We start from the raw sequence: 57,090 nt of genomic DNA, 5'->3' as shown, positions 1-57,090 counted from the left end.
AGAACGAGTAATAGCTGAACTCGCTGTCAGTTCGCACACCGGGGTAGTTGTTTTCCCACCACGTGCCGCCGACCTCGGAGGCCGCGTCGACGACGAGCACGCTCTGACCGATTTCGCGGAGGTGGTGCAGGATGGCGAGACCGGAAAAACCAGCCCCGATGACAATGCTGTCGTAATCGGTTCCAGCACTGGAACCGAAAACGCCTGTATCTAAAATTGACATAAGATTTCCTTTCATGAGTTTGCGTTTGGTCGCTGCGCGAGGCATCGGACGCGAAGGTGGAGGGTCAGATAGAGGGCCGGCCGGCCAGATACCAGGCGGCCATCCTGGCGATTTCCTCGTCAGCGCGCGGGTGACGGCCGGCGAGGAATGGGAAGACGTGCTGCATACCCTCGCCGACCGAAAACGTCACATCAACGCCCGCGCCAAGGGCGAGTTCGTGCAAACGCGCGCTGTCGTCGAAGAGGGACTCAATATCGCCGGCACATATGTACAGGCGGGGGAAGCCTGAGAAATTCGCATAGAGCGGGTTGACGCCCGGTTCTGCGGGATCGGCGGCACCGTCGATGTAGCGATCGATGTTTGCCTGCAGGCCCTCCGGTGCGATCAGAAAGTCGGTGTCGTTGTTGGTGACAAGGGTGCTGCCATTGTTTTCCATGTTGAGCCAGGGAGACATCGTCAAGACCTGATGCGGGAGGGGCAGCCCTAGGTCCCTGGCCCGAAGCGTCATACTGATCGCGAGGTTGCCCCCGGCGCTATCTCCGACCGGGGTGATGTCATCCGGAAGAAAGCCATCTGCTAGCAGTGCACGATAGATGCTGAGTCCGTCCTCGATTTGCGCCGGATACTTGTGCTCTGGGGCGAGGCGAAAATCAGCCACGAAGGACATCGTGCCGCAGGCCTTGGCGATGTGCCCGGCCAGCTTGCGATGGCTGGCGGATGACCCCAGAGCAAATCCGCCACCATGCATCACGATTTGCATTTGCCGAGGATCGCTTCCCAGCGGCGAGACGAGGATTCCCGGGACACCGCCCAGCGATGTATGCGTGTAGGTAACGTCCGCCGGCTCCGCCGTGGCGCGTTGCCAGTCATCAAAAATGATGCGCAGCAATCCCACGGACAAGTCGGGGTACTTCGAAATTTCTTCGATCCACTGGGCATAGATGGCGCCGAGCAGGTCGGTCGGCTTCACTGGCGACATAAAGGGACTCCTCATTGTGCGGGGCCTCATTGCAACATTGCGCAGAGGCGTCAGGTCGGGAATTTCATTCCCAACGCACTCAGACTGCCTCGTGATTTTGACCCGTGACAGCGTCGTCTCAATTTGATGCACCGTGATTTCAAGCTGACCCAAAAAGTGACGGAAATGAATGTGAACATGAGAATCACCCGGGGAAACCTGGGTGCCACCACCGCCGGAAATGCAATCTGGGGTGTGTGGGATTTCCTTTCTTCCCTTCGGAACCTATGGCTCAACTTTCGTCAGAGACGACGATTTTTGATCAATGATTCGTGACCTGCGGATGCGAATTCGCGGGTCCGGGTTGGCCATAGGCCCCTACCGAGAGGGACAGTCACACTTCGGTGTGCACTCTCGGATTCCTTAACACCAAGAGAAAGAGTTGCCATGTTCGCAAAGACCACGCTCTCGCTCGCCGCACTTGTTGCAGCGAGCGTACTGGTCCTCACCGGCTGTTCGACGGGATCCCCTGCGGGCGGGTCCACTGACAGCGCCGCTGTGGTTCAGGAGATCGGCCTCGCCGGCACCCAAGACCAGGTTCTGGATATTTCCCAATTCTGTGGAACTAAACCCATCAAGGTTGCTTATGCCGACGGCTTCGGCGGCAACTCGTGGCGCAAGATCACCCGAGCTATTTTCGAGGCCGAGGCCGCGAAATGCTCCAATATCACTGACGTCATCTACACGGATGCCCAAGCTGACACGCAGAAAGCCATCTCTGACATCAATGCCCTCGTTGCACAGGGGGTCAATGTGATCGTCTCCTTCACTGATGGCGGAGAGGCTCTCCTGCCCACCATTCGGAAAGCCACAGAGGCCGGCGTGAAGTTCGTGCCGATCATTGCCTGCCCCGGGGGCGAGCCAGGGACAGACTATGTCGACTGTGTCTCCGAAGACGTCCTCACCTACGGCAAGGGTCTGGCCGACTGGACGATCGCTCAGATGGGTGGCAAGGGCAACCTCGTCATGTCGGGCGGACAGGCGGGTAATCCCTACTCCGCCGCAGTGTATGAGGGGGTAAAGAAGTCCGTCGCCGAAAACCCTGGCATCACTTTGCTCAACACCGAAATGGGTGACGTACCCGTCGACACTGGCTGGGAGCCAGGCAAGACAAAACAGGTCTTTGCTGGCTTGATCACCAAGTTCGGTCAGATCGACGGAATCGTAGCTGATTACGGTGGAGGTTCCGTCGGTGGCGTCGAGGCGTTCGTCGACGCAAACCAGCCGGTACCACCGTGGTCTGCCAACGACTCCAACTCTTTCGCCTGCCTGTATTACGAGTACAAGGATACCCAGCCTACGTTCCAGATCGCCACGGAATCATCTCGCAACTGGGTAGCTATCCCGGCCCTGCATAAGGGACTCGCCGCGTTCAACGGAGTCGAGAACACCGAGCCGTCGACTTACAACCTCGGCATCATTGAGGACTCCACCAACCCTGACATGATGCCCGTTTGCGAAAAGGAGCTCCCGAATGACGCCATCATCTCGTCGGGCCTGTCGGTTCAGGATCTGACCGACCTCTTCAAATAGCAAGAATTAACTCCGCCGGTGCCGGAGGAACAATGTTCCTCCGGCACCGGCCTTGAGCCACCCACCTACTTCGACGGCGAAGCTCATCTCACTCGTCGAAAATTCCTGAACGGAGACAGACATGAATCGTTTGCAGGGCAAAGTCGCCATTGTGACGGGTGCCGGACGCGGTATCGGCCGCGCTACGGCCGACCTCTTCCTCAGCGAAGGCGCAACCGTCATCGCCACCAGCCAATCCGAGCATTCGGACCTCCCGTCCGGCGTCGAGTTTTTTCAGCAGGACGTCGCTGACGAACGTCGGTGGGCCGAAATTGTCTCAGACGTCGTGGCCCGGCACGGTCGGGTCGACGTGCTCGTGAACAATGCTGGGATTATCGCCTACGAGCCACTCCTCGAGCTGACCATGGCCGCGTGGGAACGCGTCATCGCCGTCAACCAAACCGGAGTGTGGCTCGGCATGCGAGAGGTCATCCCGCATATGGTGCAACAGTGCGCCGGTTCTATCATCAATGTCTCTTCGATCTGGGGGAATGCCGCTGTGGCAGGGGCTCACGCATACCACGCCACAAAGGGCGCTGTTCGAACGATGTCGAAGAATGCTGCCATCACCCACGCGACGCACGGAATCCGCGTGAACTCCCTGCATCCCGGATTCATCGCGACACCGTTGACGGACGCTCAGGCGGATGACGTCAACGAGTTCGTTATCGGCCAAACCCCCATGGGACGTGCCGGCCTGCCCGAAGAGATTGCTTACGGTGCCCTCTTCCTCGCAAGTGATGAGTCCCGATTCATGACCGGATCAGAACTCATCATCGACGGCGGATACCTCGCTCAGTAGGACGGATTGAAATCATGACTATCGAAGAACATCCCCCAACGCAGTTGCTATCGCTCTCCCCGGAAAAGGTTCTGAAAGCCGGCACCGTCGTGCTCAAGCTCAGCGGGATTGTCAAGACCTTCACCGGTGTCCGCGCCTTGACTAACGTGGATCTGGAGGTCGTCGCCGGAGAGGTGCACGCTCTGGTCGGCGAGAACGGCGCCGGCAAGTCCACGCTGATGGCGGTCGCATCGGGAGCGCTGGAACCCAATGCTGGAACCGTGGAGATCGTCGGCCAGCTGATGACCAGCGCATCCCCAGACGAAGCACGAAAGCTTGGCCTTGGCATTGTGCGGCAAGACCCGGCGTTGCTTCCTCACTTAACCGTTGCCGAGAACATGGCCATCGGCGTGGGCTATGCACTCGCCGGCGGTTTCAAAAGGGCCCCTGCCTGGGCGCAGGCCCACCTGGACCCATGGCAAATGGGAATCGACGCCCGTTCCCGGGTAGAGGACCTGTCCGTCGAGCAACGATTCATCGTCGAAATTGCTAAAGCCCTGGCCCTCAAACCCCAGGTACTGATCCTCGATGAACCCACCGAACATCTCAGCAGCGACGAGGTGCAGCGATTGTTCCGCCGAGTGCGGGAGGTTGTTGCCGGTTCGGCTGCTGTCGTCTACATTTCGCACCGTATTCCGGAGGTCAAGGAGATCTCGGACCGCATCACGGTTTTACGTGATGGCCAGGTGCGGGGAACCTTTCAAGCTGAGGACGTCGACGAACAACAGATCATCGAATTGGTCATTGGACGGGCCCTCGAAACCGTTTTCCCGCCCAAGGGTGGAGAGTCAGGCGCGATCCGAACCGAAGACCGGCTCAAGGTGGATGGCCTGCGGGGAAATCACTTCCACGACATTTCCTTCGCCGTCAAAGCCGGCGAAATCGTGGGTATCGCCGGAGTGCAGGGCAACGGACAGGCCGAACTCATCCGTGCTCTCGCCGGCATCGAGCCGGCCAGCGGAGAAATCCACGTCACCGACCGGTCCGTGCGACTGGGAAGCAATGCTGCGGCGGCGCGTGCCGGAATTGTCTACGTGCCGTCGGACCGGCATGGGGAAGGCGTTTTCATGCCCCTCACCGTCGGCGAGAACATCGTCATGAAGACGTTGGGCTCGGTATCTAGGGCGGGCATCATCAGCGAGAAGCGCATCGCGCAGGTCGCCAACGAGCAGATCAATAACCTGTCGATCAAGACTCCGTCCTCGCGCACGGCGATTGCTTCCCTATCCGGCGGAAACCAGCAGAAGGCTGTGCTGGCCCGCACCCTGCTCGCCGAGCCGAGGGTCTTGCTGGCTGAGGAGCCCACTCAGGGCGTTGACGCCGGCGCGAGGGTGGATATTTACCGGATTCTTCGCGACGCCGCCGACGACGGTGCCGCCGTAGTCATTCTCTCCTCGGACGGTGTCGAGCTGGAAGGGCTGTGCGACCGGGTCTTCATTATGTCCCGGGGAGAGCTCATCGCCGAACTCGAGGGCGACAAGGTCACCGAGGCCGAAATTGCCCGGGCCGCGCTGACCTCGACGACCATGAGGCAGCGGGCAGAGGCGTCAGCATCACGCTCAGGGCGGTTCCGCAGTTGGTTGCGCGGTGACCACTCCCCGGCCGCAGTATTGGGGGTGGTGATTCTACTTCTGGCACTGGTCGTCGGGAGCAGTAACGGCGCCTACTTCTCGGCCTTCAGCCTCAACAATCTGTTGTTCTTGGCTGCCCCCTTGATCCTGATTGGGGCGGCCCAACAGATTGTCGTCCTGGGATCAGGCTTTGACCTCTCAGTCGGTCCGCTGATGGGGTTCCTCGTTGTGCTGGCATCCTTTTTCGTCATCGATGGAGGAAATATCGTCGTGGGACTTGGCCTGATGATTGCGGCGGCACTGGCCGTTGGCTTCATCAACGGGTTCCTCGTGACGCGGTTCAATTTGAGCCCCGTCGTCGTTACGCTGGCCATCGCTCTTGGGCTGCAAGGGGCCTTCCTGATGCTGAGGACGACGCCGGGCGGAATTATCACGACTGACGTCACCGACGTCGTGTTCGCGCGCGTCGGCTTCGTTCCTGTCGTCACGATCGTTGCGGTTACCGTTGCTCTACTTCTCGAATGGGCTCTGCGTCGCAGCCGCTGGGGCGTGGAACTTCGTGCGGTCGGCTCACGTAAGGACGCCGCCGAGAGCCTGGGCATCAATGCGCGCCGGGTTCAGCTGCTCTCTTATCTCTTCACCTCCTTCTTGGTGATGCCGACGGCGGTCCTCCTGATGGCGCAAATCGGTATTGGGGACGGTCGGCCCAGCCTGCCGTTCACGCTGTCTTCGATCACCGTCATCGTCCTGGCGGGTGCAAGCATTTTCGGTGGAAGGGGTTCCTTCATTGGAATCATCGCCGCCGGGTTCTTGGTTGCCCAGATCCTCGGCATCCCTGCCTTCCTCGGTCTCTCTGGTGCCTGGGGCTATTGGTTGCCCGGACTAATCACCGTCGGAGCGGCCGTTTTGTACGCACAACTTCGCCGAGTAAGGAAGACCTCATGACTAGCCCTGTCGACATGAGAATGGACGTTCGTTGGAAGCGATTGCTCTCTGGCGGTTCTGGTGCCATCTGGATCGCAACGATCGCACTGTTCCTGCTCAGCCCTATTGTGGCTCCAGGCAGCCTCGACGCGGCTCCGGTAGTGGGAATGCTGCCCTTCGCTGCAGTTCTGGGGATCGCGGCCGTCGGCCAGACTCTGGTCATCCAGCAGCGAGGTCTGGACTTGTCAGTTCCGGGCATGATGGCTTTCGGCGCAGTCCTCGTCTCGAGCCTTCCCCAGAATTACGGCTGGCCTGTGTGGGCGGCCATCATCGCGGCAATTGTTCTGCCTGGTGGGGTGGGGCTTGCCAATGGCATCTTGGTGACCCGCTTCGGCGTCATGCCGTTGGTTGTGACGCTGGGCATGAACGCGGTGCTCCTAGGAACCGTCTTCGGGCTGTCGAATGGCACTCCATCTGGTGCGCCGGCACTGCTGGCTGATTTCGCTAGCGATAAATTCGCTGGAGTGCCCAATGCCTTGCTGGTCGCGATCGTCGTCGTTGCACTCGCCGGATTCATTACTCAGCGGTCTACCATCGGTCGCCGCCTCACTGCGGTGGGCGTCAGTGAGAAGGCCGCGGCTGCGGTGGGCATCCGGGTGGGAAGCTACCAAATGCTCGCGTACGGCTTCGCGGGTGTCGCCTACGGAATCGCGGCGGTTCTTTACACCGGATACGTGTCGACGCCGCCGTTGTTTTTCGGGGAGAGCTATCTGTTGCCCACGGTGACGGCTGTCGTGCTGGGGGGCACGGCGCTGACCGGTGGACGTGCCGCCCTCGTCTCGACCGGAATCGCGGCTCTGTTCCTCACCCAATTGGGCCAGCTTCTGCGTGCCCTCGGCTGGCCTGAACCACTTCAGCTCCTGGCTCAGGCCGGCGTGCTTCTGTCGGTTGTTCTCCTTCGCGAACTCGTGCCGGCTCTGGCCCGGGCGAGAGCGTCGCGCTCTGCACGGTCGCCCAGACCTCGCAGCTCGGCCGCGGTCGAAGTCGAACCGGCAGGTTCCAGACGATGATGACGGTGGCGTGCAACCTTTACTCGGTGCCGAGTCGGTATGCCTTCATCTTCCGATACACCGTGGCGCGGGAAATGCCCAAGATGTCCGCTGCTTTCACCCGGTTACCGGATGCCTGTTGGAGGGCCTTGCGAATGGCCTCGAGTTCCATGCGCTCAATGAGTGTCAGCGTCTTAGCGCTCTGCATGGGAGTCGGGAGGTCGGTGGGCTGGATAGCGCCCGACTTTCCCCGGGACGCTAGCCCGATGATAAGTTGCCGCAGCTCTTTGACGTTGCCGGGCCACGAATACGCGCGCAGCAACTCCTTCGTCCTGTCCGTGAGCTCCAATTTGGCGCTGGGAGCTACCGCCTCTGCCAACGTGCGCCAGAGCTCAGGAAGGTCATCAGTTCGGTCTCGTAGCGGGGGAATCCAGACGCTCTTCACGTCGAATCGGCGCTCGAACTGCTCGGCGTCGGTGGGGGAGTCAGCGGTCAGGGTCAGGAGGAGCGGCGCCGTAGGCTGTCGCGTGTCGATGAGTGACCGCAGCCCATCGAGTGCTGGTTTGTCTAGGGTCTCAATGCCGCGAATAACGATTTCGGTTCGCGCCTGTGTCGCCTCAATCACACGGCCGAGCCACTGGCGAGTTCCGACGATGTGGCGTTCGGCTGCATCAATGAGCGTGATCGAGCCTGGCACGGTCCCTGCCTTATACGGGATTCCGAGGGCTAATGACGTCTTCCCCACCCCGGTCTCACCGACGAGAATCACCGGAGTCTTGAGCGACCGGAGCTTGTCAATGTGGTTTACAACGGCTAACCATTCCGGCGAACGCCCGGCCATTCGCGGTGCCGGATTTGTGGGGCGAGTGGGGGTTTTGCGAGCAGCCGGCGCACCGACGACCACGACGTTGTTTCCCTGTCCAACCATTGTGAGGTCGAGATGGGTAGGACCCGAGGACAGTTCGACGAGGTATCGCCCGCTGGGACGGTCCTCTTGGCCCAGTGAGCGAAGCAGGTTCATATCATGAGCATTCAGTTGATGGGCCGTCGAGCTTTGAATAAGGGCTCCCTGAGGCCCGAAAGCGACGACGGGGGAGTTTTGTTTACGGGACAGATCCAAGAAGACGCTGAACATCTCCCTGGCCCCCGGTTGCTCAACCGACATGAGGTGCTGTTCCAACTGTGCGGTCAGAGATTTCACCAGCGGTTTGAGCAGATCGCTGCGGGGTGTCATATCGCAGGAGAGGGTGATGACTGCAAGCAACTTGCGTGTGATTGGGTGCAGAACGGGAGCTCCGGTGCACACCGCGTCCTGATACATGTCGGCAAAATGCTCGGTACCTCGGATCTGAACGCTCGACCCGGTCGCAACAACGGTCCCCACTCCATTCGTGCCGACCACGTTCTCGGCAAGGACCGCACCACGAACCGTGCCGACCCGATCAAGGTGCGAACGAGATTGGCGATCCTCACACCAGCGCTGCAGAATCTGGCCGCGGGAATCGGCCAGAAGAAGTGCCAAGCCGGTTCCCTCCAGATCTTCGGCGAACCTGTTCATGGGCGCCCCGAGCATGTCGAGGAGGTGCTCGTCGAGGAGAGCCTCCGGCACGTGCGGCACCGGTCCAACGTTTGCCGGGGCGCCAAGCGCCGCTTGGGAGCGTTGCCAAGACTCGACGAGACCGATGTTCCGGATTTCTTGGGGAACTGTCGAACCGAGGAAATTCTCCTTGATCGACTGGGTCAAGTTCGCGTCAAAGTTCGATGTCACGATTCCACTCCAATGGGGATGTCTGGCAATTTCAGTCGGCATGGCAAGCCGACGGGTAGTGAGGCGAATTTTATGCTATCGGCGAGCAAAGAACCTATATAGACACGAAAGTAGCACCAATTTCTGTAGTACCGTATTACGAGAATACCCTATTTGCACGAAAAGTCGGCGGAAACACAGTTCCCGAAGGGCCAATTGTGCATACACGGATCAAAGGAGAATCGGAACATGAACCTGCACGTTGACACCGAGACGCGGGTGAACCTTCGGGGCCACCTCGTTCCCACCGGGCTGTTCATTGATGGAGACTGGCGAGCGACCGACTCGAGTTTCACTGTCACGAACCCTGCGGACGCCACTGTTATCGCCGAGATGGCCGACGGAACCGCTGAGCACGCATTGGCTGCGCTGGACGCAGCGGTCGCCGTCTCTTCTGGATGGCGCCTATGGTCGCCCCGCCGCCGGGCAGACCTGTTTCACCGGGCCTACGCGCTGCTGACCGAGCGTGCCGATGCCTTCGCCGATGTGATGGTTTTAGAAAGTGGAAAGCCTCGGGCAGAAGCTCAGGGCGAGTTCGTTCTCTCTGCAGGATTCTTTCTCTGGTACGCGGAACAGGTCGCCCACCTGCACGGCACATATCAGGAGGGGTCGCCCGGAGGCTACCGAATTATCGAGACCCATCAGCCCGTCGGGCCCAGCCTTTTGGTAACCCCGTGGAATTTTCCCCTGCTCATGTCGGCCCGCAAAGCCGGAGCGGCATTGGCAGCCGGCTGTACCGTCATCATGAAGTCCGCCCGCGAAACGCCCCTGACGGCGGCACTGTTCGTGCAGACCCTGCACGATGCGGGGTTCCCGGCCGGTGTCGTCAACCTTATTCACACCAGCACCTCGGCCAAGATTTCGACTGCGGTCATGGCAGACTCCAGGCTCCGCAAGGTGAGCTTCACCGGTTCGACCGGTGTCGGTTCGACCCTGCTCAAGCAGGCCTCCGAGCACGTCGTCAACTCGTCCATGGAGCTGGGGGGCGACGGGCCATTCATCGTCCTTGATGATGCTGACGTCGATCTGGCGGTCGATCAGGCCATTATCTGCAAATTTCGAAATGCCGGTCAGGCCTGTGTCGCCGCGAATCGGATCATCCTCCACAGGTCTATCGCCGACGAGTTCACCCGCAAGTTCGTCGCACGAGCCCGCGAACTTACGGTCGGCGATGGCTTCGACTCGAAGGTCGAGGTTGGCCCGGTCATCTCCCAACGCCAGCTGGACCGCGTCGTCGGCCTCGTGAAGTCCTTTCAGGAAATCGGGGCGACTGTGCTCACCGGTGGAAGCGTGATCGAGGGTGCCGGGTTCTTCTTCGAACCGACCGTCCTAGCCTTCCCCACGCACAAGCACGCGTTTTGCAACGAGGAACTCTTCGCGCCGGTGGCGGCCTTGTACACGGTAAATTCCGTGTCCGAGGCCCTGGCCTTCGCCAACGACACTCATTACGGACTGGCAGCCTACCTATTCACGGGTGATCTCTCCCGGGCGGTCACCATCGCTGAACGCCTCGACTTCGGAATGGTCGGGGTGAACCGGGGCATCATGGCTGACCCCGCCGCACCGTTCGGTGGAATCAAGGCCTCCGGACTGGGCCGAGAAGGCGGACACGACGGAATCTACGAATTCATGGAGCGCAAATACGTTGCGCTCACCATCGACGAGAAGGCAGGACTGCTCTAATGACTGTTCCCAGCATTGACAACCAGCTCGGCCTCGGCCTGCTTCGCCAACCTCGGTCGGTGTTTTTCGGCCCCGGTCAGCGCCGCCAGATTCCCTTTATCGTTGAGCCCCTGGGCACGTCGGTGTTGATCTGCACGGACGAGCGAATGGCGACGACGGCTGAGTTTCGGGAGGTCGTTCAATCGCTGGAATCCCGTGGGTTGACCGTCCACGTCTTTTCCAGCGTGGAACCTGACCTGCCGCGCAGCAACGTGCTCGACCTCCAGGAGAAGTTCGCCTCTGCAGGGATTGAGGTCATCGTCGGGCTTGGCGGTGGTAGCTGTCTTGATATGGCCAAGGTGGCAGGCCTGCTTCTGTCCCGTGGAGGCGATGTGCGGGACTACTACGGGGAGAACCTCGTCGATGGACCCGGCCTGCCCGTCGTTACCGTGCCGACTACCGGGGGTACGGGGGCCGAGGTCTCGTGCATTGCCGTGGTCTTCGACGCCGACAAGGGTATGAAGATCGGGGTGGCCAGCGCCCATCTCGAGCCGGTCGCGGCGGTTGTCGACCCGGAACTCACACTCACCTGTCCTCCCGGCCTCACCGCGGCAACGGGCGCGGATGCTCTCTCACACCTGATCGAGACTTTCACCGACCGCTCCAAGAATCCGTCCCCAGAGGAACTCGCGGCCCACCTGTACGTGGGTAAGAACGTACTCACCGACATCTACTGCCGCCACGGGCTCTCCCTTCTCGCAACCTCTCTTGAACGCATCGTTGCGGACCCCAGTGACCTGCAGGCCCGATCCGACACAATGCTGGCGGCTTTCTGTGGTGGGATGGCGCTGAATACGGCCGGGACCGCTGGCATCCACGCAATTCAGTCTCCGATCGGAAACCTGACCCACACGCCGCACGGATTCGGCGTTGGCGCACTTCTTCCGTACTTGATGCGGTACAACTTGCCGGTGAGACAGGCTGAATTCGCGGAAATTGGGCGCATTCTCGGTGTGGCGACCGAGTCTGAGACGGAACTCGAACAGGCTCAGGCGGCGATCGTACGGGTGGAACAGATTCTTGCCGCGCTAGGTGTGCCGCTGAACCTCAGGGAACTCGGCTTGAAGCCGGAGGATTTCGAATATGTCGCAGACCAGGCACTGCTGGCATCGCGGTTGACGGCTAATAATCCGCGCCCGCTAACTAAAGAAAACATCGTCGCGATCCTCGAGCGCGGCTATGCCGACGACCGTTCTTGGTGGAGGATTTAGCGCGATGAGTCGGACAGTCGCTATTGCCGGGGCCGGCTCGATCGGAGTGGCCTTCGCCGTGTTGTTCGCCTCGGCCGGCTTTTCCGTTCGGGTCTGGGACGCGCTACCCGAGGCGTTTGACCGCGCTCGTGATGACCTGAGTGACCGTCTGGCCCTTCTCAATGAACACGGGCTGATCTCGGAGCCGGTCGATGACGTTTCGCAGCGGGTGAGTTTTCACGAGATCTTGTTCGATGCGCTGCGTGGGGCGGAACTCGTTCAGGAATGTGTGCCGGAGCGCCTCGACATCAAGCGCGAAGTTTTCCAGCAGCTCGGGGCCTACAGCGAGACGTATGCCGTGCTGGCGAGCTCGAGTTCGGCGATCGTCTCCAGCGAGTTCGCCTCGGCGACTCCCGCGCGTGAGCGAGTGCTCATCGCCCATCCAGGAAATCCGCCATATCTAATTCCGGTTATCGAGCTTGTTCCATCGGAATACACTGCCAGGGAGACCGTCGAGCGGGCGACGGAGATCTATCATGCTGCCGGGCTTAAGCCTGTTCTTGTGCGGAAGGAGATTGAGGGGTTTCTGTTCAATCGGTTGCAGGGCGCCGTGCTTCGCGAAGCATATTGCCTCGTTCGGGACGGCGTGGCCTCGGTCGAGGACATTGACGAGGTCATGCGCAGCGGCCTCGGCCGCCGATGGAGCGTGATCGGTCCGTTTGAAACGGTGGACCTGAATACTCGGGGCGGGATCGAATCGCATGCAGCGAAGATGGGCCCGGCCTACGAACGCATGGGCTCATCGCGGGGCCAGGCCGATCCGTGGACGCCTGACTTGATTCAGGTTGTCACGGCACAGCGCCGCTCAATACTGCCGTTGGACGAGTGGGCAAGTCGTGTTCGATGGCGTGATGAAGCCCTCATGAGGCTCAAAACCCACTTCGAGGACGTGCCGGAAGTACGGCGGCCTGCGCCCAAGGTACCCTTCCGTCTATGAGAGGTGCGCCGCATCGGCCGTGGGGTCCACTCGCGCCTGGTATTCGAGCACGGCGAGTGCGCCCGCTAAACGGATGTGTTCCTCACAGCGTTGGCGCGCGACAGCCGGATCCCGGTCGACGGCGGCGGACTGAACGATTCCGCGCAGTTCTTGCATTGAGACGTTAACCCGCTCGCTGTCCAGAAACGCGTAGTGCCGGAAGATGCCGATACGAGTGTGGATGCCCTTCAATGATGCGGAGAGTACTTCATTTCCCCCGCCGCCGAGCAGGATTCGGTAGAACTCGTCCTTCGATTCTCCCCGGGTACGTAGATCGCCCGCCAGATAGGTCGTTTCCATGAGCACAAGATGCTCGACGAGATGCCCTACCTGTTCCGCGTGAGCATTGCGGGCGAAGAGTTCCCCAGCCAACCCCTCGAGACTGGCGCGCACCTCATAGAGAGATTCGATGTCCCGAGCTGACAGAATCGTCACAATCGGTCCGCGGTTCGGCAGCATTGTAATGAGGCTCTCGGATTCAAGCTGCCTCAGGGCCTCCCGGATGACCGTGCGGGAGACTCCGTAGCGTTCGCACAGGGTGTTTTCGAGGAGGCGATCGCCGGGATGCATGATGTTGTCGAGGATGTCTTGACGCAGGATTTCGACTACTTGCTGGCGAAGGGGGGCGGCGCGCTGTGCAATGATCCTGGGGTCAGGCATATTGTGACCTTCAATGTCGACGAGTTGCATGTTGGCGAAGCGCCGGACACTTCACCATATTAGCCCACGGGCCTGTAATACGGTCAGACGGGCGAGGTGGTCCCCGTCGCCGAGAGGTCGGCGGTGACAAGTCGCGCCGTTGCACTCAGGCCAGGGAGCAGTGCGGCCAGTGTGACTGCGATTGGGTCCCTCGCAACCGTCGACACGTTGACAGCCGCAAGGACATTTCCGTGGGAATCGTGGATCGGCATCGCGAGTGAACGGAGACCGAGCTCGAGTTCCTCGTCGACCAACGAGTAGCCTGCACGGCGGGCTTCCTCTAAAGATGCCTGAAGGTCAGTTAGGGAGGTTTTGGTGTGAGGGGTCAGTGCGCGCGGCGAGCTGGCCTGGATCAGGGTGGTGGCTTCTGTAGAGGGCAAAGCGGCGAGGAGGACGCGTCCCATCGCTGTGGCGTACGCGGGGAAGCGGGTGCCAACGGTAATCTGCACCTGCATAATCTTGCGGCTGGCGGACCTTGCAATGTACATGATGTCGCCGCCGTCGAGGACGGCGGCAGAGGCCGACTCGTGCAGCTGGGCACTCAATTCCTGCAAACGCGGGGCGATGACGTCGGGCAAACCCAAGGCCGAAAGGTAGCTGAAGCCCAGTTCGAGTACACGTGGGGTGAGTGAGAATTGCTTTGTATCTGACCGGACGTAGCCGAGGTGTTCCAGGGTGAGCAGGAAACGTCGCGCCGTCGCCCGGGTCAGATTCGTGACGGCGGCGACTTCGGTGAGCGTCATCCGCGGGCGTTCGGCGGAGAAGGCAGCGATAACCGCGAGTCCCCGGGCCAGCGATTGAACGAAGTCAGGGCTGGTGTCGGGGGCGGACGTCTCATTCATTTTCAGAAGCCTAGCGTTCGAGCACGACCGCCAGTCCCTGGCCGACGCCGATGCAAATAGCGGCGACGCCGATTCCACCGCCATTCGCCTCGAGTTTACGAGCGAGTTGGCCAATAATGCGGGCGCCGGATGCCCCGAGTGGGTGGCCCATGGCGATCGCGCCGCCGTCGACATTCAATTTGTCGGGGTCCAGCCCGTCCCAAAGACGAATGCAGGAGAGCGCTTGAGCGGCGAAAGCCTCGTTCAGTTCAACGAAGTCAACGTCAGCCCACGTCAGTCCGGCGCGCGCGAGGGCCCTGTTTGCGGCTTTCACCGGGGCGATGCCGAAGATGTCGGGATCGTTCGCGGCGACTCCTCGGGACACGATGCGGGCGATCGGGTCACCCAAGTCGGCATCCTCGCCGGCGATGAGAAGCGCGGCAGCACCGTCAGTGAGTGGGCTGGAATTGCCCGCGGTTACGGACCCACCAATCTTGAAGACTGGTTTCAGGCCACGGAGCGTGTCGAGTGTGGTGTTAGGTCGGATGCCTTCATCGACGCTGAGCACCGTGCCGGGAACCGCAACGATCTGTTTGCGGAAAGTTCCGTTGGTCCAGGCAGCGGTGGCCCGTTGGTGGCTGCGTACGGCGAATTCGTCTTGCTCGTCGCGGCTGATTCCATAGCGGTCGGCCAAGATTTCCGCAGTCTCGCCGAGGGGGACAGTCCAATGGGGGTCCATCGCGGGGTTGGACATTCGCCAGCCGATGGTTGTCGAATGCAAGATCGCGTCGGCAGCGGGGAATCCTTTCCGAGGCTTCTGCATCACCCAAGGGGCGCGTGACATGGACTCGACTCCGCCACTGAGTACTACGCGCGCGTCGCCCGATTCGATCGCGCGACTGGCCTGAATTGTGGCTTCCATGCCTGAACCGCACAGACGGTTTACTGTGGTGCCGGGGACGGATGTGGGGAATCCGGCAAGGAGGGACCCCATCCGTGCCACGTTGCGGTTATCTTCGCCAGCGCCGTTAGCTGCGCCCAAAATTACATCGTCGATCGCCTCCAAAGAGAGTTCAGGGTGTCGGCGGGCGAGTTCGCCGAGAACCAAGGCGGCAAGGTCATCCGGTCGAGTGTCTGCAAGTGACTGGCCGTAGCGGCCGAAGGGTGTGCGGACGTAATCGTAGATATAGCTGTCGCGTACCATGATTATCTTTCGGTGTGAGTTGAACGTGAGTCCTGATGGGTGGCGTCGATGATCGGGAGCGTCGTGAGTTCGCGCAACGACGCTACGGTGACGCTGCCAAAGAGTTTCGTCACGGCAAGTCCCGTGTCTTGGAATACATCAAAAAAGGCGACCTCGGTATAAATCCGAGTGACGCAGCGAAGCCCGGTGACCGGGTAGCTGAGCGATTCGACGAGCTTGGACTGACCTGACTTTGTCGTGAGTTCCATCATGACGAAGACCTTCTTGGCGCCGACAGCGAGGTCCATGGCGCCCCCGACGGCGGGAATGGAGCCGGACTCACCCGTGTGCCAGTTAGCGAGGTCACCTTGCGCAGAGACTTGAAATGCGCCAAGTACGGCGATGTCGAGATGTCCGCCGCGCATCATGCCAAAGGAATCCGCGTGATGGAAGTAGCTGGCACCGGCGAGTTCGGTGACAGGAATCTTGCCCGCGTTTAGAAGGTCAAGGTCAATTTCATTCCCGTGGGCCTCGGACCCCATGCCAAGCATGCCATTTTCGGTGTGAAGGATCACCTCCTGCTGAGGCGTGAGGAAGTTGGCGACGCTGGTTGGTAGGCCTATTCCAAGGTTGACATACGCGCCATCGGGAATGTCGGCGGCGACGTGCCGGGCCATGTCGGTCCGCGTTAGTGCTCCCTGTGTCGCAAATGTGCTCTCTCCGCTCCTGGTGCTCATGAGCTGGCACCGCTTGGGATCTGCACGACCCTGTTGACAAATATGCCGGGTGTGATGACATGTTCCGGGTCGATCGTGCCGAGCGGAACTATTTGGCCAACCTGCACAATGGTCGTGACGGCGGCAGTTGCCATGATCGGACCAAAATTGCGCGCTGTCTTGCGGTACACGAGGTTGCCCCAACGGTCGGCCTTGTGGGCCTTGATCAAGGCGAAGTCCGCATGAAGGGGTGACTCGAAGACATAACCCCGGCCGTCAATAATGCGACTCTCTTTGCCTTCCGCCAGCAGAGTGCCGTAGCCGGTTGGCGTGAAGAATCCGCCGATACCCGCGCCAGCGGCGCGAATGCGCTCTGCAAGATTGCCTTGCGGCACGACCTCCAAATCGATCTTGCCGGCCCGGTAGGCCTCGTCAAAGATGTGTGAGTCGACTTGGCGAGGGAAGGAACAGATCATCTTGCGCACGTGCCCGACCTTGATAAGAAGAGCCAAGCCGACTTCGCCGTTGCCTGCGTTGTTACTAACGATCGTGAGATCGCGGGCCCCATGGCGGATGAGACCATCAAGGAGTTCGACAGGCTGGCCGGCCCGTCCGAAACCGCCAATCATGACAGTTGCGCCGTCGGGAATATCAGCAACGGAGTCGTCAACGTGATCCACAATTTTTGAAACCACAGTGTCCTTATGTGTTCGGATAGCGTACAAAAGTTCGTAAGATGAGCATATCAGCGAATAAGTCCTTTGGACGATGCAGGATTGAAGAATTTCTGCGGACTCGGGCGACCGGCTAGGTTCGCCAGCAGATATAGACCATGGAGTCGAGACGACTTAACTCCGCCTGCCGCAACCACTTCCACTTGAAAGGCCCTGGGCCCAGAGTGAGTATTTGATCCCTTGAGAGCCACCCGATCGTGCGGTTCAGAGCCACCGTTCGTGCCGAAGAGAGCCAGTGGTGGTGCGGCTGGGGGCCACTGGCTCTCTTCGCGGGTTGTTAGGCGGTGGTGAGGGCTGTTCGCTCCCTCATGTTGTAGGTGCCGGTCTCAACCCAGATGGTGTTGTGGATGATGCGGTCCATGATCGCGTCGGCGTGAACACCGGAGCCGAGGCGCTGGTGCCAGTCCTTCTGCTGATACTGGGTGCAGAACACCGTTGCGCTCTCCCCGTAACGGCGTTCCATCAGCTCCAGCAGCATTGTTCGCATCGATTCGGTCGGGCGATCGAGCAGCCACTCATCAATGACGAGGAGGGTGAACGAGGCGTATTTGCGGAGGAACTTCCCGGCGCCGCCAGGAGTGTCTTGGGCAGCGACCCAGGCCTCCTCGAGGTCGGGCATCCGGACGTAGTGGGCGCGGATGCGATGTTCGCAGGCGCGTTTAGCGATCGCGCAGCCCAGATACGACTTCCCCGACCCGGTGAACCCCTGAAAGACGACGTTCTGCTGCCGATTCACGAACGAGCATGTGCCGAGCTGGGTTAGCAGTTGCCGATTCAGGCCGCGTTCGTCGAGCAGGTCGATGCTGCGCAGATCCGCATTGGGATAGCGCAGCCCCGCCCGCCGAATCAGCCCGGAGACCTTGGAGTGCGTGAAGGTGGAGTAGGCGTCATCGACGACCAGCCGGACCCGCTCTTCAAACGACAAGCTGATGCTGAGGGTTTCGTCTTGGGTGTCGATCGCCTCCAGCAGCTCGCCGGCGTTCATCTCCCGCAACTTGCGTTTGGTCTCGGTATCGAGCCGGCTCATCGGACTCCTCCGGCGTAGTAGTCGCTGCCTCTCACGTATCCGCCATCGTCAGTTTCCGGTTTGTCGGGGACGCGGCCGGTTTTGTCTTGCCCGGTGTCCAGGATCGGCCGCAGGTGCGCATACCACGGAGAGCGGATCGGCCCCTGCAATGCCAGCGCGCAGGCGGCCTCGACCCGGGTCGGAGAGAACCGGCGCGACAGTCGAAGCACCGCCAGGGCGGGGTCGTAGCCGGCTTCCTCGATGGAGGCGGCTTCGAATATCTTCCCGATTACCGTCACGGCCGATGGTCCCATCCGCGCCGCCCATTCCTCGATCCGGGCCCGGTCCCAGGCTTGGAAGCTGCGCCCTTCGGGCAGGTCCGCGTCGTTGGTCTGATACTGGTTTGTCGTGCTGGCCGGCAGCAGCAGGTGACTGGTCAGGCGCTCGTCGTTGCGATAGACCTCCAGCATCGTGTCCGTGATGCGAAGGTCAACGTAGCCGCCGATATGGCTGAAGGGGACGGAGTAGAAGTTCCTCGCCCAGACCACGTGTGAGTTCTTATTCACTTTGCGTTTGTAGGACCACGTGCTGATCTCGAACGGGGCCGCTGGCAGCGGTTGCATCAGCGGCTTCTCCTCGGTCGTGAAGACGCTCAGCCTGGACCCGTCCCTTCTCTGGAACGGCTGCCGGTTGTAAGCATCGATCTGCTCACCGATCCGGACCCGCAACTGCGGCAGCGACGTGAACTGCTCCTGCCGGAGCCCAGCGATGACCCACGTCGCGACATGAGAAACCGTGTTCTCGACGCTCGCCTTGTCTTTTTTATCCCGAATTCGGGATAAGAAGGATTATCGCGGGGATCTTGTTATCCCGAGTTCTCGCCCCTTGGGCAGTGTTCAAGCGGTCGTGGGCTGGTATTCCTCGGGATAACGTATGCCGGTTTGAGTTAACTCATCTCAGTTGAATTTCCCAACGGAGGTGAGCAAGAAATGAATATGTCCATAGGCGAGTTGATCTTGCAGGCGGAGACTGCCATGAGCGGGCTGGGGCAGGCGCCCTCGACGCGGATGCAGTATCGGTGGGCCTGGTCGCAATTCGCGAGGTTCTGTTCCGAGCAGGCCGTGGCAACTTTCACGGATGAGGTCGTGGCTGCCTATCTGCAGGTCGTGGCCACAAAGTGCCGGGACGGCCAGATGAAGGAGTGGAAGCGCAAGCTCCTGCGCAAGTCGACTTTGGTGCTCGTGGAGGTGGCCCGGACGGGGTCCTACCGTTGGGCGCTGTCTTTTCGGAGGCATCCGAATGATGCGCTCGATGCGGTCTTTCGTCCCGTCCAAGAAGAGTTCGAGTCGTGGCTGGAAGGCCAGCGCCTCGCCGGCGACACGAGGGAGCTCTATGCCACGGTGAGCCGCACGATTCTCGCGTGGCTGCCGGAACGAGGTGTGACAAGCGCTCGTGCCCTCGCTGGCTCCGATATCGCGGCGGCGGTGATCTTCCTCGGCGGACGCTACAAGCCCGGCAGCATGAGAACCGCGGTGACGGCGGTGCGGGTGTTGTGCCGCTTTCTGGAGGAATCCGGCCGCTGCACGGGCCTGGCTCGGGCAGTCCCTCGGCAAGTTTCAAGGCGCGTCCTGTTCGCGGATGTGCTGCCGGGTGGCGACGTTGAGGCACTGACGAACTCGACGAACACGGCCACGCCGCAAGGCCGTCGAGACAAAGCGATGCTGCTGTTAGCGGCGAGGACTGGTCTGCGCCCTGTCGACATCTCTGGCCTGCGTCTGCAGGACATCGACTGGGCCCAGGGACAGATCACGCTCGCTCAACACAAGACGGGGGCCCTGCTGATATTGCCTCTCCTGGCTGACGTCGGTAAAGCGATCGCGGACTATCTCCTTCACGGGAGGCCTGACGGGGTCGCCGACGAGCATGTGTTCCTGCGGTCCCAGGCCCCCTACGTCGGGCTGTCTCCCTCGTCCGGCTTATATAACGTGGCCGCAGCCGCGTTCGCCCGCACCACGACTTCTCCGCGAAACGGCACAGGTCACGGCTTTCGAGTGTTGCGAGCCTCTTTCGCGACCAGAATGCTCGAGGACGACACGAGCCTGCCGGTGATCTCCGGTGCACTCGGCCACCGAGGGATCGCCTCGGCCAAGCACTATCTCGCCGCCGACGACACGCACCTGCGCGACTGCTGCCTCGACTTCGCCGGCATCGAGCCGAGGACGGCACGACCATGACCGGTTTCGTCAGTGAGCTCGGCGTTCACGTCCAAGTCCTGCTCGACGTCAAGCACGCTCTGGGGCTGCCCTACGTTCAGTCCGAACGGCATCTGCGTGCGTTTGACGCACTGTGTGCTCGTGATTATCGCGGCCAGAGCACGCTGACACGGGAAATGGCGATGAGCTGGGTTACTGCTCGGCCCGGCGAACACGTCAACGGCCAGATGAGACGGATCACCCCCGTCAGACAGCTCGCCAAACACATGAGCAGTGTCGGCGTCACCGCATATGTCATCCCGTCGGGAATCCCGGGCCGACAGATCCACTACAGCCCGCACATCTTCTCGCACGAGCAATTGCGAGCTCTCTTTGATGCGGCCGACCAGATTCCGGCCTCGCCCTTTGGTGGTCAACGCCAGCTGCTCATCCCCGCGATATGCCGAATGATCTACTGCCTGGGGCTACGGCCCGGCGAAGCCAAGAATCTGCACCGGAACGACGTCGATCTGAAACGGGGCACCGTCAGCATTCGTGAGTCCAAAGGGCACAAGGACCGGATCGTGTTCATGTCACCCGATCTGCACGAGTACTGCCGAAGTTACGACGCCGCAATCAGCGCCTATCACCCCGACCGGACCGCCTTCTTCCCCAACCAATGGGGAAACTTCTACAGCCCGTCAACACTGAACTGCTGGTTTCACGAGCTCTTGGCCGCGGCCGGGCCAGCCGTCGTGGCCAGCACTGGCTCAGCCCCGCGCCCCTATGACCTGAGACACGCGCACGTCATAGAGAACATCAACCGGTGGGTGCTCGCCGGCCGTGATCCGGAAGCACTCGTCGCCTACCTGAGTCTGCACCTCGGGCATAACAACACCGAGGACACCTGGTACTACTTCCACCTCGCCGCAGATTTCCACCCCGACCTGCGCCGGCTCGCCAACACCGATATTGAATCCACTCTGCTGGAGGCTTCTCATGACTTCCGATGAGTTCTTCCGACTGGTGCGCACGTGGCTGACCATCCATCTTCCCCGCGCACGTCGGCTCAGCCCGCACACGATTCGCTCCTACAAAGCCGCGCTGAATGCACTGCTGGACTACCTTCGCGAAACACAACACCTTGAGCTGGACGGAATCACTTTCGATGGCATCAACCGCTCCACGATCACCGGGTTCACCACCTGGCTGCTCGATGTCAAGCACATGGAGCCCTCCTCAGCCAACCAGCGACTGGCGGCGATCAAGTCGTTCCTGTCCTACTGCGCCGGCGAGGATCCGGCACTCGTCGCGATCTGGCTGGACGTCAAGCTCGTCCGGCCGGTCAGGGCCGTGGCCCATGCGCCCGACGGGTTGACGATGCCTGCCGTTGACGCGCTGATCCGAGCGCCAAGACAAGACACCCGCCGGGGTTTGCGAGACACGACCATCATCTTGCTCATCTTTGATGCCGCCGCCCGTGTTCAGGAAATCCTGGATTTGACGCCTGCAGACATCGATACGACCCCCGGCGCTGGCCGTGTGACGCTGACGGGGAAAGGAACAAAGACCAGAACGGTGCCGATCATGGACAAGACCGGGCGTCACCTCGATCAGTACGTGAACGAGTTCCACCCCGGCACGCCCGCACCAGGAGCATCGTTTTTCTATACGGTTCGTGCCGGCCAACACCACCAGATGAGCCAGGACAATATTGCCTACCTGCTGAACAAACATGCCGCGGCAGCGCGAGCGCATTGTCCCGAGCTTCCCGAGCGGATCCATGCTCATCAGCTTCGGCACGCTCGCGCGATGCAGATGCTACGCGCTGGCGTGCCGTTGCCGCACATCAAGGAATTCCTCGGCCACGCCAACATCGCCACGACCAGCATCTATGCGTCGGCCGACAGCCAGATGGTCCGTGAAGCAATCCAGAAAGCAGCCAGCGTCACGCCTGACCTCGCGCCCATTTGGAAAGGAAGTGACGACCTCATCCTCAGGCTCGCTGGACTCAAATAGTTATCCCGAGGAATACCAGCCCACGACCGCTTGAACACTGCCCAAGGGGCGAGAACTCGGGATAACAAGATCCCCGCGATAATCCTTCGGCGCCCGAACGCGGCCCGGCAACACCGCTGCCGAATAGTGCGCCGCCATCTCCCGGTAGGCGTCGTTGAGCACAACCTCGCCCTCGCGCGGGTGGGAGATCACCCCCGTCTTCAAATTGTCCGGCACCAGGCGTGGCACGCTGCCACCGAAGAAAGCGTTCATCGCCGTGTGGGCGCGCAGCCACGACTCCTGCCGCATATCCAACGTGGCTTCCACGAACGCATACCGGCTGAACGGCAGGCACGCGACGAACAAATACACCTTCGAGATCTCGCCCGTCGTCGGATCCAACAGCTGCATCGTCGGCCCAGACCAGTCAACCTCGATGCTGCGGCCAGCCTTGTGGCCAACGCGGGACGTCGCACCCGAGACAGCGGAGTAGTCGCCATAAAGCCGGCAGAACCGGTCATAACTCATCACAGCCTGGGCCGGACCGGATGCGTCGACGTATTCCTGGTGCAGCAACTTCAACGTCACTCCGACCCGGGCCAGTTCGGTGTGCACCCGCCCCCAGTCCGGCTGCGCGAACACGGATTCGTGTACTCCGCGACCCGGGAACAACGCCGAATACACCTCAGCTTCCGGCATCTCCTCGACGTCAGCCCAGCCGACGCCGAGTCGGTCCGCCGCCTCGAGCACCACCTGGACGCTATTGCGTGCGATGCCCTGCCCCGACGCGATCGCCCGGCCCGACAAGCCTTGGTTTCGTAACTGCAAGACAAGCTTCGCCTTGATCTTCCGTACCATTATCGGTACTCCTTCCACCACGTGGCCCTCACGTGGTGGAAGGAGCCTTGCAGGTGGCTCTCAACCACGCCAACTAAGGCTCTGAACGACACGATTCATGATTCCGAGGGCTGGCCTTTAGCCGCACCGCCCCCGGCTCCCTTGGAAGCCAATATTCATTAGGAAACGCGCCAAAGCACCACACAACGTAGTAGACACCATCTCGCGTGGCTCACGCATCAATGTTGCCTAGCGATGCCGTTTGGCCCAGAAGGTGGAAAGATTTTCTTCGAGTACGAAGACGGCAGTATTGTGCGGACTTACTAGCTGACGGGTCGCGTTTGGGTCGGGCACACGGCAGTATCGGCAACTGAACGGTGTTTACCGCGTCGGCTAAGAATTTCGGCGAAAGGTCAGCCGATGCGGATGAGTTTCTTGTTCACGAACTCATTAGCACCGAAACGGCCGAGTTCGCGCCCGAAGCCGCTTCTTTTCACTCCGCCGAACGGTAGCTCTGCGCCGCCGGCATCGACGAGGTTGACGAAGACCATGCCAGCTTCGATGCGGTCGGCGACCCGAAGTGCCTGCTCGGGATCGGTCGTGAACAAGTAGGAGCCCAGCCCAAAAGGAGTGTCATTTGCGAGGTCTACAGCTTCATCTTCTGAGGCTGCCCGGTAGACGAATGCCACGGGCCCGAAAAACTCCTCGTGGTACGTGTCGTTGTCTCGCGTTACGTCGGTGAGCACCGTCGCTGGGTAGAAGGTGCCAGACCGTTTGCCAGTGCTCGCCAGGGTCGCTCCCTGAGCGACTGCGCGCTCTACCTGCTCCTCAAGATGCTCGGCTGCAGCCAGGGAAGAGATGGGGCCGTAGTCTGCCCCGAGGACGGTCGGGTCGCTGGGTGAGTTCGCCAGGATGGCGGTGGTGAACTTCTCCGTGAACTCATCGTAAAGTTCATCGATCACGATGAATCGCTTGGCGGCGTCGCAGGCCTGCCCGCCATTGCGGAGGCGACCGGCAACAGCGGCAGCCACTGTCGCGGCCATGTCGTCGGTGCTCAACAGGATGAAGGGGTCTGACCCACCAAGTTCCAGCACGACTTTCTTGAGATGGCGACCGGCTACCTCAGCAACGGCCGCGCCGGCGCCCTCCGAACCGGTAAGGGAGACGCCCTGTACCCTCGGGTCGGCGATGACCGTGGCAACCTGCTCGCTGTCGGCATACACGTTCGTGTAGGCGCCAGCCGGGAAGCCTGCATCATGGAAGATTCGCTCAATCGCCGCAGCCGATTCCGGGCACTGCGACGCATGCTTGAGGATGATCGTGTTGCCCGTCATGAGGTTCGGTGCAGCGAAGCGCGCAACCTGGTAGTACGGGAAATTCCACGGCATGACCCCAATGAGCACACCCAGAGAACTGGAGCGCATGAACGCGGAACCCTCGCCGCCGAGCAAGGTGATTGGTTCGTCCTTCAGAAATTCCTGCGCGTTGTCGGCGTAGTACCGGTAAATGTTGGCGGCATAGTCGACCTCGCCGAGCGCTTCATCGACGGGCTTGCCCATCTCGCGCACGATTATGGCCGCCAGTTGATCGCGGCGTTCCTCATGCAATTCGCCGACCTTCCGAAGGAGTGCGGCTCGCTCGTCGACGGAAGAGTTCCGAGACCAACCGTAGTGAGCCTCATCCGCCGTTGCGATGACCTGCGCGAGTTCATCACTCGAAATCTGGGGGTACGTCTTGATGGTCTCGCCTGTAGCGGGGTTGATCACGGCATGGTGGCTCACGAGCCACCTCCTTTCACGGTCGAACTCTGTGCCGGAAACTGTCACGTAATACGAGCCAATCATGATCGCTGAATTTGTCAAGGCGAATCAGACCAGCGGTGTCGTTACGGGCCTTGAATGCACCGACCCACCAGCCCAGCGATGCCTCGTTGATGCCGAGTTCGCGGGCCACGGTCGCTATCGCCCTGCCGTAGTTGATCACGAGCATTACGGCCTCGTCTTTGTACCCAGGAATGAACTCCCTGCGTGTCTTTCCCATGTGAACATTCTCTCTTGTGAGGTGTCCAGTCAATGGGGGCAGGGCCAACTGATCGGCCACGCGCGCGTATCGACGCGTCAGCAATCCACCGACCGACAGCAAGTCGATATCCTCGCCGCTGGCGTCCGGCGTGATGACGTCTACGTCGACCATGGGATCTTAGGAGCTCGCACATCGCGGTCCTACTCCGATCGCGCGCTTCACTCCCTCGAGGCGGGCGACACTCTCGTCATCACGGGTCTGGACCGGCTCGGGCGATCGACGCAGATCATGCTCGCTTTCGCCGAAGAGCTCCGCGTCCGCGGTGCCGGCCTGAGGGTGCTCAACCCGGGCGGCGACGACGTCGATACCGCGACACCGATGGGGTCCATGCCATTCACGATCATGGCGGCGCTCGGGCAAGTGGAACACGAAATCGAGCGAGAGCGCATAGTCGACTCGATCAACAAGCGCCGGGACGCCGGAAAATATCTGGGCGGGCGACCGCAACTCATTACCGACAGTCAAATCCGAAACGTCCACCGGCTCATAAAAGGTGGAGAGACAGCGGCGCAGGTCGCTCTCGATCTTGGAATATCCAGAGCGACCTTCTACCGCCGGGCGCGCGTCCTCGGGTTACTGCCAGATCAACCTGCTGACAACACTCTGGCACGTGACGAGGCCACCAAACGCTAGCCGTTAGGTCACGTCCCGCACGGTGTTAAGAAACTACACAGAGATACTGGATGTGACCGCGCTTGGGTTCTCTTCGTCGTTTCGCATGGCCGCTAACAGCTGATGACACAGTCTCACCTCCACGATATTCTGGATAAAACACAGTGGGCAGAGATCGCGCAGGGGGTACGTTCGCTTTAGCAGATCGAAAACCGCTGTGGGCGTACGGCCCGTCGGCGCTGAATGAAATGGAGCAGCACATGGCAACAATTCTCTGGATCATTGCGGTAGTCCTCGTTATTGCAGGCATTGTCGCGCTATTTCGACGCCAGATTCTCTGGGGTATTGTGCTCATCATCGTGGGACTGTTGGTTGGTCCAGGTGGCGTGAGCATCTTCACTTGAGACTGCGGATCGAGTAGCCGTTTCGGGGCGTGGCGGAGCTCCGGAACGGTTTCGGCGTGAATGATCCACTGACGCTCTTCGTTGTCTGAGGGCTGCATGACGTCGAGGAGGCCATAGCTTTTCCTGACACTTGCGATCGTCTCGCGGATCGGACCGGCATGGACGGGTCTAACCGAGCCTTCACCAAACTTGAGGCTCGACAAAACCAGATGGACGCGCGGGCGGGAGGGACTGCACCCTTTACGAAATCAGAACCCCACTCACGACTTGAAGAAAACCATAGGGGCACCCCCCCCCCATTCAGGTCACAAAGATTTTTAGCGTTGCCCGAGACCCTGTCAGCGGACTCACTCACCACATCTAGGAAGTGCCTTGTCTACACTCGTCATTCGATCATCCGGGACCGCACCATGACCGCTGCCGAGGCGGGGCCGCGTTCTCTGGGGGACAGTATCGGCGGTCATCTGCTTCTCGAACGAGTGGCCACAGGTGACGCACTCGCCTTCAGCACCTTGTATGACGCCTTCACCGCCGAAACCTATGCAATCTGTTGGTTCAAGTTCGTGATGCCATCGTCGGCCGACAAAGCCATGCTCTGAACGTGGATCTTCATATGGGCCCACGCCGCCGCACTCAACAAACAATCCGGTTCAACGAAATCCATCATCCTGTCCACTGCATGGGCCGTTACCTCTCAGCGCAGCTGAAACCTCTTTCAAATGATTATCCGTAGGGCCTGCTAGTCGACGTGTCCAGGCCGACCATACGCTTCGAGCAGGCGCAGCCAGACCTCGCTGAGTGTCGGATAGCTCGGCACCGTGTGCCACAGTCGGTCGATCGGGACCTCGGCAACGACCGCGATCGTCGCCGAATGCAGGAGCTCGGCGACGTCCTGGCCCACGAAGGTTACGCCGATCAGCACCTCCCGATCGCGATCGACAATCGCCCGGGCGTGGCCCACGTAGTCGTCGGCGAGCACCGTGGAACCGCCGAACGAACTGACCTCCTAGTCGAGGATGCGCACCCGATACCCTGCCTTCACTGCCGCGGCAGCGGTCAGGCCGACAGATGCGACCCCCGGGTCGGTGAAGATGACCTGCGGCACCGCGCTGTGGTCGGCTGTGGCAACGTGTGAGCCCCATGGCTTGTCGTCGACCGGGGTGCCTGCCGCGCGAGCGACAATCACGTCACCTACGGCCCGGGCCTGGTACTTGCCTTAGTGAGTGAGCAGTGCCCGGTGGTTGATATCGCCGGCCGCATACAGCCCTCCGCTGCCTGGTCGCTCGGTGCCGAGCGCCGAGACGGATGCGAGGGACTCACCGACCACCCGCAGGGTGTCGTCGACCGTGAGCCAGTCGCCGTGGACGAGTCCCACGGTGGCAAGCCCGAGACCGCCAGTATTGGGGACCCGGCCGGTGGCCACCAAAACCTCACTCGCGGTCACGGTGCCGCTGCTGGCGAGGGTCAGCTCCACGTCGCCGGTGTCGGTGCGGCGGGCGGCCGTGGGAGAGTCATCAAGGAGCAGGGTCGCGCCGGAATCGCGCAGCGCGGTCGTGACCAGTTCGCCGGCGAACGGCTCCGAGCCGCCGACCAGCCCGCTGCGGGCGATGAGGGTGACGTGTGAGCCAAGAGCCGTATACGCGGTGGCCATCTCGACGGCAACGGTTCCAGCGCCGATGATGGCCAAGCTCGTCGGGATCTCCGTGACTGAGGTCGCCTCACGGCTGGTCCACGGTGTGACCTCGGCGAGGCCCGGCACCTCGGGCAACAGGGCCGCTGACCCGGTGCTGACAACGACGGCGTGGCTGGCGGTCAGCACTCGCACGCTGCCGTCGGCGGCAGTGACAGTGACCTCGCGCGGGGCAGTCAGGGTGCCGTGCCCGCGCACCAGATCGATTCCCGCCGATTCGAGCCAGTTCGCCTGGCCGGCGTCGGAGTAGCCGTTGACGATGGTGTCGCGGCGCTTCAGGGTCGCTTGCGGGTCGACCACCGAGGTGACTCCGGGAACCCGCTGGGCGGCGGCGACGACGGCGCCGCTGCGCAGCAGCGCTTTCGACGGCATGCACGCCCAGTAGGAGCACTCGCCGCCGATCAGGGAACTCTCGACGATCACGGTGCGCAGCCCACCCTGAGCCGTTCGGTCTGCCACGTTCTCACCAACGGCGCCGGCCCCCAGCACGATGACGTCCCAGGTGTCTGCGTCAGTGGTCCCAGGTGTCTGCGTCAGTGGAAGGTACGGGGGTCTGAATCGTCATCGAATCTCCAGCCGGGTCGGGACCCGTACCAGCGAGCGATACGGTCCAAACAGCTTATCCCGAGCGTCCCACAGCTGCCATGGCCCGGCGATCAGCCAGTCGAGAATAGGGAGCTAGGGCGTATTTTCTCAGACCAACAAACGCACGGTGAAACGAAACGCACAATGTTGGCAGCGGCAACGAATCTGCCTGCGCGCAAGCGCTGACAGAACGGCCACGATAGCAGGAACACCAAGTACAGCCTTGCCTGCGTGCCCAGTGCGCGATCACGGCCGTGTCGCATCGTAAATTACGGTGCCAAGCCGAGTTGTTCGAGCATGCCCTGTTGGTCGCTGCTACCCCACCGCTCGACAAGTTTCCCGTTCTCAAACCGGCTAATTTGCATGCCACGAACAGACATCGTTTTACCGCTGGCAGCGTGGCCCATCAAGGGTCCTTGATGGGTGCCGGTGAGGATATAAGCGAATGCCACGTCGGTATCGTTGGCCACGAGACGCTCAACTGCGATGTGCAGGTCTGGAAAAGCGGCAATCATCTCGCCAAAGAACGCTTTGTAACCCTCAGGACCAGGGCCTTGTCCAGGGGCAGGGTCGTTATCGACTGCGTTTTTTGCCACGAGGTTGTCGAGAAGGTCGAGTTTTCCGCTGTTCACGGCGTCACCAAACTTCTGCTGGGCTGCGATATTCATTTCTTGACTCATGTGTTTACTCTCTTCCTAAGCATTTATCGCGGATGGGTTTGTGTGGGCCACGGGTGATCATATGTCTACAATTCATGGAATAGAAAGGCCGATCTGACCGCGTCCGCTATCGAACAAATGTCTAGGGTGATCAACTACGTGAAGCGGCACAGGGCAGAGGGCACAAATTCCGACGCCGAGCACTCACGGTGGCGATACTCGTTAATGAACTGGGTAAATGACCCACTAAAAAGGTAGCGACAGGGGAACTTTGAGGTCTGGTTCTCCCTGCCGCGTGCGCCAAAAATTGAACCATTGGGGTCGGGTCAAATGGGACGCTCCATGTTGGCCTATTCGGGCTTCAGTATCACCTTCGTCCACCCGTCGGTGCGATCGCCGAAGTTCTTGTAGGCATCCGCGGCTTCGCTGAGGGGGATCTCGTGGGAAACGATCCATGAAGGTTTGGCCTTGCCCACGGCAATTAGGTCGCGTAATTGTCGATTGTATTTCTTTACCGGGCATTGCCCGCTGCCAATGCTTTGGCCTTTGAGCCATTGCAGGCCGTAGTCAATGGCAATCTTGCCCTGCTTGGCGTTCTCGTCGAAGCCGCCGGGATCTGCCGGCAGGAAGACGCCGACAACGCCGATGCCCCCGGTGATGCGCACGGACTGAATCAGCCGATTCAGAGTCATGGCGGGATCTTCGGTGCCCTGGGGGTCGTGGGCCTGATAGCCCACGCATTCACACCCCCGGTCCGCGCCGATCCCCTGGGTTTCGTCCAAAACGAATTGAACCGGGTCCGTCTTTGAGTCATCAACGGCTATTGCGCCGATCTGCTCGGCGAGGGCCAGCCGGTCCGGGCGTCGGTCCACGACCCAGACTTTACTGGCGCCCTTGATCGTGGCAGACAGTGCAGCCATCAGCCCGACCGGACCTGCACCGTAAATCACGACTGTGTCACCGGGCATGACGCCGGCCATCTCAGTAGCGTGGTAGCCGGTAGGGAAGATGTCCGAAAGCATCACGTAATCGTTCTGCTTTTCTATGGCGTCTTCACCCAGGCGCAGGCAGTTACTGTCACCGTAGGGCACACGCAGCATTTGGGCCTGCCCGCCGGGATACGGACCCATTCCCGCGAAGCCGTAGGCGGCGCCCGCGCCGACGGGGTCTGGTTGAGTGGTCATGCAATAGTTGGTAAAGCCGCGTTCGCAATTCTTGCAAAAACCGCAGGAAATATTGAACGGCAGCACGACGCGTTCGCCGACTCTTACCTTGTCGACGCCGTTACCAATCTCTATGACCTCGCCCATATTTTCGTGGCCAAACGTGCGTCCAACCTCGAAATCGGTGCGTCCCTCGTACATGTGCAAATCTGACCCGCAAATATTCGTGGCCGTAATGCGCACCAGAACGTCAGTGGGACGTTCGATCGTGGCATCCGGAACTTCTTCAACGTTGACCTCATTGGGGCCCTTGTACACGACTGCCTTCATTTTTTTCTCTTTCTAGTTTTCATGACCGTGAAAAATCAACGGTCCGTCTTCACTTTCGGAGGTGTTCGAATTGAGTGCCCAGGCAACTTCGAGTTGCCCGCGGGTTGTGCATAACGTGTGTCTACCACTGTTCCATGCGCACCGCCTCACCGCCGCAATTATCGCGATGCCCACGCCGGACATCACAGGCCAGTATCCGTCTTGTACGAAGCGACCAGCAGTGTGCAAGCCGGATCAAGAGAAATTGACTGGGCCGAAAGTTCTCATCACAAAAAAGCAAAAGCGCAGGAGCCCTTACATATCGAGCTGCTGCTTTCTGGGGAGAGTCAGAAATACGTCCTCCAGAGACGGACAATCCTCGGCTTCAAGGACCACCGCACCCGCACCAAAATTTTGACAAACGTGCCGATCGGCGGGGCCATACGGTTTGCTTTCACAGAATATGTTCTCGCGATGGCCGACGGACTTGGACTCAACGCCGCGACCGAGAGAGTTAGTATTTCCCAACCGGTCACCACGTGTTGTGATGTCACGCACCCGGCCGGCGCCGTGGCGAACTTCGCTGTGAGATGTCCGGGCCATCACGGGTCGTAAGCCGGTCTTCCAGCAGAGTCAGGCCTGCACATCTCCACGCCATCCGACATCGTCGGATCCTTTCGCCTCGATGAACTCCTTAAAGTTCGTGAGGTCTTTCTTGATGGCGTGGTCGTCGATACCGAGAGCGGCCCCAGCCTTCTCAAGCAGCCCTTTGGCCTCCCAATCAAGCTGAACCGTCACACGCGTCTCGTTCGCGGCCAACTTATGGAACGTGACAACTCCCGCGTGGTCGACCTGGCCGCCAGTGCTGTTCCAGGCAACACGCTCATCGGGGTGCTGCTCAGTTATCCGAGCCTCAAACGTGCGCTCCACGCCGCCGATTTTAACCGTCCACTCTGTGAGAGTGTCGGTTACTTGCGTGATGGATTCAACAAAACTCAGAAACTTTGGAAACTCCTCGAATTTTGTCCACTGGTTGTACGCGACGGTAACGGGAACGTTGACATCGACAGTCTCGATGGCTTTGGGCATGATGACCTCCTAATGCGAATTCAACGGATGAAAGAGTTTCTGTACCCCCATTCACAGTACCGAAGGCTAATCCAAGGTCAACCCGGGTAAGGAAAAACTTGCAGGAACGAGAAGCTATCTGTGCGCGGAACCCCAACAGCGTCAACAAGCGATGGGACAGGCTAAACGACGGTCGAGGGAGACCCTTTAGAATCTCTCTCGGTCCCCGGGCGAAGCGCGACCAGAATGCGCTTCAGATCGATGACGATCGCAGCCGTGGGGCTGAGCGATGTCGCCCCGGCACCCAACTCTTGCATGCCGTGCAGAATCGCCTCGACTGCCGCTACGGCAGCATCAAAGGGTGCGCTATCGTGCGGGTCGCTGTCCGTGGCGCGCAAGGTTTCCGCGACCGCGTGCAGGGCATCGCTCAGAACCGGCCGCAGTTCGGGCGGCAGCTCAAGGGGAATCGGTTTACCCCAGATCATGCCCGCAAAAACCTCTGTCAGGTTGCGCACGTGAAAGGTGACGTTCTCCAGAGCCGCGAGGTCCTCATAGTCAACAACAAGATTTCTGCGGTTGAACCGAGCGCGGGGGTTACCCTTACGACTCTCGTCGGCGTATTGCACAGCCGACCGGATGTCTCGGGCCGCGTCGGTGAGTGCGATGCCCCTGGTCGCTCAGAGTTCACGCTCTAGAGGCCAACTCTCGACCAAGGCCACGCCAATATCGCTGAGATGCGTAGCGAAGGTGCCTCGAAAGCTGGTCAACCGATCGACAGCCGTGCCGATGGCAAGCGGCGGAAAAATTAGCAGGTGGGACTGCCCCCGCGTCGGGCGACCGTGCATGCCATTTGGGATTGGCCGACTCCGACGCATTGATCGGCGAAATCGTGCGGTGCTAGCGGACACCTTACGACGGTCCTCCGACGGGAAGTGCGCCGCGTCCGCGCCCCTATCCCGTGACCACAAACTCACCATAAACCCCAAAATAGGACCAGATTCAGGCCGTATCCCGCCGTACAGCGTCTAAGCTAAACCCCATGAGAACCGCGGAATTCCGCGGAAGTCTGCCCCATATGCAGGTGCGCTCCACCACCCCGACGCCTATCATTTGTTCTTGGTTCGAGTCCAGGTACCCCAGCACTAGCCGCTGAGTTTCCGCGGAAACCAGGGGCATTTCTTCTTTTCCAGACACCGCCCGCTCGAGGAGTGGCGGCAGACTCGCTCGGGACCGCCATATCGGCGCATATGCGTCGTCGCGTGAGATACCTGCGGTACGGAGTCAAGCGTGGACGTTTGAGCAGGTCCTAACCTGGCAGCGTTGAGGATCGAAGGCGGCCAATTCTCCGGACGCGAATCCTGAGCAACGTGAACGGACGCCCCAGCCTTGAGACCTGGTCACCCTCGGGTCGTGCAGGCGTTGCCCGCAAGCCAGTCTGGGGGGATACTCACAACATCAGTGGCGTTCCGGAGTGAACGCGGCCGGCATCCGCTTCGCTTCGTCGTCACCCTCCACCGGGAGGTTGTCATGGATGCACGACGAACTTTTTCAGTCATCGGCGTCGTTCTCGTCGAGATCGCCCTTGTCGGGGCGGCCCTGACGGGGTGCGCCGTCGCCCAACCTCAGCAGCCTGAGGTCACCCCAAACGCCCCCAGCTCGTCAGCTCCCAGCACGTCGTCGTCGCCGGCTCCGCCTCCCGACACCGGCGGAAGCAAAATATCGGTCGGGCTCGCGCAACTCTCAATCGGTGGCAGTGTGAGTTTTGACGAAAATACGTTTGCCGACAATTGCGTAACGGTGAACTGAATCGTCGAACAGGATAACTTCAGGATTCCGGAGAATGTGCAGATCTGGATCAGCGGTGCCACCTTCACGGACGACGCCTACGCGCTCGCCGATTCTGGATGCAGCGGCGAGAATCCGCCGTGCATCGGGTTCATCTTCGACGTCGCCAACCAGACCTGCGATCTGGCGATCGCGCCGACCGGCAAACAGCCGAGTTCGCCGGATGTGCAGCTGGACGTGAGCATCGCCGGCGAGGTCATCTGCGCTGAGGGTGAGACCTTTGAGTGCGCGAAATTTTTATCCGCGTTAGTCACCGAGAGCACCCTCAGCATCCCCCTTGACACGCCTCCCGTCGCCGATGCACCTCCCGCGGATGAGAGCTTGGGAGCGACTCTGAGCGGACCCGCCTGATGCCCGAACCGGGGGAGAAGGAGGGTGGTGCACAGTTCGAACGCCGGTTGAACGTTCTCGGCAGCATCATCGCTCCGGCGACGCTTCTGGGCGCCCTGCTTTTCTATTTCGGCTACGTTTCGTCTCGGGCCCAGTACGACTACTTCGGCATTGACGTCGACGTCATCGGCCTGAGCACGCAAGACTACGTGATGCGCAGCCCACAGCCGCTCATGCTGCCGCTTCTCGTGTTCGCGCTGGTCGGCGCAGCCCTGATCGCCTGGCACGCGCAGATCCGACGTCGCTCGAGCCGAGCCGGCTGTGCGGCTGCGGTGAGGCGGGGCGTCGTCGTCGGCCTGGTCATCCTGGTAATAGGGGTCGTCGCGCTCCTCGCCTCTCCGCTCCTCGCCGGATGGGGCTACTACCCCCTCGTCACTCCGCTCGTCCTGGCGTTGGGCGGCGCGATCGCAGCGTACTCCCTGGGTACCGTGCGGTTCCTGGCTCGCACAGCCGGTGCGAGTCACCGCCCGCCTCCGGGCGTCGTCGTGCTGCTCTGGGCTGCGGTCGCCGCCTGCGTGTTCTGGGCGACGGCCACGGTCGCGCAGTGGTCGGGCCTGGGTCTCGCCCAGCAACAGGCGCGGCGCCCTGACAACCTTCCCAGCGTCATTGTCGACACCGAGGAGCGGCTCTTTCTCCCGGACGAGGAGCGGGTGAACGAAATCGAGCTGCCCGCGTCGGCCGACGAGACGTTTCGGTTCCGCTATTGGGGGCTGCGACTCCTCATTGTCGGAGGGGATCGCATGTTTCTCATCCCCAACGCCTGGGACAACCACAACACAACTCTCGTGCTGCCGCTCGATGGCTCGGTTCGTCTGCAATTCCAGTTCCGCAATCTTGAGCCCTGAACAAATGCTGGATCGAATCCAAGAAGGTATTTCGCTCGCCGGCTGACGGCGACATCGCCGGCGCGACTCTCGCCGCCGAGGCATCCGCTCTGGATCTGAGCGATGAGTACCGGGAAACGAAATGCTCAGGCGTTCTCGAGTTCCGCGATCACAATCTTCTTCTGGCCCATCATCACGCCGATCTGCTCGGGTCGGCGAGTCAGATCGGCCATATTCTCGGGGATGATCTGCCAGCTGATACCGAATCGGTCTTTGCACCAGCCGCACTGCTCAGAGTCGGGCACGTGGGAGAGCTTGGCCCAGTACGCGTCAATTTCGCCTTGGTCCTTGCACAACACCACGAAGGAGATCGACTCGTTGAACGTGAAAACGGGCCCGCCGTCTAGACAAACGAAATCCACTCCGTTCAGGGTGAATGAACCGTTCAGCGCCTTGCCGGTCATTCCGGCGAAGTGTTCGTCGAGCGCAGCGTCGGGGTACTCGACGATCGAATTGATCCGCGAATCAGGGAACACGTCAACGTATATTCCATTGCCTCGCGGGCCGTGTCATCGAACCACAGGCACGGCTGGATGGGTAAGAACTCGGCCATCGATACCTCCTTATCGGGGTTTGCTGCTTCTGAAATTAGTTCGACCCTCGACCGTTGCCAAGACTCGTTCAGGGCTGCCCGGGAAGCGCCGGCCGGATGGTGTTTCGGACTAACCGGTGACGGGCTCTCGTCGGTATTCCACCGCGGGAGCGCTGAGTAGCGCGAGTGGACCGACACTGGATTGCACTCGTGGGCAAAAAGTCCGATCAGACGTTCTTGGACTCATCAGGGCAGAGTGAAATTTTGTAATTCAAGCGGATGCCAGATGTGGGTTTCTCGGCGCGTTGTGCCGAATGAGCACAGCACCTGGCGTGACCCGACCAGCTTAACTACCCCCGATGGGGGGTCATTTTGACGATTCGTGATATAGATTTAAGTGAGGGAAATTCCCCCGGTCGACTCGCGGCAATCCAGCGAGGCGAGGTTGCCGACCGCGAGCCTGTTCTGCCATACCGTGAAGCGTTCCCGCACCGCACGCTCACAGCGCACTCTATAGATCACGGAAGGCGTGATGACTATGACCCCCCACAACCGCAAGAATCATTCCCGGCCGTCCGCCGCCGCTGATTCCGCAGCTACGGTCAAGGCGAACCTTCCCGGTGGAGACAGCGCGGTAGCGCAAGAGGCGCTCCTGGCGAAGAATTTGCTGCAGCAGACGGTGAGTCTGCAGGACGCGATCTTCAACAGTGCCAACTTCTCCAGCATCGCCACCGACGCCCAGGGCGTCATTCAAATTTTCACCGTCGGTGCGCAGCGGATGCTCGGCTATACGGCGGAGGAAGTGGTAAACAAGATCACTCCGGCTGCTCTCCACGATCCGGAAGAGATTATTATGCGGGCGGCCCAGCTGAGCCTGGAGTTCGGCACCACGATCCAGCCCGGATTCGAAGCACTCGTCTATAAGGCGAGTCGCGGTATTGAAGACATCTATGAAATCACCAAGATTCGCAAGGATGGCAGCCGGTTTCCGGCCATCGTCTCGGTCACCGCGCTGTGTGATGAAGACGCCGCCATTATCGGCTACCTGCTGATCGCTACCGACAACACGTCGCGCAAGCAGGTGGAGGTCGCCCAATCCGTGCTGGACCAGCGGTTGCGCGACCAGCAGTTCTATACGCGCTCACTGATCGAGTCGAATATCGACGCGCTCATGATGACCGACACCCTGGGAATCATTTCCGACGTCAATCAGCAGATGATCGAACTGACCGGCCGAACGCGGGACGAACTCATTGGCGCGCCCTGCCGCAATTTCTTCACCGACCCGGCTCGGGCCGACACGGCAATTCAGCGAGCCCTCACCGAGAGCCGGGTCAACGACTACGAGCTCACGGTGCAAGCGCTCAACGGCGATGAAACGGATGTCTCCTACAACGCGGCAACGTTCTACGATCGCGACCGGGTCGTTCAGGGCGTGTTCGCATCTGCCCGGGATGTGACCGAACGGAAGCGGTTCGAACGGGCGCTTAAGGAGACCAACATCGAGTTGGAACACGCCAGCCGGATGAAGACGGAGTTTCTCGCGACGATGTCGCACGAATTGCGCACGCCCCTGAATGCGATCATCGGGTTCTCCGAGGCGCTCAAAGACGGGCTCATGGGTGATATGAGCGATTCCCAGCGGGACTATATCGGAGATATCTTCACCAGCGGACATCACCTGCTCGATCTGATCAATGACATTCTCGACCTGTCCAAGGTCGAGGCTGGAATGATGGAGATCGAGCTGGAACCCGTTGATGTGCGCTTGTTGCTCGAGCAGAGCCTGCTGATTGTGCGCGACGGAGCGGCCGCCCATGATATCCAGTTGCGCTTTGAGGGTGCAGAAGACCTCGGCGTGCCGCTTCTCGATATGCGCAAAACCAAGCAAATCGTCTATAACCTGCTGTCGAACGCGGTCAAATTCACGCCCGACCATGGGAATGTCACCCTGATGGCCAAACGGGTGCCGCGGAGCGCCGTCGGAAAAATTGCCGGTTCGTGGCCCGTGCACGATTTTCCGCTGCCCGCCAGCACAGTTTTGGATTTCCTCGAAATTCGCGTCGACGACACTGGCATGGGCATTTCCTCCGAGAATATGTCCAAACTTTTTCTCGCCTTCAGCCAGATCGACAGCACCCTGGCCCGACGGTTTGAGGGCACCGGCCTCGGTCTGGCCACGGTCAAGGAGATGGTGGGGATTCAGGGCGGAACGGTGGCCGTGGCCAGCGCCGAGGGCGAGGGCTCGACCTTTGTCGTGTGGATGCCGCTGGGAGCCACCGACCAGGTCGCACCGGCCTGGTCGGCGCCGGGAGACGAATTGACGGGGACCACCGATCGCGAGTCGGCACCGGCGAGTAAGGTGGCGGGCGCAACCGACCGGCCCAAGCCGCATCCGTTTAACCCGGCACCGGCTGCCGTCGCGCCAAAGTCGGCCGAGCCGGAAGCGGTAACGCCGGTTGGACCCGACCGGCAGGTGCACTCGACCACAACCGGCCAGCCGGCCGCCAGGTCGCAGGCGCAGCAGGAACATGAAGCGAAGTCGGAGAAACACGTTGCCCTCGTCATAGAGGATGACGCCAAGAGCGCAGAGGTACTGCGGCTGCTGCTCGAGGCTGAGGGGTTTCGCGTCATCGTCGCCCCCAGCGGCGAGGAAGGCCTCGCCGTCGCTCCGCACCAACAACTCAGCCTGATCACCCTGGACATCCGCTTGCCGGGAATGGACGGGTGGGGATTCTTGATTCGGCTGCACGAGTTCGCGGATCTGGCGGCGGTTCCCATCGTGATCGTCGCAGGGGATACCGATGTGGCCCTGGCCCTGACCCACGGTGCGGCGGCCGTGTTAAAGAAACCGATCAGTCGGGTAGTTCTGCAGAAATCGTTGAACGTGCTGGGTCTCGGCCCGGACGCGCTCCGCACGCGGCGGGTTCTGGTGGCCGATGACGACCCCGAAACCGTTGATGTGATTGCCCGGTTCCTGACTCGCCCGGAGTACGCCGTGGAACGCGCGTTCACCAAGAATGATGCGATCGAGATGGCGCAGCGTCTGCATCCTGACCTGGTGCTGCTCAACCTGATGATGGAAGGATTTAGCGGTTATCAGGTGGTCCTGGCCCTGCAGAGTGACCCGAATACCGAACACATTCCCGTGCTCGTGGTCACCGGTAAGCGGCTCACCAAGCAGGAGCTGGCCGCCGTCGACAGCGACCCGACCCAGCCCGTGCGCGTACTGGGAACCGAGAATTTCAATCGAACGGCGTTCATAGCCGAGGTGAAGCGAGCGCTAAATTCGGGCCTGGATCTGGGTGATGAATAGTGGCCAGGATTCTGATTATTGAAGACAACCCGATCAATATGAAACTGGCCAAGCTGTTGGTGCGACGGGCCGGGTATTCGACACTGGAAGCGGTCGATGCCGAGAGTGGATTATTGCTGGCCCGGGTCGAAGTTCCCGACTTGGTTCTCATGGACATCCAGTTGCCGGGAATGGATGGCTTCGCCGCCACCACCGAGTTGAAGAACGATCCGGTGACCGCCGACATCCCGGTGATTGCGCTGACCGCCATGGCCATGAGCCGAGACCAGGAAAAAGCCCGCACCGCTGGCTGCGACGCCTACATCACCAAGCCCCTGCACTATAAGGAGCTTCAGGACGCGATCAACTGGCTCATGCCGCGGGTGGACGATGAGGTTGCGTCGCACGAAGCGGGATCGCTCACCCGAAATGTTCTCGAGCGCGGAAACGAATTCGAGCAGGCCAGCACAGAAGCGGATGCCTCGCCCTCCCCGGAAAGCCGGGCTGCGGTTCGCGCACCGGGCGCGATCCGCATCCTCGTGGCCGAGGACAACCTGAGCAATCAGAAGCTCATCCTGTGGCAGCTGAACCTGCTGGGCTACGACGCGGATGTGACCGACAACGGTGCGCTCGCGTTCGCGCGGTGGACGAGCGGCGACTACGACCTGGTAATCACCGCTCTGCACCTGCCAAAGATGAACGGTTACGAGCTGGCCTCGGCCATCCGGGCGGCCGAGCCGCCCGGTACGCGGATGCCGATTCTGGCCATGACCGCGAGCGCGGTGCGCGGCAGCGATGCTGACCAGTCGCGCTGGGTCGGCATGAACGAGTACCTCATGCGGCCGCTGCACCTGGCCAAATTGCGCGCGGCTCTCGTTAAGTGGCTTCCGGTCGAATCCGACACCGAGCAGGGTCAGCTCCTATAGACCCGGGATGCTCAGCGTCTGCCGGAGGAGAGTGACCGTGCGGTCCAGCGCCTCGGCCAGGGTCAGCCGGGTGGGGCGTTCCCGACCATCCTCCTGGCTCGTGTCGGCCGTCGCTCCGAACTGGGGGCAGGGAATCCACTGCAGCGCCATGAACCGCAGCACGCCCAGCAAGGCGTGCGTGAGCAGCTCGGCCTGGCCGTGTCGAAAGACTCGGTCAGCGTCGGTTTCGGTGTCTGTGTCGACCCCTCGGGCTAGTCGCAGGTAGACGAGCTCAGCGACCTCATCGGTGACCCGGCTCATCCGTTCCAGCTGCTCCTGCAGGAGCTGCGAATGCAGGCCGAAGATCTGAATTCGGTCGGTGAAGAGCTGCTCGTCGATGCCGTCCGGCGGCCCCATCGCGCTCATCAGCGCGAGCGCGTCCGGCAGCAGGTCGTCTCCCGGCGCTGCGATGAACTCGCGAGCGCTTGCCTCGTCAATGGTCGGTGGTTCGGCACCGATAATGGCGGCCGTCTTCGTCTTGAAGTAGTTAAAGAAGGTGCGCTGTGAGATGCCGCTCGCGGTGCAGATCATATCCACCGTGACGTTGTCGAAACCGTGTTCCAGGACGAGGCTGACCGCGCTCCGTTCCACGCGCAAGCTCGTCGCGTGGTGCTTGTCCTCGCGGGAGCGCGGGCGAGTGGAGGTGGTGGGGGTGTCGATCATGACTCGTCCTGGTTCATCGGTGTGCTTTATCGGATTGCCGGCGCTACTCGTAGCGCAGCGACTCGATCGGGTTCTGCTTGGCGGCTCGCTGGGCCGGAAGGGTTCCCGAGAGGAACGCGATCACCATGACCAGCAGAATGACGAAGGCCACCGACATCGGTTCGAACAATAGGATGTTCAGCCCGGGCAACCCGGAGAGGAAGCCCTGCGACAGCACGGCGCTCAGCGCAGAGCCGAGGCCGATGGCCACACCGGCCCCGATGGCGCTGCCGAGGAACCCGATAAAAATGGCTTCGAGGCTGAACAGGGTGTAAACCTTGCCACCGCTCATGCCCATGGCCTTCATCAGACCGATCTCGCGGGTGCGTTCCTGCACGCTCATCAGCAGGGTATTGATGATGCCGAATGCCGCGGCGATCAGGGCGATCACGGCGAAGGCGTTGAGCACACCGACGATGCCGTTGATCACGGTCTGCACAGCGCCGAGCTGGTCCTCGATGGTGCTGGCGGAATAGCCCTCGGTCGCGAGGTCGGCCTTGAGCGCGCTGATGCCCTCGGCGGCCAGCGCGGTATCGAAGTGGGCGACGGCCACGCCGTAGCTCGTGACGGCGGTGTCGATGCCGCCGGACTGCGCGTCGGCCAGTTCGGCGATCAGGGCATCGTTGGCTCCGGCCCCGGCAGCGAGCAGGCTCTCGAGCGAGACGCCGACGACGGTGGCGTCGACCACGTGCTTCTCGCCGAGAATGTCCGTGATCCCAATAGAAACGGATGCCCCCACCGCGTCATCCGCGGAGGCGAAGCCGAGCGGAATCACAAAGGTGTCCTGCAGCACCAGCTGCGCCTCCTCGGCACTGCCGTCGAGCTGCGCGCCCGCCGTGAGGTCGGCCGTGGTCACCGCCGAGGTGGCGTTGATGCTGAACTCGTACGGTGTGCCCGAGTCGTATTCGACGTAGTCGGGCTGCACCGAGCGGATCGGGTCGACCGACTCGATGCCGGACGTTTCGGCGATCGCCCGGAGGTCGGCATCCGTCAGTGCCTTGGTCGTGGTGCCGGGGGGACCTTGCCGACTGGAGACCGACGCGGAACTCTCGGCGTCATATTCGACCGGGCCGTCGCCGGCGGCGGTCGCATCGCTGGCCTGGGTGATGATGAACACGTCGGGCGAGCCGAGGGCACCGACCTGGGCGTCGACGTACTGGCTGACGCCGGCGCCGACCGCGTTGGTCAGGGTGAGGGTGAAGGCGCCGACGAAGATGGCCAGCACGGTCAGCGTCGTGCGGAGCTTGCTGCGAAAGGTATTGGAGATCGCGGTGGCGACGAGGTCTTTGGTTCTCATACTGCGCCTCCGGCGGTGTTCATTGCTGCAGTGCTGTGTGCTGCGGGGGCGTGGGCGGCCAGCTGGGAGACGATGAGTCCGTCGCGAATGTAGATCTGGCGGTCGCAGCGGGCGGCGAGATCCTCGTCGTGGGTGACGATGACGACGGTGATGCCCTGGCTGCGGTTCAGCTCGAACAGGATGTCTTCGACGACGGCGCCGGTGGCGGTGTCGAGGTTGCCGGTCGGTTCGTCGGCGAAGATCACGCGCGGCGAATTGACCAGGGCGCGGCCGATGACGACGCGCTGCTTCTGCCCGCCCGAGAGAGTCGTGGCCTTGTTGCCGGCCTTGTCGGCGAGCTCGAGCTGCGTAAGAACCTGCATGCCGATGCGGCGGCGTTCCTTGCCGCCCATACCGGCGATCTTGAGCGGGAGGATGACGTTGTCGAGCACGCTCACGTTGGGGGTGAGAAAGAACTGCTGAAAGACGAAGCCGAATTCCTTATTGCGCAGTTCGTTGACGGCGCGCTTGGACAGCGACTTGGCGTCCTGGCCGCCGACCTGCAGTGTTCCCTTGTCGGGTTCGTCGAGTAGCGCGAGCAGGTGCATGAGGGTGGACTTGCCCGACCCGCTCTTGCCGACGATCGCCACGGTCTCGCCCGGTGCGATCTGCACGGACACGCCCTTCAGCGCGTCGAACCGGCTCGTGCCAGAGCCGTAGGATTTCTCCAGGCCCTGCGCATCAATTACCCACTCGGAGTCCATCGGGCGTCCCTCAGTTCGGTGCTAGATCCTAAAAAATGCAGTAACTGCACTCTAATTTGCAGTAGCTGCAAATTTGCTGAGGGGGAGTGCCCTGTCGCAGCTACAGATCGAGGCTGTCTCCCGGTTCCAGCGCGAAGAATTCGCCGCCACCCTGCTCGGTGACACCTTGGATTCGTGCATTGGACAGGTCTTTCCCGGCCCGGGATAGCAGCATCTCGTGGGTCGTGAAGCTGCGCTTCGGCTGGACGGCCAAAACGTAGTCCATCGCCTCACTGATTTTCATCCAGGGCGCCGCGGCCGGAACGGCGAGTGTGCCGACCGTGACCCCTTCGGGAAACGTGAAGGCGTCACCGGCGTAGTAGAACTCGTCATTGACCAGCACTCCAACGTTGTCAATGACCGGAATCGACTCGTGAATGATCGCGTGCGTCGCCCCGAAGAAGCGCAGGGTGAACGGGGCGACCTCGATCACGTCCCCGGCCTGCACCGTCGTCACCTCGAGATCGGCATTGAAGGCGGCGATCGCCCGAGCGACTCCGGCCGGCGCGAAGATGCATAGGTCGGAGTTCATTTCGACGATCCGGCCCAGCTGTTCCGGGGTCCAATGGTCGGCGTGTTCGTGGGTGATAACGACGGCTACGGCGCCCGCCGTGCCGGTCAGCGCCGTGGTGAACGAACCGGGGTCGATGTAGAGCTTCTTGCCTGAGAGCTCGAGGATCAGGGCGGCATGCTCCAGCTTGGTCAGTTTCATGTCCCCGAGCTAACCGCGATTCGAGTCGTGGCGCAACAGCATCCGCTGTCGTGATTGCTGTTTTGGTGCTGTCGCGACGCGCCGTGTGCGCTCAGTTTGGAACTGCGCTGGTCCGTGTGGCATACTCGGTAAGTTGCAAAAACGGCCCCATCGTTTAGCGGCCTAGGACATCGCCCTCTCACGGCGGTAACGCGGGTTCGAATCCCGCTGGGGTCACAATTGCCCGGCTTCCTTCTTTTGAAGGGGCCGGGTGTTTCTGTTTAAGCGGTCTATTTGGTACGAAGACGCCACAGCGAGGTGACCTCGCTCTGGCGCACGGCGTGCAGCGGGTCGCTCGTGTCGGTCGCCCGGGAGTGCACGGCGGCCGCTTCGAGCGCACCGATCACCCGCAGGCCGGCGGTGTCGATCACGGTCATGAGGTCAGCGCGAGTGCGCAGCCCGACCAGTTCGGCAAAGTCGGAGAGCACCAGCCAGACCTCACCGTTCGGCTCCAGATGGTCGATCACGCCGGCCAGGAAGCCCTTGAGCATGCGCGAGCCGGGGTCGTAGACGGCAGCGTCGAGCAGGGAATGCGCGGTCGCCGGAATCCACGGCGGGTTGCAGACGATCAGATCGGCACGCCCCTCGGGAAACAGGTCGGTCAGCTGCACCTCGATGCGCCCGGAGATCCCCAGTCGGGACACCGTTTCTCGAGCGGATGCCACGGCGCGCGGCTCGAGATCGGTCGCGATCACCCGTGGTACGCCCCGCGTCGCCAGCACCGCCGCGAGCACTCCGGTGCCGGTGCCGATGTCGAAGGCTACCCGCGGCGCGGCCAGCGGAGCCGTTGCCACGAGATCGACGTATTCGCTGCGCACCGGAAAGAAAGTGCCGTAGTGCGGGTAGATCGAGGCGTTCAGCGCGGCGACGCGAATGCCCTTGGTGCGCCACTGGTGTGCACCGATCGTGCCGAGCACCTCGTGCAGCGACACAACGGATGCCTCCGCGATGCTCCCATAGGCATCCACTGTGGCGGCGACCACGTCGGGAGCCCGGCGCAGTCCGATGATGTTGCCGATCTCCAGCGGGACCAGCAGCAGGCTGAGAATGCGCGCCCGGTGCGATCGGTTCTGCCGGTAGCGATAGAACAGTTCGGCGGTGGTGCGCTGGGTTTTGTCGGGGCGGGGCCGGGTGCGGTGTTCCAGAGCGGTCAGAATCTGGCGGGCGTTCTGAAAATCGCCGGTCCAGAGCAGGGCGACACCCTGTGAGGCCAGCCGGTAGGCGGCATCCGCTGTGATGGTGTCGTCAACCGGCACGACACGTTTCGGGGCCGGGGCGCCGTTGGCTGATCGCCAGAGCGCGGAGGTCGACACTCCGTTTTCGGACCAGTCGAGATACTCGCGCGGGGGGCCAGCGGCCGTCATCGAACCCGGTCCATAGTCATAAGGTCCAACTATAGGTGGCGCCGCGGCGACCGGGGTCGAGTGCTGGGCGCGACCAGCGCACTGTTAGAATTCTACAAGCGAAGGGGAGTATCCCTCTGGGCCCGATCGGGTCCTATGTCGCGATCGTCAATACGGGCCGCACTGGCGGGGCCCCGGTCGCGGTGGTATCGATGGGCTCCGAACGGATGCTTTCGGTGCGGGAGAGACTTTCGGGTTCTGTAACACCTGACTCCCGTCATTTCTTGAAAGGCCCCCGTGGAACTCGCTCTCCCTCTCTGGTTCGAAGCCGGATCCCTCGTCGTTCTGACCCTGATTTTGGTCGCCGACCTGCTCATCGTCTACAAGCGCCCGCACGTTCCGAGCATGCGAGAGGCCGGCCTGTGGGTCGGTTTCTATGTGGGACTCGCGCTGATCTTCGCGCTCCTGATGCTGGTGCTGGGCGACGCCGAACACGCCGGCCAATTCCTGGCCGGCTGGCTTACCGAGTACAGCCTGTCGATCGACAACCTGTTCGTCTTCGTGATCATCATGGCCCGGTTCTCGGTGCCGAGAAAGTACCAGCAGGAAGTGCTGATGGTGGGCATTATCATCGCCCTCGTGCTGCGTGGAATCTTCATTCTGCTCGGTGCCCAGCTGATCGAGAGTTACGCCTGGATCTTCTACATCTTCGGCGCGTTCTTGTTCTACACCGCGGTGAAGCAGGCGTTCTCGTCGGAGGAAGAAACCGAAGAGAAAGAAAACGGCGTCATCCGTTTGCTCCGTCGGCGCATTAGCATGTCCTCGGAATTCGACGGTTCCAAGGTGCGCACGCTGATCGACGGCAAGAAGGTCTTCACCCCGATGCTGATCGTGTTCATCGCGATCGGTACGACCGACCTCATCTTCGCGCTCGACTCCATTCCGGCGATCTTCGGCATCACCCAAAGCCCGTTCATCGTCTTCACGGCCAATCTCTTCGCCCTGATGGGCCTGCGGCAGCTGTACTTTTTGCTCGGCGGACTGCTCGAACGCCTCGAATACCTCAAGTACGGTATCGCCGTCATCCTCGGCTTCATCGGCGTCAAGCTCGTGCTGCACGCGATGCACACCAACGAGGTGTTCTTCATCAACGGCGGCGACCCCATGTTGTGGGCACCCGAGATCGACACCTGGACTTCGCTCGGCGTGATCATCGGTAGCATGGCCGTGGCAACGATTGCGAGCCTGATCAAGGCCCGTCACGATGCCCTCAAGCGTGGGCACACGCTCGCCGAAGAGATTTCGGTCAACGCTGGGGAATGATTGAACGAGGCCAGATGGCGGCGAACGGAGGATTCATGACTCTGAATCAACAGAGCACCATCGAATTTTCCAGCAGCACCGCCAGTCTCGTGTTCAGCGTGCGCAGCGAGGTGGGCAACGTACGCAAGGTAAATGAGGACAGCGTTCTCGCGCAGTCTCCGGTCTTTCTGGTGGCCGACGGCATGGGCGGACACGCCCAGGGTGACGTCGCCAGTCAGACCGTGCTGGGCGTGTTTGACGAGCACATCGCCCGCGACCTGCCGTCCACCCCGGAGCGCATTCTGGATGCCATCCACTCGTCGAACGATGCCGTGCGTGATCTCAGCGCTGAAGGCGACTCGGGCACCGCTGTGTCGGGAACGACCCTGGCCGGGATCGCGCTGGTCGATGCCGGCGACGAGGTCGGTTATCACTGGATGGCCTTCAACGTCGGGGATTCCCGGGTTTATACCTGGTCCGATGGCGTTTTGACCCAGTTGTCGATCGACCACTCCGCAGTGCAGGAGATGGTCGATGCCGGCCTGATTTCTCGAGCGGATGCCGAGAAGCACCCGGAACGCAATGTCATCACCCGGGCCATCGGCGCCGACGAATTTGTCGACGCGGATGTCTGGCTGCTACCCGCTTCGGGGGAGCAGGCGTTCCTGATCTGCTCCGACGGGCTGACCAAGGAACTCGACGACGTGACGATCGCGCGGTTGCTGGCCACGAACATCCACTCGGCTGTTGACGGGCGCAGCATGGCCGACATTCTCGTCGATGCTGCGATCGAACACGGTGGACGTGACAACGTGAGCGTCGTCTACGTGGAGTCGACGGTCAGCTGAGCAGCGCGAACCGGGCCTGCGGGGGAGGTGTTACCCTGAATCCGTGGTGCTGAACCGACTTCTTATCTGCCGCGACGAGTCCCTGTACTGAGGCCTCCCTCGTCGCGGCGTTCGGCGTGGCTGCCATCGATTCGTGAGGAAGACGCTCAAAATGACCAACGTAATACCCACTTCGACCATTAGTTCCGACGCCGGCCTGCGCACGCTCGCCGAGAAGGTCTGGGACAAGCACCTCGTCACCAAGGGTGAAGACGGAACCCCCGACCTGATCTACATCGACCTGCACCTGCTGCACGAGGTGACCAGCCCGCAGGCCTTCGACGGACTGCGCCTGGCCAACCGGCCGCTGCGCCGGCCGGATCTGACCATCGCGACCGAAGACCACAACACACCCACGCTCGCGATCGACAAGCCCATCGCCGACCCGACCAGCCGCACCCAGATCGAGACGCTGCGTCGCAACTGCGCCGAATACGGGGTACGGTTGCACTCGCTTGGTGACATCGAGCAGGGCATCGTGCACGTCGTCGGCCCGCAGCTCGGCCTGACCCAGCCCGGCATCACCGTGGTCTGCGGCGATTCGCACACCTCCACCCACGGAGCCTTTGGAGCGATGGCGCTCGGCATCGGCACGAGCGAGGTCGAGCACGTCATGGCGACCCAGACGCTGCCGCTGAACCCGTTCAAGACTATGGCGATCACCGTCAACGGCGCACTGCGCACCGGGGTCACCGCGAAGGACATCATCCTCGCCGTGATCGCCAGGATCGGCACCGGCGGCGGAGCCGGCTACGTGCTCGAATACCGTGGCGAGGCCATTCGCGCTCTCTCCATGGATGGCCGCATGACCATCTGTAACATGTCGATCGAGGCCGGCGCCCGCGCCGGCATGGTCGCGCCCGACCAGGTCACCTATGACTACCTCAAGGGTCGCGCCCACGCACCGCGCGGCGCCGACTGGGACGCGGCCGTCGCGTACTGGCAGACCCTGGCCACCGACGAGGGTGCCAGCTTCGACGCCGAGGTCATCATCGACGCCAACGAGCTCGAACCCTTCGTGACCTGGGGTACGAACCCCGGCCAGGGCGTCTCGCTGAGCGGATCGGTGCCGAACCCCGCCGAAATCGTCGACGCCAATGAGCGCTCGGCGGCCGAGCGGGCCCTGGAATACATGGACCTGACGGCCGGAACGCTGATGAAGCAGATTCGGGTCGATACCGTCTTCCTCGGCTCCTGCACCAACAGCCGGATCGAAGACCTGCGGGCCGCCGCCGAGATCATCAAGGGCAAGAGCAAAGCGGAGGGACTGCGCATGATGGTCGTTCCTGGCTCGGCCCGGGTACGCATCGAGGCCGAAGCCGAGGGGCTTGACCAGATCTTTCTCGATTTCGGCGCCGAATGGCGTTTCGCTGGCTGCTCGATGTGCCTCGGCATGAACCCCGATCAGCTCGAACCCGGCGAACGCTGCGCGTCGACCAGTAACCGAAACTTTGAAGGACGACAGGGCAAGGGCGGGCGTACCCACCTGGTGTCGCCGCTCGTCGCGGCCGCCACGGCCATTCGCGGCACGCTCTCAAGCCCGTGGGACCTCGTTCAGGATGGAGACTAAGCAACATGCAGAAATTCACTACCGTCACCGGCATCGCGGTGCCGCTGCGCCGATCCAACGTGGACACTGACCAGATCATCCCGGCCGTGCACCTCAAGCGTGTCACGCGCACCGGCTTCGAAGACGCCCTGTTTGCAGCCTGGCGCCTCGACCCCGAATTCGTGATCAATAAGAAGGAGTACCAGGGCGGTCGGGTACTCATCGCCGGCGCCGATTTCGGCATCGGTTCCTCGCGGGAGCACGCCGTCTGGGCGCTGCGCGATTACGGCTTCGACGTAGTGCTCAGCCCCCGCTTCGGCGACATCTTTCGCGGCAACTCGGGCAAGCAGGGCTTGCTCGCCGGCCAGATCAGCGAAGCGGATGCTGAAACCCTGTGGAACCTGGTCGAGTGCGATCCGGGCGTGGAGTTGACCGTGGATCTGGTCAGTAAAACCGTGCGTGTCGGCGATCTGACGGTGGATTTTGAAATCGATGATTACACTAGATGGCGGCTGCTCGAAGGTCTGGATGACATCGGGCTGACCCTGCGTGACGAAGCGCGAATCAGTGAATTTGAAACCAAACGCGAATCCTGGTTGCCCCGCACCCTTCCCGCCCTTTCCCCCGAATCTTCCAGAATTAATTTGATGTAATTTGCATTTGCACTAATTTGCACCAGGACAGGTAACTTGTGAGCACTCTGCGCGAAACAGATAGTAGCGAAACCGACGAGGCGAAGAAGTTGAACGACGCTCGAAACCACGACGACGCGAATGAGCGGGGGAGCGCTGCGAACCACGGAGCATCCGTCGGCCTGACCGCTGACAAGATCACCATTCGAGGGGGAATTCCCCTGGTCGGCCGCATCGAGGTGAAGGGGGCGAAGAACCTCGTCACCAAGGCCATGGTCGCCGCCCTCCTCGGTGAGACCCCGAGCGTGCTCAAGGACGTTCCGAATATCAGCGATGTTCGGATCGTTCGCGGGCTGCTCGAGGTACACGGCGTCAAGGTCACCGAGGGCGACGAACCCGGAACCCTGGTCCTCGACCCGGTTGACGTGGAGAGCGCGCACTTCGCCGCGATCGACGCCCATGCCGGTTCCTCGCGCATCCCGATCCTGTTCTGCGGCCCGCTGCTGCATCGCCTCGGTGAAGCGTTCATCCCCGATCTCGGCGGCTGTCGCATCGGCGACCGCCCGATCGACTTTCACCTCGAGGTGCTGCGTAAGTTCGGTGCCGTCGTCGAGAAGCAGCCCAACGGCATCCGCATGTCGGCGCCGAACGGACTCAAGGGCGCCAAGCTCGAACTGCCCTATCCGAGCGTCGGAGCCACCGAGCAGGTGCTGCTCACCGCGGTGCGGGCCGACGGCATCACCGAGCTCAAGGGCGCGGCGATCGAGCCCGAGATCATGGATCTCATCAACATTCTGCAGAAGATGGGCGCCATCATCACGGTCGACACCGACCGGGTGATTCGCATCGAGGGCGTCGAACGCCTGCTCGGCTACAACCACCGCGCGCTGTTCGACCGCAACGAGGCCGCCAGCTGGGCTGCAGCGGCCCTCGCCACCGACGGAGACATCTTCGTCGGCGGCGCCCGCCAGCCCGAAATGATCACTTTCCTCAACGTGTTCCGCAAGGTCGGCGGCGCTTTCGATATCTGTGACGACGGCATCCGTTTCTATCACCCCGGCGGCGATTTGAAGCCCGTCATTATTGAAACGGATGTCCACCCCGGCTTCATGACGGACTGGCAGCAGCCGCTTGTCATCGCGCTGACCAAGGCTCACGGCACGTCGATCGTGCACGAAACCGTGTATGAGCAGCGCTTCGGCTTCGTCGACGCCCTCGTCGAAATGGGCGCGACCATTCAGATTCACAAGGAATGCCTCGGCGGCCATCCGTGCCGGTTCGGTCAGCGCAATTTCAACCATTCCGCCGTCATCACCGGACCGACCAAGCTGCACGGCGCCGATATCGTCGTACCCGACCTGCGCGGCGGCTTCAGCCACTTGATCGCAGCGCTCTCGGCCGACGGCACGTCCACGGTCAGTAACGTGGGAATCATCAGCCGAGGTTACGAAAACTTCATCGGCAAGCTGCGGCTTTTGGGGGCGGACTTCGATCTCGAAGGATAATAGGCGCGTGCCTGAAAATAACGACGTGCCCGCAACTCCCGAGTCGACTGCCAAAATTCGTTCGGAGAAGAGCAGCCCTTCGGCATTCTGGATTCTCGCCGGGTTGATTCTGCCGGTGATGAACCTCGCCGCCCGCTACGAGATTCTCGATGCCCACAAGTTTCCGCGGAGCGGCGCGTTCGTGTTCTCGCCGAACCACTACAGCGAGATCGACCCTGTGGTCATGGGGGTCGTGGCCTGGAAGCTGGGGCGGCTGCCTCGGTTTCTGGCGAAGGCATCCGTTTTCAAGATCCCGGTCATCGGCTGGGTGCTGACCAAATCGGGGCAGATTCCGGTGCAGCGCGGCGGATCGGTGCGCGGGAGTGAGCCGGTCAAGGCCGCCCAGCGTCTGGCCGATAAGGGCCAGATCGTCGTGGTGTACCCGGAAGGGTCACTCACCCGTGACCCCGACCTGTGGCCGATGCGCGGCAAGACCGGCGCCGTGCGCATCGCGCTGGAACAGGGGATTCCGATCGTGCCGGCCGCGCACTGGGGCACGCAGCACCTGATGGAACGGTATTCCAAGAAGGTGCACCTGTTTCCGCGCAAGACCATCACAGTGAAGATCGGCGACCCGATCGACCTCGCGCAGTTTCGGGGACGCAGCCTCGACACGGCGACGCTCAACGAGGCGACCGCCGTCGTAATGCTCGCCATCACTGCGTTGCTGGAAGACTTGCGCGGCGAGAAAGCCCCGGTCAAACGATGGAATCCGGCGGAGCACAACCAGAAAGAGACCGGTCGTTTTGAAGCCTAGAACCCCCCAGCTGCCGAAGATTCAACCAGGCACCCGGGTGGCCGTGCTCGGCGCGGGCAGTTGGGGTACGACCTTCGCCAAAATTCTGACGGATAGCGGTGCCGATGTCGTTCTGTGGGCTCGCCGCCCCGAGTTGGCCCGGGAAATCTCCGAAGCGCGCCGCAACAGCGACTACCTGCCCGGGGTGAACCTGCCCGTCGGGCTGCGCGCCACGAGCCGTCTTGACCTGGCGCTGGCCGGAGCGGAAATGGTGTTCGTCTCGGTGCCCAGCCAGTCGCTGCGCGAAAACCTGAAGCAGGTTGAACCGTATTTGGCCGAGAACGCGATCATCATCTCGCTGATGAAGGGTGTCGAACGCGCAACCGGCATGCGCATGAGTTCGGTGATCGAAGAGGTGCTCCGCATCGACCCCGATCGCATCGCGGCGATCAGTGGTCCCAACCTCGCGCTGGAAATCGCCAAGGAACAGCCGACCGGCGCGGTCGTCTCCTCGGCGAGCTTGGAAACGGCGCAGGCCGTGGCCAAACTGGCAACCAACCGCTACTTCCGCTCCTACGTCAACACCGACGTCATCGGCACCGAGTTCGGCGGCGTGCTGAAAAACCTCATCGCGGTCGCCATCGGCATCGTCGACGGCGTCGGCTACGGCGAGAACACCAAGGCCTCGATCATCACGCGTGGTCTGGTCGAAATGACCGATTTCGCGGTCGCCTACGGCGCTCAGCCCGAGACTCTGGCCGGACTGGCTGGCCTCGGTGACCTCATAGCCACCTGTCAGTCGCCGCTGTCGCGCAACAACACAGCGGGCCGGCTGCTCGGCCAGGGTTACAGCATTAACGACGTCGTCAAGCAGATGCAGCAGACCACCGAAGGCCTCGCCTCGGTCAAGCCGATTCTGGAACTCGCACGCGCCAAGGGCGTCGAGATGCCCATCGTCGAACAGGTACGTCAGGTACTCGACGGCACGCTCAATCCCCGCGACATTGCGCCGCACCTCACAACTGACTCCGGCGAACCGCAGGGCGAAAGGACACTTGACGATGGACAAGCTCACGGTGGTGCTTCTCTTTGGGGGGCGTTCCAGCGAACACTCGATCAGCTGCGCCACGGCGGGAGGGGTGCTGGCAGCCCTCGACCCTGATGCGTACACCGTCATCCCGGTCGGAATCACCCGGAACGGTGCCTTTGTGCTCGAAGAAAACGACCCCGCCAAGTTTGCCCTCAACGCCTCAGCGCTGCCGGTCGTTGCGGACAACGGCACCCGCGTGCGGTGGCCGGAGAGCGCGTCCAGCCGGGAATTGACTGTCGTCGACGCGTCCGGTGAGCGAACGCTTGGCCCGGTCGACCTTATATTCCCGATTTTGCATGGACCGTTCGGTGAGGACGGCACCATCCAGGGCATGCTCGATCTGCTCGGCCTGCCCTACGTCGGGTCGGGAGTTCTCGCATCCGCTTTGGGCATGGACAAACACTTCGCCAAGACCGTCTTTCAACAGGCTGCCCTGCCCGTTGCGCCGTGGCGCACCATCACAGCGGATGACTGGGTAACGGCTCCCGGTTTGGCCTATGCGGCCCTGGAACAGCTCGGCCTGCCCGCGTTTGTGAAGCCGGCGCGGGCCGGATCGAGCGTCGGCGTCAGCCGGGTGTCGACCCCGGACCAACTGGCCGAGGCCATGACGGTCGGGCTCGCCGAAGACAACAAGGTGCTGATTGAATCCGGGCTGGTCGGCCGGGAGCTCGAGATTGCGGTACTGCAGGGGCGCCCGGGGGAACCGACCCGCGCCTCCACGGCCGGCGAAGTAGTGGTGACCGGCCGGGACTTCTACGATTTTGCCGCGAAGTATCTCGACGCGCCCGGCGTCGACCTGGTCTGCCCGGCGCCGCTGGCACCCGAGGAACTGGCCGAGGTACAGCGGCTGGCCATTGCCGCGTTCGAGGCGATCGGCGGCGCCGGCCTGGCCCGCGTGGACTTTTTTCTCACCGCGACCGGCTGGGTGATCAACGAGATCAACACCATGCCCGGGTTCACGAGCATCTCGATGTTCCCGAGCTGCTGGCTGGCCAGCGGCTACACCTATCCCAAGCTGATCGACGAACTCATCGCTGTGGCCATAGCCCACGCCCGCCACGGCTCCTGACCCGCCGAGTCCGTCGGCATCCGTCGGCATCCGTCGTATTAGGCTGCTTGCGCGGGAGTTGTGGCCTGGCCAGAACTCCCGCGCAGTTCGCCGCGCGGGAACTGCGAAAGTACGCGGGAGTTGGGCGTCCCGCGCAGCGGCGCAACTCCCGCGCAGTGCGAAGTGAAGGCAACCAACCCGCCGCCGCGCTCGGAGCAGAGCCATCCAGACGTCGTATTTAGCCGCTTTGCACTTAAGCTGGCCATCGACCAGCGCGACCCGGTCTGCGGTACGCGGCTTCGCGAGACCTCCGCTCAGAGGCTAGGGTGCGCTCGTGGCTCCATCAGTCGGGAGATCCAGATCTTCCGCGCCGACGCACGCACCAGTCGCCGGCACGTATCCGACCGCGTTGGACACGTCGATGAGCGTCGTCGACCCGCTCACCCGTTCAGAGTCGATCACGATTTCGATGGCCGGATCGCGACCATACGTCGTGTACCGGTAGGTCGGGGCGTCGGAGTCGTCTTCGATCCAATCGATGCCGTTGATGTTCAGGCACGGCAGCGTCGTGGGTTCCGGCACCGTAACGCCACAGTGCAGCAGCACCGCGGCCGGGTCACCCCAGGCGCCGGTCGCCTGCGCATTCGTTTCGCGGGCCGCCTCATCGGCGACGCTGGATGGCAGGTGCACGATGACGTCGGCACAGGCCACGTTGGTGGCATCGGGGGCCGGCGTCAACGGCACGACAGCGGCGCAACCGGCCAGCAGCAGCGAGCTCGCGAGCACGCTGAAGACGGCGACGGAACGTACGGGAACTGAGCGCAGGAGCAGGAATGGGTGAGGCATCGCATTAAGGCTACCGTTTCTTACATGACGACTTCTGCAGATGCCCCGCGTCCCGCCCCTGCGACGCCATCCCGACTGGCCTCGGCAGCGCCAGTTTCAGCATCGCAATCGCCCAAAATTTCCGTGCCGGAGTCGGCTGCGTCTGCAGCGGTCAACCCGTCGCGTGCGCCCGAGCTGAAGGCATCCGCTTCGGAAACGCTCGCCGATCTCAGCGAAGGCGCCGTGCTCGCACGAATCTTTCCCCGGCTGCCGACCGCGGCAGCCGAACTGCTCGGCCCCGGCGACGACGCGGCGGTCATCTCGGCGCCCGACGGACGATTCGTCGTCACCACCGACATGATGATTCAGGGTCCCGACTTTCGCCTGGCCTGGTCGACACCGCACGACCTCGGTTGGAAAGCTGCAGCGACCAATCTTTCCGATGTTGCCGCCATGGGCGCTCGCCCGACCGCCCTGGTCGTTGCGATCGCGGCTCCGCCATCGACACCGGTGTCGGTGCTCGAGGGCATCGCTGACGGGCTGCGAGACTGCTGCGAGGCGCTCGCCCCCGGCTGCGGCGTGGTCGGCGGCGACCTGTCGGCGTCCGACGCGCTGACCCTCGCTGTGACGGCGTTCGGCGACCTCGAAGGGCGCGCGCCCGTAGTGCGCTCGGGCGCGCGCCCAGGCGACACAGTGGCGCTCTCCGGGCGGCTCGGCGACGCCGGCGTTGGCCTCGAGCTGCTGTTCCGCCTCGGCGTCGACGACGACGGAGTGCCCAACCTCGCTCGCGCCAATGCGCTCAAGCTCACGCACCCGGCCGAGGTCGCCGCCCAGCTGACTCCCGTGCCGCCCATTGCGAGCGGTCCGATCGCTGCCGTCGCTGGCGCCACCGCCATGCTCGATGTCTCTGACGGCCTCGCCATCGACGCCGGACGCATCGCCCGGGCCAGTGGTGTGGCCATCGACTTCGATTCCGCCTGCCTCGGCGATCGCATCGAGGTCGCTCTCGGCGGCGGCGAAGACCACGGATTGCTGGCCACCTTCGGGCCAGACACGGCACTGCCGCGCGGTTTTCGCCGCCTCGGAATCGTCACCGCGGCATCCATTGCGCTCCCGGCCGGCTCGATCACCGTCGACGGGGCGCCGCACGACCAGGGTGGCTGGGACCCTTATCGCGGCTGGGACGGTTCCGCCGGCTAGATCGACTGTGACGGCGCCCGGTACGAGAATCGTGCTAGCCGTCGCTCGAACTACGGCGCAGGCTGCTCGACGGGCGACGCGTACCAGACGGTCGTATCGCCATAGTCTTTGCGGCGTTCAAGCTCGAGTCCCGTACCCCACTCCGGCTCGGGCGAGCGTGAGCTGCGCTCGAGTACCACGAGCGCGTCGTCGGCCAACAACGGGGCGAGCGCGCTCAAATTGTGGCCCAGCTCAATCTCACTGAGGTCATACGGAGGGTCGATGAACACGACGTCGAAGCCCTCTTTCGTAGCGGCTAAGAATGACTGGACCGCCTGCGAGGAAACCGCAATCTTCAGGTCGGTGCCCTTCGGTGCAGACCGCTGTACGGCCTCGCCGTTCTTGCGACACAGGGCCGCCGCGCCGTAGCTGTTCTCGACCAGCGTCACCACTCGCGCTCCGCGACTGGCAGCCTCGAGGCCCAGGGCGCCCGACCCAGCGTACAAATCCAGCACACGCATGCCGTAGACGGCGTCCCGCGAGTCGAGGGCCGAGAAAATAGCTTCCCGTACGCGATCACTCGTGGGCCGCGTGCCCGACTTGGGAACGGCCAGGGTCAAAGAGCCGGCAAACCCGGAAATAATTCGCGTCATAACCCTCCCGAGCCTAGCCGCAGCCGTTCCCGTGTGGCCGCACACGACGTAATGTCGGAGGCCCGGTTTACCATGGAACCATGACCGGTTCGAGTGCTGCCCATGGCCCCGAATTCGATGGTGCTTCTCTGCCGGCGCCCGAGCTCAAACCGCTCACCCTCGACACCACCCTCAAGATCGCCCTCGGCCCGGCCAGGGCTACCGCGCTGCGCAAGGCCTTCGCCATGGAGACCGTCGGTGATCTGCTGAGCCATTACCCGCGCGACTACGCCGACCGCGAGGTACTCCGGCCCCTGAATCAGGTCACGCCCGGAGCCAACATCACCGTCATCGCCGATATCGTTTCGGTGCGAGAACGTCGCATGTCGTCTAAGCCGGGCACGATCGTTGAGGTGGTAATTTCTGACGGCGGGGGCGAGTTCACCCTCACGTTTTTCGGTAAGAAGAGCCAACAGTGGCGGCTTGACCAATTACGTCCCGGTCTGCGTGGCAGTTTCTCGGGCAAGGTGGGCAGGTATCAGGGCCAGAGCCAGCTGGCGAACCCGGCGTACAAGACCTTTGAGAGTGAAGAAGAAGAGGCCCGCGACGATCCGTCCGTTCGGCTGAGGCACAAGCCGCTCATTCCGATCTACGCGGCAACGGCTTCGGAGACCAGCTGGAGTCTGCAGACCATGATCGACCTTGTCCTGCGGCGTATGGACACTTTGCCCGACCCTGTTCCCGACGATCTGCGGGCCGAACACGGCCTGCTGACCCACACCGAGGCCATCCGCTGGATCCACAGCCCCGACAATCCGGCCGAATGGATGGCCGCCCAAAACACCCTTCGGTTCACCGAGGCCTGGGTGCTGCAGTGCGCCCTGATGCAGCGGCACAGCCTGGCCAGGGAGCGTCGCACCCGCCCGCGGGTACCAACGCCCGGTGGGTACCTCGAACGTTTTGACGCCGCGCTGCCGTTCGTGCTCACTGTCGACCAAGAGATCTGCGCGGTCGAGATCGCAGGCGACATGTCCCAGTCCGGCCCGATGAACCGCCTGCTGCAGGGCGAGGTCGGTTCGGGCAAGACCGTGGTCGCGCTTCGGGCAATGCTCGCCGTGGCCGACAGTGGTGGCCAAACGGCTCTGTTGGCCCCGACCGAGGTGCTGGCC

Annotated in this window: 52 protein-coding genes, 1 tRNA gene and 3 pseudogenes (2 of these 56 running past the window's edge); 30 read left to right on the top strand and 26 right to left on the bottom strand. The window is 62.0% G+C overall.

Annotated elements, in window-relative coordinates:
• On the bottom strand, positions 1 to 223 hold the 5' end (the start) of the coding sequence (locus E3T41_RS10405; RefSeq protein WP_134478477.1) for an NAD(P)/FAD-dependent oxidoreductase. The gene continues 1,430 nt to the left of window position 1, outside the view; only the first 223 of its 1,653 coding nucleotides appear in the window; the start codon lies at positions 221 to 223; the stop codon falls past the left edge of the window.
• A gap of 64 nt (positions 224 to 287) precedes the next feature.
• The gene (locus E3T41_RS10400) at positions 288 to 1,202 is read right to left on the bottom strand and encodes an alpha/beta hydrolase (protein WP_241991119.1); all 915 of its coding nucleotides are present in this window, start codon (positions 1,200 to 1,202) and stop codon (positions 288 to 290) included.
• Between the two features lie 426 nt (positions 1,203 to 1,628).
• Here E3T41_RS10400 and E3T41_RS10395 point away from each other — a divergent pair, with 426 nt between their 5' ends.
• The 4 genes from E3T41_RS10395 (at position 1,629) to E3T41_RS10380 (ending at position 7,219) form a co-directional block, all read left to right on the top strand.
• Positions 1,629 to 2,774, top strand: coding sequence for a substrate-binding domain-containing protein (locus tag E3T41_RS10395; protein ID WP_134478475.1), 1,146 nt, complete (start codon positions 1,629 to 1,631; stop codon positions 2,772 to 2,774).
• Positions 2,775 to 2,895: 121 nt separating this feature from the next.
• A complete protein-coding gene (locus tag E3T41_RS10390; RefSeq protein ID WP_134478473.1) occupies positions 2,896 to 3,615 on the top strand; it encodes an SDR family NAD(P)-dependent oxidoreductase in 720 nt (239 codons plus the stop codon).
• A gap of 14 nt (positions 3,616 to 3,629) precedes the next feature.
• Positions 3,630 to 6,170: an ATP-binding cassette domain-containing protein gene (locus tag E3T41_RS10385; RefSeq protein ID WP_134478471.1), complete on the top strand. Its 2,541-nt coding sequence runs from the start codon at positions 3,630 to 3,632 to the stop codon at positions 6,168 to 6,170.
• Positions 6,167 to 7,219: an ABC transporter permease gene (locus E3T41_RS10380; protein ID WP_134478469.1), complete on the top strand. Its 1,053-nt coding sequence runs from the start codon at positions 6,167 to 6,169 to the stop codon at positions 7,217 to 7,219. The genes E3T41_RS10385 and E3T41_RS10380 overlap by 4 nt, the downstream gene beginning before the upstream one ends.
• 19 nt (positions 7,220 to 7,238) lie before the next feature.
• Here E3T41_RS10380 and E3T41_RS10375 read toward each other — a convergent pair whose 3' ends face one another.
• Positions 7,239 to 8,966, bottom strand: coding sequence for a sigma-54-dependent Fis family transcriptional regulator (locus E3T41_RS10375; RefSeq protein ID WP_166791540.1), 1,728 nt, complete (start codon positions 8,964 to 8,966; stop codon positions 7,239 to 7,241).
• 228 nt (positions 8,967 to 9,194) lie between these two features.
• Between E3T41_RS10375 and E3T41_RS10370 the strand changes: the two genes are divergently transcribed.
• From E3T41_RS10370 to E3T41_RS10360, 3 genes are read left to right on the top strand one after another with little or no spacing between them, the layout of a single operon-like run.
• Positions 9,195 to 10,688: an NAD-dependent succinate-semialdehyde dehydrogenase gene (locus E3T41_RS10370; RefSeq protein ID WP_134478465.1), complete on the top strand. Its 1,494-nt coding sequence runs from the start codon at positions 9,195 to 9,197 to the stop codon at positions 10,686 to 10,688.
• Positions 10,688 to 11,938, top strand: coding sequence for an iron-containing alcohol dehydrogenase (locus E3T41_RS10365; RefSeq protein WP_134478463.1), 1,251 nt, complete (start codon positions 10,688 to 10,690; stop codon positions 11,936 to 11,938). The genes E3T41_RS10370 and E3T41_RS10365 overlap by 1 nt, the downstream gene beginning before the upstream one ends.
• A complete protein-coding gene (locus E3T41_RS10360; protein WP_370257477.1) occupies positions 11,907 to 12,914 on the top strand; it encodes a 3-hydroxyacyl-CoA dehydrogenase in 1,008 nt (335 codons plus the stop codon). Before E3T41_RS10365 ends, E3T41_RS10360 begins: the two co-directional genes overlap by 32 nt.
• Here the strand turns inward: E3T41_RS10360 and E3T41_RS10355 are convergent.
• The 7 genes from E3T41_RS10355 to E3T41_RS10325 form a co-directional block, all read right to left on the bottom strand.
• Positions 12,909 to 13,613 (bottom strand): GntR family transcriptional regulator, encoded by a 705-nt coding sequence (locus E3T41_RS10355; protein ID WP_134478459.1) that lies wholly within the window; start codon positions 13,611 to 13,613, stop codon positions 12,909 to 12,911. The two genes, E3T41_RS10360 and E3T41_RS10355, sit on opposite strands and share 6 nt — an antisense overlap.
• Positions 13,614 to 13,696: 83 nt before the next feature.
• Positions 13,697 to 14,494 carry an IclR family transcriptional regulator C-terminal domain-containing protein gene (locus E3T41_RS10350; RefSeq protein WP_134478458.1) on the bottom strand — a complete coding sequence of 266 codons (798 nt, stop codon included), beginning with the start codon at positions 14,492 to 14,494 and terminating at the stop codon, positions 13,697 to 13,699.
• Between the two features lie 10 nt (positions 14,495 to 14,504).
• Entirely contained in the window at positions 14,505 to 15,677 is a 1,173-nt protein-coding gene (locus E3T41_RS10345) for a thiolase family protein (RefSeq protein WP_134478456.1), read from the bottom strand.
• A gap of 2 nt (positions 15,678 to 15,679) precedes the next feature.
• Positions 15,680 to 16,333 carry a 3-oxoacid CoA-transferase subunit B gene (locus tag E3T41_RS10340; protein WP_370257475.1) on the bottom strand — a complete coding sequence of 218 codons (654 nt, stop codon included), beginning with the start codon at positions 16,331 to 16,333 and terminating at the stop codon, positions 15,680 to 15,682.
• Positions 16,334 to 16,389: 56 nt separating this feature from the next.
• Entirely contained in the window at positions 16,390 to 17,052 is a 663-nt protein-coding gene (locus E3T41_RS10335) for a 3-oxoacid CoA-transferase subunit A (RefSeq protein ID WP_241991118.1), read from the bottom strand.
• Between the two features lie 331 nt (positions 17,053 to 17,383).
• Positions 17,384 to 18,133 (bottom strand): ATP-binding protein, encoded by a 750-nt coding sequence (locus E3T41_RS10330; RefSeq protein WP_134478452.1) that lies wholly within the window; start codon positions 18,131 to 18,133, stop codon positions 17,384 to 17,386.
• Complete coding sequence (locus tag E3T41_RS10325) at positions 18,130 to 18,840, bottom strand: hypothetical protein (RefSeq protein ID WP_134478450.1); 711 nt, start codon at positions 18,838 to 18,840, stop codon at positions 18,130 to 18,132. Before E3T41_RS10325 ends, E3T41_RS10330 begins: the two co-directional genes overlap by 4 nt.
• Before the next feature lie 417 nt (positions 18,841 to 19,257).
• On the opposite strand from E3T41_RS10325, the gene E3T41_RS10320 reads away from it, so the two are divergent.
• Genes E3T41_RS10320 through E3T41_RS10310 form a run of 3 tightly spaced genes read left to right on the top strand, consistent with a single transcriptional unit; the run spans position 19,258 to position 22,323 of the window.
• On the top strand, positions 19,258 to 20,346 hold the full coding sequence (locus tag E3T41_RS10320; RefSeq protein WP_166791539.1) for a tyrosine-type recombinase/integrase: 1,089 nt from the start codon (positions 19,258 to 19,260) through the stop codon (positions 20,344 to 20,346).
• Positions 20,343 to 21,317, top strand: a complete 975-nt coding sequence (locus E3T41_RS10315; RefSeq protein WP_134478446.1) for a tyrosine-type recombinase/integrase — start codon at positions 20,343 to 20,345, stop codon at positions 21,315 to 21,317. The genes E3T41_RS10320 and E3T41_RS10315 overlap by 4 nt, the downstream gene beginning before the upstream one ends.
• Entirely contained in the window at positions 21,304 to 22,323 is a 1,020-nt protein-coding gene (locus E3T41_RS10310; RefSeq protein ID WP_134478444.1) for a tyrosine-type recombinase/integrase, read from the top strand. Before E3T41_RS10315 ends, E3T41_RS10310 begins: the two co-directional genes overlap by 14 nt.
• Positions 22,324 to 22,404: 81 nt before the next feature.
• Here E3T41_RS10310 and istA read toward each other — a convergent pair.
• The 3 genes and pseudogenes from istA to E3T41_RS17935 form a co-directional block, all read right to left on the bottom strand.
• Positions 22,405 to 23,160, bottom strand: a pseudogene (istA, locus tag E3T41_RS10305) (IS21 family transposase); the annotation flags it as partial.
• 392 nt (positions 23,161 to 23,552) lie between these two features.
• Positions 23,553 to 24,920, bottom strand: a complete 1,368-nt coding sequence (locus E3T41_RS10300) for an NAD-dependent succinate-semialdehyde dehydrogenase (RefSeq protein ID WP_166791538.1) — start codon at positions 24,918 to 24,920, stop codon at positions 23,553 to 23,555.
• 13 nt (positions 24,921 to 24,933) lie between these two features.
• A complete protein-coding gene (locus tag E3T41_RS17935; RefSeq protein ID WP_166791537.1) occupies positions 24,934 to 25,179 on the bottom strand; it encodes a transposase in 246 nt (81 codons plus the stop codon).
• Here E3T41_RS17935 and E3T41_RS10290 point away from each other — a divergent pair, their 5' ends adjacent.
• The 3 genes from E3T41_RS10290 to E3T41_RS10285 all read left to right on the top strand — a co-directional run bounded on the left by E3T41_RS10290 (position 25,180) and on the right by E3T41_RS10285 (position 26,836).
• Positions 25,180 to 25,854 carry a recombinase family protein gene (locus E3T41_RS10290; RefSeq protein WP_241991117.1) on the top strand — a complete coding sequence of 225 codons (675 nt, stop codon included), beginning with the start codon at positions 25,180 to 25,182 and terminating at the stop codon, positions 25,852 to 25,854.
• 239 nt (positions 25,855 to 26,093) lie between these two features.
• On the top strand, positions 26,094 to 26,237 hold the full coding sequence (locus E3T41_RS17930) for a GPGG-motif small membrane protein (RefSeq protein WP_166790287.1): 144 nt from the start codon (positions 26,094 to 26,096) through the stop codon (positions 26,235 to 26,237).
• A gap of 410 nt (positions 26,238 to 26,647) precedes the next feature.
• Positions 26,648 to 26,836, top strand: a complete 189-nt coding sequence (locus E3T41_RS10285; RefSeq protein WP_134478436.1) for a hypothetical protein — start codon at positions 26,648 to 26,650, stop codon at positions 26,834 to 26,836.
• Positions 26,837 to 26,976: 140 nt separating this feature from the next.
• On the opposite strand, the pseudogene E3T41_RS10280 reads toward E3T41_RS10285, so the two are convergent.
• Both E3T41_RS10280 and E3T41_RS10275 read right to left on the bottom strand, forming a co-directional pair.
• Positions 26,977 to 28,464: pseudogene (locus E3T41_RS10280) on the bottom strand (NAD(P)/FAD-dependent oxidoreductase).
• 317 nt (positions 28,465 to 28,781) lie between these two features.
• Positions 28,782 to 29,192, bottom strand: coding sequence for an ester cyclase (locus tag E3T41_RS10275; protein WP_134478434.1), 411 nt, complete (start codon positions 29,190 to 29,192; stop codon positions 28,782 to 28,784).
• Between the two features lie 90 nt (positions 29,193 to 29,282).
• Between E3T41_RS10275 and E3T41_RS19015 the strand changes: the two are divergent.
• Positions 29,283 to 29,429 (top strand): annotated as a pseudogene (locus E3T41_RS19015) (DUF3140 domain-containing protein); the annotation flags it as partial.
• A gap of 92 nt (positions 29,430 to 29,521) precedes the next feature.
• Here E3T41_RS19015 and E3T41_RS10265 read toward each other — a convergent pair.
• Positions 29,522 to 30,664, bottom strand: coding sequence for a glutathione-independent formaldehyde dehydrogenase (locus E3T41_RS10265; RefSeq protein WP_134478430.1), 1,143 nt, complete (start codon positions 30,662 to 30,664; stop codon positions 29,522 to 29,524).
• 201 nt (positions 30,665 to 30,865) lie between these two features.
• Here E3T41_RS10265 and E3T41_RS10260 point away from each other — a divergent pair, with 201 nt between their 5' ends.
• Entirely contained in the window at positions 30,866 to 31,258 is a 393-nt protein-coding gene (locus tag E3T41_RS10260; protein WP_134478428.1) for a hypothetical protein, read from the top strand.
• A gap of 18 nt (positions 31,259 to 31,276) precedes the next feature.
• Here E3T41_RS10260 and E3T41_RS10255 read toward each other — a convergent pair whose 3' ends face one another.
• Positions 31,277 to 31,732, bottom strand: coding sequence for an SRPBCC family protein (locus E3T41_RS10255; protein ID WP_134478426.1), 456 nt, complete (start codon positions 31,730 to 31,732; stop codon positions 31,277 to 31,279).
• 161 nt (positions 31,733 to 31,893) lie between these two features.
• A complete protein-coding gene (locus tag E3T41_RS10250) occupies positions 31,894 to 32,337 on the bottom strand; it encodes a hypothetical protein (protein WP_134478424.1) in 444 nt (147 codons plus the stop codon).
• Between the two features lie 1,216 nt (positions 32,338 to 33,553).
• Between E3T41_RS10250 and E3T41_RS10245 the strand changes: the two genes are divergently transcribed.
• Together E3T41_RS10245 and E3T41_RS10240 are read left to right on the top strand one after the other, a co-directional pair.
• A complete protein-coding gene (locus tag E3T41_RS10245) occupies positions 33,554 to 33,907 on the top strand; it encodes a hypothetical protein (RefSeq protein WP_092449265.1) in 354 nt (117 codons plus the stop codon).
• Positions 33,907 to 34,791, top strand: a complete 885-nt coding sequence (locus tag E3T41_RS10240; RefSeq protein ID WP_198416406.1) for a hypothetical protein — start codon at positions 33,907 to 33,909, stop codon at positions 34,789 to 34,791. Before E3T41_RS10245 ends, E3T41_RS10240 begins: the two co-directional genes overlap by 1 nt.
• Before the next feature lie 125 nt (positions 34,792 to 34,916).
• On the opposite strand, the gene E3T41_RS10230 is transcribed toward E3T41_RS10240, so the two are convergent.
• Positions 34,917 to 35,306 (bottom strand): VOC family protein, encoded by a 390-nt coding sequence (locus E3T41_RS10230; RefSeq protein WP_233195305.1) that lies wholly within the window; start codon positions 35,304 to 35,306, stop codon positions 34,917 to 34,919.
• A gap of 588 nt (positions 35,307 to 35,894) precedes the next feature.
• On the opposite strand from E3T41_RS10230, the gene E3T41_RS10225 reads away from it, so the two are divergent.
• Together E3T41_RS10225 and E3T41_RS10220 are read left to right on the top strand one after the other, a co-directional pair.
• Positions 35,895 to 38,678: a response regulator gene (locus tag E3T41_RS10225; protein WP_134478422.1), complete on the top strand. Its 2,784-nt coding sequence runs from the start codon at positions 35,895 to 35,897 to the stop codon at positions 38,676 to 38,678.
• Positions 38,678 to 39,583: a response regulator gene (locus E3T41_RS10220; protein ID WP_134478420.1), complete on the top strand. Its 906-nt coding sequence runs from the start codon at positions 38,678 to 38,680 to the stop codon at positions 39,581 to 39,583. The genes E3T41_RS10225 and E3T41_RS10220 overlap by 1 nt, the downstream gene beginning before the upstream one ends.
• On the opposite strand, the gene E3T41_RS10215 is transcribed toward E3T41_RS10220, so the two are convergent.
• The 4 genes from E3T41_RS10215 to E3T41_RS10200 all read right to left on the bottom strand — a co-directional run bounded on the left by E3T41_RS10215 (position 39,578) and on the right by E3T41_RS10200 (position 43,115).
• Positions 39,578 to 40,285, bottom strand: a complete 708-nt coding sequence (locus E3T41_RS10215; RefSeq protein WP_134478418.1) for a TetR/AcrR family transcriptional regulator — start codon at positions 40,283 to 40,285, stop codon at positions 39,578 to 39,580. The genes E3T41_RS10220 and E3T41_RS10215 overlap by 6 nt on opposite strands.
• Positions 40,286 to 40,328: 43 nt before the next feature.
• Positions 40,329 to 41,621 (bottom strand): ABC transporter permease, encoded by a 1,293-nt coding sequence (locus E3T41_RS10210; RefSeq protein WP_092449261.1) that lies wholly within the window; start codon positions 41,619 to 41,621, stop codon positions 40,329 to 40,331.
• Entirely contained in the window at positions 41,618 to 42,364 is a 747-nt protein-coding gene (locus E3T41_RS10205) for an ABC transporter ATP-binding protein (RefSeq protein ID WP_134478416.1), read from the bottom strand. Before E3T41_RS10205 ends, E3T41_RS10210 begins: the two co-directional genes overlap by 4 nt.
• 100 nt (positions 42,365 to 42,464) lie before the next feature.
• Positions 42,465 to 43,115, bottom strand: a complete 651-nt coding sequence (locus E3T41_RS10200) for an MBL fold metallo-hydrolase (RefSeq protein WP_134478414.1) — start codon at positions 43,113 to 43,115, stop codon at positions 42,465 to 42,467.
• Positions 43,116 to 43,258: 143 nt separating this feature from the next.
• On the opposite strand from E3T41_RS10200, the gene E3T41_RS10195 reads away from it, so the two are divergent.
• Positions 43,259 to 43,331 (top strand) — tRNA-Glu (locus E3T41_RS10195).
• Positions 43,332 to 43,384: 53 nt separating this feature from the next.
• Here the strand turns inward: E3T41_RS10195 and E3T41_RS10190 are convergent.
• The gene (locus E3T41_RS10190) at positions 43,385 to 44,518 is read right to left on the bottom strand and encodes a class I SAM-dependent methyltransferase (RefSeq protein WP_092449258.1); all 1,134 of its coding nucleotides are present in this window, start codon (positions 44,516 to 44,518) and stop codon (positions 43,385 to 43,387) included.
• Between the two features lie 276 nt (positions 44,519 to 44,794).
• Between E3T41_RS10190 and E3T41_RS10185 the strand changes: the two genes are divergently transcribed.
• The 8 genes from E3T41_RS10185 (at position 44,795) to E3T41_RS10150 (ending at position 53,306) form a co-directional block, all read left to right on the top strand.
• Positions 44,795 to 45,820, top strand: coding sequence for a TerC/Alx family metal homeostasis membrane protein (locus tag E3T41_RS10185; protein WP_092449257.1), 1,026 nt, complete (start codon positions 44,795 to 44,797; stop codon positions 45,818 to 45,820).
• 35 nt (positions 45,821 to 45,855) lie between these two features.
• Positions 45,856 to 46,647, top strand: a complete 792-nt coding sequence (locus E3T41_RS10180; protein ID WP_092449430.1) for a PP2C family serine/threonine-protein phosphatase — start codon at positions 45,856 to 45,858, stop codon at positions 46,645 to 46,647.
• Between the two features lie 151 nt (positions 46,648 to 46,798).
• On the top strand, positions 46,799 to 48,256 hold the full coding sequence (gene leuC, locus E3T41_RS10175; RefSeq protein WP_104132599.1) for a 3-isopropylmalate dehydratase large subunit: 1,458 nt from the start codon (positions 46,799 to 46,801) through the stop codon (positions 48,254 to 48,256).
• 5 nt (positions 48,257 to 48,261) lie between these two features.
• A complete protein-coding gene (leuD, locus tag E3T41_RS10170; RefSeq protein WP_134478412.1) occupies positions 48,262 to 48,888 on the top strand; it encodes a 3-isopropylmalate dehydratase small subunit in 627 nt (208 codons plus the stop codon).
• 161 nt (positions 48,889 to 49,049) lie between these two features.
• Positions 49,050 to 50,372: a UDP-N-acetylglucosamine 1-carboxyvinyltransferase gene (gene murA, locus E3T41_RS10165; protein ID WP_233195338.1), complete on the top strand. Its 1,323-nt coding sequence runs from the start codon at positions 49,050 to 49,052 to the stop codon at positions 50,370 to 50,372.
• A 55-nt stretch (positions 50,373 to 50,427) separates the two neighbouring features.
• Positions 50,428 to 51,168 carry a lysophospholipid acyltransferase family protein gene (locus E3T41_RS10160; protein ID WP_370257488.1) on the top strand — a complete coding sequence of 247 codons (741 nt, stop codon included), beginning with the start codon at positions 50,428 to 50,430 and terminating at the stop codon, positions 51,166 to 51,168.
• A complete protein-coding gene (locus E3T41_RS10155; RefSeq protein WP_233195303.1) occupies positions 51,158 to 52,309 on the top strand; it encodes an NAD(P)H-dependent glycerol-3-phosphate dehydrogenase in 1,152 nt (383 codons plus the stop codon). Before E3T41_RS10160 ends, E3T41_RS10155 begins: the two co-directional genes overlap by 11 nt.
• Positions 52,209 to 53,306: a D-alanine--D-alanine ligase family protein gene (locus E3T41_RS10150; protein ID WP_134478410.1), complete on the top strand. Its 1,098-nt coding sequence runs from the start codon at positions 52,209 to 52,211 to the stop codon at positions 53,304 to 53,306. The genes E3T41_RS10155 and E3T41_RS10150 overlap by 101 nt, the downstream gene beginning before the upstream one ends.
• Before the next feature lie 300 nt (positions 53,307 to 53,606).
• Here E3T41_RS10150 and E3T41_RS10145 read toward each other — a convergent pair whose 3' ends face one another.
• Positions 53,607 to 54,131 (bottom strand): DUF3515 family protein, encoded by a 525-nt coding sequence (locus tag E3T41_RS10145; RefSeq protein WP_134478408.1) that lies wholly within the window; start codon positions 54,129 to 54,131, stop codon positions 53,607 to 53,609.
• Positions 54,132 to 54,305: 174 nt separating this feature from the next.
• Between E3T41_RS10145 and thiL the strand changes: the two genes are divergently transcribed.
• Positions 54,306 to 55,310 carry a thiamine-phosphate kinase gene (thiL, locus tag E3T41_RS10140; protein WP_241991124.1) on the top strand — a complete coding sequence of 335 codons (1,005 nt, stop codon included), beginning with the start codon at positions 54,306 to 54,308 and terminating at the stop codon, positions 55,308 to 55,310.
• Between the two features lie 50 nt (positions 55,311 to 55,360).
• Here thiL and rsmD read toward each other — a convergent pair whose 3' ends face one another.
• Positions 55,361 to 55,942 carry a 16S rRNA (guanine(966)-N(2))-methyltransferase RsmD gene (rsmD, locus tag E3T41_RS10135; RefSeq protein ID WP_134478404.1) on the bottom strand — a complete coding sequence of 194 codons (582 nt, stop codon included), beginning with the start codon at positions 55,940 to 55,942 and terminating at the stop codon, positions 55,361 to 55,363.
• 80 nt (positions 55,943 to 56,022) lie between these two features.
• Here rsmD and E3T41_RS10130 point away from each other — a divergent pair, with 80 nt between their 5' ends.
• Positions 56,023 to 57,090, top strand: the beginning of a protein-coding gene (locus tag E3T41_RS10130; RefSeq protein ID WP_104132593.1) for an ATP-dependent DNA helicase RecG. The gene runs 1,176 nt beyond the window's last position; only the first 1,068 of its 2,244 coding nucleotides appear in the window; it begins with the start codon at positions 56,023 to 56,025; the stop codon falls past the right edge of the window.

Origin of the sequence: Cryobacterium sp. Hh38 (assembly GCF_004403235.1) — a bacterium.
Lineage (GTDB): Bacteria > Actinomycetota > Actinomycetes > Actinomycetales > Microbacteriaceae > Cryobacterium > Cryobacterium levicorallinum.
This window is presented reverse-complemented; position numbering and strand designations above follow the sequence as displayed.

Excerpts from the sequence above, each read along its gene's own strand:
- E3T41_RS10400 (WP_241991119.1), bottom strand. The coding sequence starts at position 1,202 with ATGTCGCCAGTGAAGCCGACCGACCTGCTCGGCGCCATCTATGCCCAG.
- E3T41_RS10395 (WP_134478475.1), top strand. The coding sequence starts at position 1,629 with ATGTTCGCAAAGACCACGCTCTCGCTCGCCGCACTTGTTGCAGCGAGC.
- E3T41_RS10390 (WP_134478473.1), top strand. The coding sequence starts at position 2,896 with ATGAATCGTTTGCAGGGCAAAGTCGCCATTGTGACGGGTGCCGGACGC.
- E3T41_RS10385 (WP_134478471.1), top strand. The coding sequence starts at position 3,630 with ATGACTATCGAAGAACATCCCCCAACGCAGTTGCTATCGCTCTCCCCG.
- E3T41_RS10380 (WP_134478469.1), top strand. The coding sequence starts at position 6,167 with ATGACTAGCCCTGTCGACATGAGAATGGACGTTCGTTGGAAGCGATTG.
- E3T41_RS10370 (WP_134478465.1), top strand. The coding sequence starts at position 9,195 with ATGAACCTGCACGTTGACACCGAGACGCGGGTGAACCTTCGGGGCCAC.
- E3T41_RS10365 (WP_134478463.1), top strand. The coding sequence starts at position 10,688 with ATGACTGTTCCCAGCATTGACAACCAGCTCGGCCTCGGCCTGCTTCGC.
- E3T41_RS10360 (WP_370257477.1), top strand. The coding sequence starts at position 11,907 with ATGCCGACGACCGTTCTTGGTGGAGGATTTAGCGCGATGAGTCGGACA.
- E3T41_RS10355 (WP_134478459.1), bottom strand. The coding sequence starts at position 13,613 with ATGCCTGACCCCAGGATCATTGCACAGCGCGCCGCCCCCCTTCGCCAG.
- E3T41_RS10350 (WP_134478458.1), bottom strand. The coding sequence starts at position 14,494 with ATGAATGAGACGTCCGCCCCCGACACCAGCCCTGACTTCGTTCAATCG.
- E3T41_RS10345 (WP_134478456.1), bottom strand. The coding sequence starts at position 15,677 with ATGGTACGCGACAGCTATATCTACGATTACGTCCGCACACCCTTCGGC.
- E3T41_RS10340 (WP_370257475.1), bottom strand. The coding sequence starts at position 16,333 with ATGGCCCGGCACGTCGCCGCCGACATTCCCGATGGCGCGTATGTCAAC.
- E3T41_RS10330 (WP_134478452.1), bottom strand. The coding sequence starts at position 18,133 with ATGAGCCGGCTCGATACCGAGACCAAACGCAAGTTGCGGGAGATGAAC.
- E3T41_RS10315 (WP_134478446.1), top strand. The coding sequence starts at position 20,343 with ATGACCGGTTTCGTCAGTGAGCTCGGCGTTCACGTCCAAGTCCTGCTC.
- E3T41_RS10310 (WP_134478444.1), top strand. The coding sequence starts at position 21,304 with ATGACTTCCGATGAGTTCTTCCGACTGGTGCGCACGTGGCTGACCATC.
- E3T41_RS17935 (WP_166791537.1), bottom strand. The coding sequence starts at position 25,179 with ATGGGAAAGACACGCAGGGAGTTCATTCCTGGGTACAAAGACGAGGCC.
- E3T41_RS17930 (WP_166790287.1), top strand. The coding sequence starts at position 26,094 with ATGGCAACAATTCTCTGGATCATTGCGGTAGTCCTCGTTATTGCAGGC.
- E3T41_RS10285 (WP_134478436.1), top strand. The coding sequence starts at position 26,648 with ATGACCGCTGCCGAGGCGGGGCCGCGTTCTCTGGGGGACAGTATCGGC.
- E3T41_RS10275 (WP_134478434.1), bottom strand. The coding sequence starts at position 29,192 with ATGAGTCAAGAAATGAATATCGCAGCCCAGCAGAAGTTTGGTGACGCC.
- E3T41_RS10265 (WP_134478430.1), bottom strand. The coding sequence starts at position 30,664 with ATGAAGGCAGTCGTGTACAAGGGCCCCAATGAGGTCAACGTTGAAGAA.
- E3T41_RS10255 (WP_134478426.1), bottom strand. The coding sequence starts at position 31,732 with ATGCCCAAAGCCATCGAGACTGTCGATGTCAACGTTCCCGTTACCGTC.
- E3T41_RS10240 (WP_198416406.1), top strand. The coding sequence starts at position 33,907 with ATGCCCGAACCGGGGGAGAAGGAGGGTGGTGCACAGTTCGAACGCCGG.
- E3T41_RS10225 (WP_134478422.1), top strand. The coding sequence starts at position 35,895 with ATGACTATGACCCCCCACAACCGCAAGAATCATTCCCGGCCGTCCGCC.
- E3T41_RS10215 (WP_134478418.1), bottom strand. The coding sequence starts at position 40,285 with ATGATCGACACCCCCACCACCTCCACTCGCCCGCGCTCCCGCGAGGAC.
- E3T41_RS10210 (WP_092449261.1), bottom strand. The coding sequence starts at position 41,621 with ATGAGAACCAAAGACCTCGTCGCCACCGCGATCTCCAATACCTTTCGC.
- E3T41_RS10205 (WP_134478416.1), bottom strand. The coding sequence starts at position 42,364 with ATGGACTCCGAGTGGGTAATTGATGCGCAGGGCCTGGAGAAATCCTAC.
- E3T41_RS10200 (WP_134478414.1), bottom strand. The coding sequence starts at position 43,115 with ATGAAACTGACCAAGCTGGAGCATGCCGCCCTGATCCTCGAGCTCTCA.
- E3T41_RS10190 (WP_092449258.1), bottom strand. The coding sequence starts at position 44,518 with ATGACGGCCGCTGGCCCCCCGCGCGAGTATCTCGACTGGTCCGAAAAC.
- E3T41_RS10180 (WP_092449430.1), top strand. The coding sequence starts at position 45,856 with ATGACTCTGAATCAACAGAGCACCATCGAATTTTCCAGCAGCACCGCC.
- leuC (WP_104132599.1), top strand. The coding sequence starts at position 46,799 with ATGACCAACGTAATACCCACTTCGACCATTAGTTCCGACGCCGGCCTG.
- leuD (WP_134478412.1), top strand. The coding sequence starts at position 48,262 with ATGCAGAAATTCACTACCGTCACCGGCATCGCGGTGCCGCTGCGCCGA.
- E3T41_RS10150 (WP_134478410.1), top strand. The coding sequence starts at position 52,209 with ATGGACAAGCTCACGGTGGTGCTTCTCTTTGGGGGGCGTTCCAGCGAA.
- E3T41_RS10145 (WP_134478408.1), bottom strand. The coding sequence starts at position 54,131 with ATGCCTCACCCATTCCTGCTCCTGCGCTCAGTTCCCGTACGTTCCGTC.
- rsmD (WP_134478404.1), bottom strand. The coding sequence starts at position 55,942 with ATGACGCGAATTATTTCCGGGTTTGCCGGCTCTTTGACCCTGGCCGTT.